Origin of the sequence: Pseudoalteromonas luteoviolacea S2607 (assembly GCF_001625575.1) — a bacterium.
In the GTDB taxonomy this organism is placed as follows: domain Bacteria; phylum Pseudomonadota; class Gammaproteobacteria; order Enterobacterales; family Alteromonadaceae; genus Pseudoalteromonas; species Pseudoalteromonas luteoviolacea_E.
The window spans coordinates 230,686-288,356 of the sequence record NZ_AUXV01000007.1 but is presented as its reverse complement, the minus strand read 5'-3'; the positions used below and the strand labels follow the sequence as shown (position 1 = coordinate 288,356).

Sequence of the window (57,671 nt, the reverse complement as noted above, 5' to 3'; positions counted from 1 at the left end):
AAACCTTTATTCCCTCATGGGTAAAAGCTTCACTTTTTAAACTATCAAAGCTCACGTTTTTGACTGGTATTCTTGCAGCAACGGCTTCATCACCTGACGGGGATACGAGCGCAAAATGATGAGTGCCATTACTTTCACACTTAGGCACGCCTATCGTGTGACTGCTGTTACTCAATGCGTGTTCAAGAACCCTATTCTCATCAACCAACTGGTAACCGGGGTACACAGCCGCCAGTTCACTTAGATCTACATCAACGGTGTCACAGGAGTAATCACTTTCAATTGGACATGTAGGGTGTGAACCTGGCCTTGCAAAGTATATTGTGCCTAGGTTGACACCTTCATCTATTTCCATAAAAGTAAATACTTTGTTGGTATCTGCTCCTGCACCTGCGCCAATAGCGGACACGTGCTTTGCAGCTTCTGGGACTGTACCCGTATACTTGCCCTCGGCGTCAGTTTTCGCTGTTGCAACGACCTCTCCATTGGCGTTGTGAAAAACGATATCAATATTTGGCTGCACTTCGTCTTTTTCACAACCTCTGTATGCAGTCTTTAGTTGAATCGTTTTTTCTGCCACTTTCTCTACGGTGGGCGTTAACGGGTTATTTTCCGACTTTTTATCTGACGAAGAACCACCGCAGCCACCCAGAGATAAAATTATCGCAGCGCTAAGCAGAGAGCGAGTTAGAGTTATTTTTTTCATTTTAATTTCCTATCGAAACGAGCACGCGATTTTATCATGTTAACTTTTATAATTGATGCTCAAGAATGAGTATATTCATGAATTATAAGCAGTTATTGTAAACGAATGTAATAATGTCCCTCTTGAGTAGATTAGGCCTCGTTAATTTAGCGACGAATTACTCCACCAATTTTTCTTTACAAGTCGCTTAAAGTTTTTAGTTTACTGTCTAAATTTTTTCATCAATCGCTATTTAAGAAGTTGTCCGTTGTCCGCCCACATTGACTGTCCGCGTACTGTCCGGTGTCCGTCCTACTGCGCTTACCAAAGCGACCAAAAACCACAAATAAACATACAAATCAAATAGTTAAAAGTTGGCACAACAGTTGATATAGAAAAGTAATAATAAATATGCTCAAGGAATCAGATGCCATGATCCGAAACACATCTCGTCAAGATAAGGTAATTGCTCACAGATCCACCTCTAAAAAGTGGCTAATCGCGGGTATTACGAGCGTCGGCATGTTAAGTGCCGTCGCCCTATCACTAGACAGCTTTTCACAGTTGCTTTCAGCTGAACAAGTGATTTCAAGCCAACAATTAAAAACCGCTAAGGTCGTGCGTGGTGACATACTGCAAGATATTCGCGTTGAGGGCCGTACCCTTGCGGCGGTTAGCCCTTCACTTTACGCCATCGCACCCGGCACCGTGACCTTGCATGTAAAAGCTGGCGATGCAATTAGTGCAGGGCAAACACTCGCGAGCCTAGACAGTCCAGAATTACGCAATCAACTACTGCAAGAAGAGGCTACATTGCAGCGCTTAGAAATGGATGTGAAGCGTCAACAAATTACAATAAAGCAGCAGCAACTCGACAACACACAAGCAATGGAACTTGCAAAAGTTGAGCTGGAAGCCGCACAAAGTGAAATGGCTCGTGCTCAAGCTAGTATCGAAAAACAAATCATTTCAAAGCTTGAGTTGGAACAAACCATGGTTGAACTTAAACGTGCTGAGTTAAAAGAGCGACACGCAATAGATAGCTTAAAGCTATCTCAGGAACAACTGAGTTTTGAGCTGCAAAGTACCCAACTTGATTTAGACCGCCAGCGCCACTTGGTTTCTGATCTGCAACGTAAAGTAGACGCGCTCAAACTCACTTCACCACTCAATGGTATTGTTGGCAATATAAATGTTCAGCAAAAGCAACATGTGCAGCGCGATGCGGAGTTAATGTCATTGGTCGACCTCCGAGAATTGGAAGTCGAAGCGTATATTCCCGAAAACCTTGCTGACGACCTCGGAATAGGATTAGCAGCAAAAATCCAAATTAATAATCAATATTTCCCAGCGACCCTGATGGCCATTTCTCCAGAAGTAGAAAATGGACGAGTGTCTGGCCGTATTCGTTTTGAGCAGCAGCCAGAAAACCTCAGACAAAACCAGAGAGTAAATGCCCAAATAATTATTTCACAAAAGCAAGATGTGCTGAAAGTAGAGCGTGGTGCCTTTGTAGAAACGGGATCTGCCAGAACAGCTTACCGTGTAGCAAACGGAAACGCATATCGAACCTCAATACAATTGGGGGTGAAAAGTATTAAAGAAGTTGAAGTCAAAGATGGCTTACAGGTAGGCGATACCATAGTAATATCTAGCCTATCGCCGTTTGGGCAAGCGCAACAAGTCATCTTAAGCGAATAAAATAAAAAGGAACAATCATGCTAAAAATGAACAACATCAGCAAAATATATCGTACTGACTTGGTAGAAACTCACGCGCTTAGTGGCGTTAACCTAACGATAGAAGAAGGGGAGTTTATCGCTGTGACAGGCCCTTCTGGATCTGGAAAAACGACCTTCTTAAATATTACGGGGTTATTGGAAACCTTTGAAGAAGGCCAGTACATACTGGATGGAGAAGATGTTAGCCAGTTGCAGGATAAGCACTTGTCTCGCCTTCGCAACGAGAAAATCGGATTCATATTCCAGGGATTTAACCTGATTTCTGATCTGAACTTGTATGACAATATTGAAGTACCACTCATATTTAGAGGGCTCAGCAAGCAGACTCGCAAGCAGCGTATCGAAGAAAGCTTGGAGTTGGTCGGCTTAGGCAGCCGAGCACAACATTACCCAGCCCAACTGAGCGGCGGACAACAGCAACGCGTTGCAATCGCACGGGCCCTTGCTGGAAAGCCACGGTTTTTACTTGCAGATGAACCAACCGGTAACTTAGACACGATGATGGCACGTCAAGTCATGGAGTTACTACAGGAAATCAATCGACAGGGCACCACGTTAATTATGGTGACCCATGACAATGAGCTAGCACAGCGTGCCCATCGAAATATTCAAATATTAGATGGTCAACTCAGCGATATTGCAAAAAGCCAGTTAACAGATTTAGCGGTTTAAGGGGGTGTTATGAACGACCTAATACACCTTGCTTGGCAGGGGTTTAAGCAAAAATCAAAACTGACGACTTTAATGGTCGCAAACCTTGTGATAGGTATCACTTTACTGCTGACTATGAGTACAATCATTTCACAAAGTGGCCACTCTGCACTGTCACATAAACTAGAGCAATTACATCATGTCAGTTTAAATTTCATGGATGCAGAATTTGATAGAAGGCATGCACTTAGAACGCCTCCCATGACTTATCGGGATGCACAAGCGCTGACACTTGCATATAAACAAGGGGACATTGACCTTGAAGGATTGAGTTTTAGCTATACCACGTCATTTGTATTAGATGTTGCAGACAAAAGCGCGCGTCCTTTGGATGCCACCAGCTCAGCTGTAGATCGCGCATTTTTCTCAATGATGCAAACCCCTTTTATATACGGTAATGTCTGGGATGAGAGCATGCATGATGCAGCGGTGATCGTGTTGGATAAAAAAGCCAATGATCACCTTTTTGCCGGTCAAAACTCAGTGGGAAATTTAGTTGTTATCAACAACCAGCAATTAGCAGTGGTTGGGGTAATTGACTTATCAAATCATACTTATCGCTTTCAGAATATTAGCTTTAGTAATAGAGAAAATGACCTCGCGTTTGTTCCCTTAGGATATGCGACAAATCACAATCTGCCGCGGGTTGGATATATGCCCTGTATGACCAAAGAAGAGTCGTCTCGCACTGGGTATCGTCAATACAATATGAGCGGGCTAAAAACAGCCGAATGTGGTTTCATTCATACTTGGGCAGAAGTGTCTCCAACGCAAAGTGAGGAACAGTTAGGTAACTTAACGCTATGGCTAAGAAACTATACACAGCAACAAAATGACCAAGGCCGTTTTACACATACAGAGCCTTATTATTTACAGTCATTAAAGCTACTTCACGACACGATTTATGATTTTATGGATTGGGAGCGAGTCTATCTTAATTTCGCTTACTTGTTATTCGCAATTACCCTCGTAAATACCGTTGGTATTTTATTGGCTAAAAATCAACATCGCGCAAAATTAGTTTCACTTTATCGTGCACTGGGTGCAAATAGAGCCTACATAATAAAAATTCAAGTACTCGAATTACTGATAAGCGCGACTCTCGCTATCCTTTTGGGTGTAGTTGGCGCACAACTTGGATTGTATGTCATGTACTTGCTGGCACTTTACCAAATGGACTATGTCGGAGTGGCCGAGCAAGTTCAAAAGCTCTACTCGATGGACCTATTTTTTGCACTTAAGGCAGCCGGCGCTATCTATTTAACCATTCTCGTAGCTGGTTTATTCCCCATCATTAAAGCCAGTCGTATCGCACCTGCATCACAATTAAGGGGGTAACACCATGGCTATTAAACATATTTTAAAATTGCTACTCAAGCACAAAAGTATTTCGCTTCTGATCACATTACAAATTGCCATCGCGGTTACCATCGTGGGGAACACCAGTTTTATTAGCTATCGTACACTGCAAAACTGGCTTATCCCCTCTCATATCGCTGAAGAACAGATTATCAATGTTTACACACGTGTATTTGATAAAGAGCTGGATCAAAGTGCTTTAATTGAAAGAGATCTTTACAACCTGCGCGCATTACCTGAGGTCGAATTTGCCAGTTATGCTGCGAATGAGCTAGTACTTGCTACCGTAAATGGTCGTAATTTTGCCCACAATACACTAGATAGAGACCAGCAAGGCGCACATCTCGCGCTATTTTCACAGTCTCAGCAAGGTGTCGAGGCACTAGGTTTAAACATCACGCAAGGGCGTAATTTTTATGACACGGAATACATTTTTTCTGACGGAGAGCAGGAAAGAAGAGCCAGTGTGGTCCTTATCAGTGATGCACTCGCTGCCACTTTATTTGAAAAGCAGAGTGCTCTAGGGCAAACAATTTACTTGCACAATGAACGACTGCCCTATCAGATAATCGGTACTTACACAGATATGATGCTGGGCGAAAGCGCAGTGTACAACGATAGCTGGTATCACTCCGCCGTGATACCAGAGGCACATTACGCTCAAAATAGCCAAGTTAATTATATTCTTAGAGTACAGAAAGGCAGTACAGAACAAACCCTAGAGCGCATTGAAAATCTTTTGTTCAACGAGCAAGGGCGGATTGTGAAGCAAGTTGAATATGCTGCTCGTGCTAAAAAGCGTCTGTGGGACGGTCGCAGTACGTTTGCTTTTATCATGATGGGTATCAGCGGGATCGCAATTTTAGTCACGGGAGTTGGTATAGTGGCACTGGTTTCTTTTTCGATTTCAGTGCGAACAAAAGAAATTGGCGTACTAAGAGCCTTGGGAGCCAGCCAATCCAGAGTGATGAGATCCCTACTCGTTGAAAATAGCCTACTGGCTTTTGCGGGTATCGCTATCGGTCTATTCGCCGCATTGTGGCTCAATCAATATTTTGTCACAAACCTTAGAATACAAGGACTAATAGTCCCTTGGTTAGCAGCTATTGTCGCCATAGCGGTTTGGTTACTGAGCGCCTTTGCAGTCTATATACCGGCTAGAAAAGCAGCTAGAATAGCCCCAGCTCAAGTAACGAAAACTAATTAATAAAAATAACAAACCAGCACTTTTGAGTGCTGGTATCTGAGTTTTAAAGTTATGCAACATAGAATACTTGTTATCGATGACAACCAAGATGTAATTAAAGCACTCAAACTGCTTTTTTTACTTAACGATATTGATTGTGATGGTGCAACCTCGCCAGCTCAAGGCTTGGCCATGCTCCAAAATTCAACTTATGACCTCGTCATTCAGGATATGAACTTTACCTCTGATACAACATCTGGGGTGGAAGGAAAAACGCTTTACAAAGATATCCGTCAACTTAACCCAGATTTACCTATTATCCTCCTGACCGCATGGGCAAACCTAGAGATGGCCGTAGAGCTTATCAAAGATGGGGCTGCTGACTACTTAGAAAAGCCGTGGCGAGAAGAGAAACTACTGGCGTCGGTTAACCAACTTTTAGAAATGTACCGCTTAGAAAAAGCGCAGTTTCAGCAACAACAACACGCCATTGCACGTGCAACCAAGTTGACTGATAAGTTTGATTTGGCAGGACTCGTTTGTGCTGATCCCGCCATGCTCAGTTTATTGGAAGTCGCTACCCAAGTCGCGCATTCAGATGCGCCGGTTTTAATTACTGGCCCCAACGGTGCTGGTAAAGAAAAGATTGCCGAGGTCATTGTCGCCAATAGCCCTTATCGTGACGCACCATTTATCAAAGTGAACGCAGGAGCATTGCCTGCGGATTTGATAGAAGCGGAGTTATTTGGCGTAGTCGGCGGTGCTTATACGGGCGCGACTAAGAGTCGTATTGGTCGATTTGAAGCGGCGAATGGCGGCACACTATTTTTAGACGAAATAGGCAACCTGCCTCTTTCTGGTCAGCAAAAGCTACTGCGGGTATTACAATCAGGGGAATTTGAGCCCGTTGGCAGTAGCCAAACTAAACGCGTTAAAGTGCGCGTGTTAAGTGCCACAAATGCAGATCTTGGTGCAGCAATTGCGCAAGGCCACTTTAGAGAGGACCTGTACTATCGCCTTAATATGATTGAGCTTAACCTTCCTCCTCTGGCGCAGCGACCCGAGGATATTGTGCCTTTGGCCCATCACTTTATCGACCATACTAAGCAGTTGAGTGCTGGTGCTCAGCATGCATTAAAACGCTATCACTGGCCAGGTAATGTCAGGGAATTACAGAATGTAATTGGTCGAGCCACACTGCTTGCGCAAGGTAAAGTCATTGAAGCGCAAGATCTGGGGCTACAGATCAAACAATCTAGCTCTGCCACTTCATCAGAGTTGTCAGCGCAAGATATTCGTACAGCCCTACAAGCCAACGATGGTAATGTAACCCATGCGGCCAAGAGCTTAGGGCTCAGCCGCCAAGCAATGTATAGGCGAATGGACAAGTTTGGGATCGCACGTTGATGAAACTTAAGGTGTACTCACTAGCTGGAAAAATGGCAACCTTTTGCATCGTGGCTATTTTTATTTTGGTCGCAACTCAGTCCGGATTACTCTTTTTGGGCGCACCATTTTACGTTGCTACGGCTGGTTCACTTTTGCTGGTAGTCCCGCTCGTATTTTTGTATTGCGAAGTCGTGTTTAGGCAACATAAACACGTCATAGACACGCTTACGAACGGGCTAAAAAGCATTAATGATGAAGACTTTTCAATCCGTATTGCCGAACACCGAAACTATGAGTTAAGAGATCTGCTGCGCATGTATAACACGTTAACGAGCAGTTTAAGACAACATCGGCAATCTTCCAATCAACGTGAAATTTTGTTAGACAGTATCGTTCAAGCATCACCTATGGGTATTATTTTACTGGACACCTTCCACCACATTGTCTATTCCAACAATGAAGCTGCACAACTATTAAAAAGCCCGAAGCTAGAAGGGATGGCGCTGCACCAAAGTATCAAAAAGTTACACCCTAATTTACAGGTTGCGATCACTGAGCAACAAACTGGCCTAATTAGCTTTGAACAACATGACCTAAAACAAAGTTACTATTTAAGTTTTAAGCAAGTCACGTTAAATCAAAAGCCTCACCAGCTATTAATCTTTAAAAACGTTTCCCATGAGCTCAGCCAGGAAGAGATTAATATGTGGAAAAATGCAATCCGCTTAATCAGTCACGAGTTAAATAATTCTCTTGCGCCTATTAGCTCGCTCACCACTTCTGCCAAAACGATGGTAGAACAAAACAAGCACCTTGAATTATTACCCGATATTTTGCAAACCATAGACCAACGGACTACCCACCTCAGCGAATTTATTGCGCAATATGCGCATTTTGCTAGGCTGCCCAAGCCCAATTTCGCATACCATGATTTAGCGCCGCTTTTTGACCAAGTAAACAAGCTGTACCCCTTTGAGATGCTGGCTTCATTGCCTGTTGCACGCGCATACTTTGACATAGCACAAATGGAGCAGGTGCTCATTAATATCCTAAAAAATGCCCATGAGTCGGGCAGCCCGCCTCAAGAGATCGCAGTTAAAGTAGTCAAAGATTACACTCGTCTAAGAGTTGCGGTCGTTGACAGAGGCACAGGGATCATCGACGGAAATCATCATCAGGCCCTACAACCTTTCTACTCTACTAAATCGGATGGCACTGGTTTGGGTTTGAGCCTATGCAACGAAATAATTTGCGCACACCAAGGCCTCATAAAGCTAAAGAATAGAGAACGAGGGGGGCTAATGGTTGAATTTGATATCCCTTTACAGGACACTAAATACAATTAAGGATTTGCATCTGACTTTAGGTGCCCAATAGGATGGCCCATGACCTCTTTATATCGCTTTGCATTTACATGTCTGTACCCTATTACTCTTGTAGGCTGCCAAATAACATCTATTGTTGAAAAAGAGCCAACTTCCTCAGTGGAAGCACCTTGCTGGCTGCAAGCACCCGTGCAATCCAACCAAGTCGGATTCATTGGTACAGCCGCACCATTCAGCGCAACTCAAAATGGCTCTTTAATTGCGAGCCGCAAGCGCGCTTTAGTGAGATTGCTAGAGCACTATGCAATCTCTGAAATCGATATTGAATTGAGTAAAGTCACGCATGACTCAAAGAGTATTTCCTTAGAAAATGGGCAGGTAGTCTATTTTTCGGACCCTCATATAACAGCAGATACACTCTACAGCTATGCGAGTACGTCAGCGCTCACAACCAATAAACAATGCCAATCTGTTGAGTGTGATTTTTCTCAGTGCCAACCATCATGGTTATGCCAGAATAATCATAATAGTGTCATTGGTGTAAGTTATTACACCGCATTTGCACACCAACAAATTCCCATGAGTGCGCAAAATGCCAAAATTCTTGCAGGCTATCTGAGTCAAGCGAGAGTAAACGTTAAAGAGCAATTACGCGAAAGCTATGCATCTGATGCGCAATCTCAATCCAAATACGCTTTAAACCTATCTCGTCAGGGCGACGTTTCCGCACAGAAAATAGAGCAGCCGATACTCATGACTAACAGCTGTACATACGGCGCAACGCTATTTGCTAACTACAGCCTCCCTACACAACAAGAAGTACCTCTTTCAACCCCTATTAACTGGCGCGAAAGACAAGAGTTTGAAGGAAGAAGTATTGTTTTAGGGAACTTTGGTGAAGATGGCACGATAGCGCCTGATAACCTCTTAAGTAGCGCCATCAAATTCGCTATCCGAGATGCCCTAGTTGAGCTTGCAAAAATAAAAGGTATAGAAATCTCTTCAGATACTACGTTGGTACAAAATGAGGGCCGCTACTTTTTAAACAATACCTATTATACCATCGCACAGACTGTAAATGGCAGCCTACTTGATATCCAAATCAATTATAAAGATGGGTTTCCTAACGTCTATGTCTGGCTGTTAGAGGGTAGCTAAACGCAACTCGATTGCTCAGTAAGGGCAACTTCGGCCCCTACTGAGCTAATTGTATTGCGGTTACCTTCCGCCACCACACATTAAACTAAGCCCTTCACAGCTGTAGCTGACTTCTTCTTCCTCTAACCCTGAAAAGTCTAAAGTGCTATACCCACCATCCGTAGGCTGTGATTGCGAGGCGTTGTTCATATCACATGCCCCTTGGGCTTCCCACATCGATGGCGCCGCTGATGGACTTAAATTCTTATTCCAGTAATGAGCTGTGTACACTATGCCGTTATAGGTTACTTTTTCGCCCCCAGAATAGGGCTTGTTTTGATACCACTCTTGCGGGCAGTCAGGTGTGCGCCCGGCATGTAAATACGAAAGTGCCTTTGCGAAATTAGGCAAGCCATATCCATAAACATTGTCATGTCCAGAAGAGCCTAAATCGTAACTCGTCTCTTTAATCGCATTAATGATGTCTGTATTACTCCATTGTGGATTTTGAGACCACAATCTTGCTATACCGCCGGAGATAATAGCTGTCGCCTGTGAAGTCCCTGCACCTACAACATAATTGCTATGGAAGCTGCTTATATTCAGCGTGATATTTGAGGTATCACCTACAACAGGCCATTGATGAACAAGTAACGTCGGAAACTCTGTGTAATAGTCTAACCCCTTAACGGAGCCAGAAGTATTTTGCGGATAATCAATCACTAAAACTTTACCATTTGCCGCTTTACAACTACTTTGTGCATTACTTAGTGCAACTCTGGTATTGTAAGAAAGCGTGCGCTCAGCAATTTGCTGCTCAACATCTTCTGTAGTCAAAGAGTATATGCATTGCGCAGGTAAGGTTGCTTGCATAGAGTGGCTGTTAACACCCACATCAATTTGCGTATAGTTAATCAACTCTTCAGCTCCGCTGCCTTGCTGAACACCGACTTGCTGCACAGCAAAGTGGCTGCGATTAGCTGTAGAAATGATTTTACTGCCTGGCGCGACTAAATCAATTTCGCCATTAGCTGGAGAGAAGGACGCCGCCACACCGTTAGTGTCAAGTGCACCGATAGATAATACGTTGTGATATGACGCAGGATAGTGCAGTGAATCATTATGTAATCCACTTAACTTTTTGAGCTGTGAGCCATGGTTACCCGCAGCCGCGACAAATATCACGCCCCTATCGTATGTTAAGCGGTCAATCACAGCCATTGTCATTGGCGAGAATTGATCCCCACTTAACGACATATTGATAACTTTAGCACCAGAGTTAGCACAAACTTCTATAGCTTCAATTAAACTACCACCAGAAATTGAAGAGTTTTTACCATGTGCGGTTCTAATAAGCTTGTGTACTTGTAGTTTGGCAACCCCTTCACTGAGCGCCCCTTTAACGCCAATTCCATTGCCTTGAGCTGCAATGATCCCCGCCATATGCGTGCCATGACTCAATGCATCCTGATTCCAAAATCCAGCATATACGCTGTGATAACCATTTATATTGTTGGGTAAATCTGGATGTGCGCTGTCAACCCCAGAGTCGATAATACACACTGGAATTTCGTTCAATGCTATGGGTAAACTATTAATACCTGTTGCTCTTAGCCAATAGGGTTCAAGTTCGCTGTTGTTAAGCGTGTCTAGACTGTGTGAGCTATTTTGAAGATAGTCGAGTGAATTGTTACTCAACGACAGGCCATAGTCAGGTTCCAGTATGACGCCATTTACGTGTTCCAGCCCAGCCACCTGCTGAGCGGATAGATAACCTTGCGCAATATAGTTGTTACCGTTACGTCCAATGACTTTCAAAGAACTGAGCACATTGGGTGATAACTGCCCTTGAGCGTATTCCACCAAGTAAGAATTGCCTCCCCCTTGAGCATGCGCAGCTGGCAAAATACTCAGCCCTGTTGCTATACCTGCAATTAATAGACTTTTCTTCGAACAGACCATATCCCCTCCTAACAAAGCGATGTTTCTACTTCTGATTATTATTTTAAATTTTTTGTATTTTCTTATTTATAAGCACTGCGATTATTTATCTGTTAAAGCCACTTGTTAACGTTACTTACGCGTTTATTATGCTTTTACTTTTATTCTTATGAGCTATTGTTACCGCCATAATCATTACTTTTACTCGCACCAACCTAACAGCTCAATCACACTGTTTAATACTTAAAAGTAACTCCAATTGGCACACCTAATAATTGCATAATACGCCATAAACGGAAATCTAATTCTTCACATACTTGAACTAAAGACAGATAACGCTATCTGCTTACTCACGTTTCAATTTCACCGAACCGTACTGTCCAGCTCAAAACTCAGCAGAGAAAAGCAGGTTCTTTATACTAACAAACGAAAAATTGATTAAAAAATAACAAATCAATCTCAACTTAATACATTAAATTTAAAAAAAGGTAGATTTATAAAATAATTCATAGTAGGGAATTTAAAAATCAAGTCTTATCATGCACTTTGCTAAAAAGGTGCTTAAAGAAAACATTAAAGTCCCACAAACTTGAATAATATTCATACGAAGCAATAACGCTTGCTAATTTTAATTTTTTCATCGCAAATGTTATTTTTTATCTCGAATTGACGTTGTAATAAGGAGTGAGCGGTAAAAACACTATGCTGCGGTTCGATGGTTGAACACAAAGAGTAGAATAGGTGCACATACCAAGTGCAGCATTAATTGATAAGAGCAAGAAATGATACATATTCTTTTGTCTGACAAACGCTATACGTATAGCCCAGAATTCAGATTTATAAAGCCAAAAGATCAACAAAAGGTCAAAGTAAAATTTGCCAATGATTTGGTGCTTGCACTGGGCTATAAATTTAAGGAGCAGAATAACTACTTCACTATGGCGGCAGAAGCTGCATTCATGTCCTTAAACCCTCTCGACAGACAGCAAAATCAGTTTTTCATCGAGCTCAAGCTTACAGCAAGTAATAAAGAAACCATTAACTTACAGCAAGATAGCACAAGTATTGGCCTTGGGTATGCCCTTGGGTGCTATCTAGCCTACCGCAGTCATCTAAATAAGCATATTCATTTAGCCGAGACCTTATTTGCAACAGGAGAAGTATCTCCTAGTGGTAATGTGCATAGTATCGGGCACATCAACAATAAAATAAGAGGGGCCCTGTATGCGATGGAAAATCGTCACAGCGGCGCTTTTAGCATTTTTTACCCACAGGCGAATCATCAGGACATAGACCCCGAACTGATTGAACGAGTTGTGGCGATTGGCGGTAAACTTTGTGCTATTGAGCATATAAACCAAGCACTTTTTCATATACTCGGTGAGGATTTTGACGGGGAGCAACACAATAGTACCCTGACTTTTAAAGGTTTATGCAGCTTTGACCCTCACGATGCTTATTACTTTTTTGGACGGGAAGAATTAACCACTAAATTGGTTAACTTATTTAATGAAAACCCGACTCTGATAAAGGTTCATGGTGTTTCAGGAAGTGGCAAATCCAGCCTCATTAAGGCTGGGTTATTGCCAGAGTTAACTAAGCAAATCGGTGATCTCAAATGGGAAATTGGGTTACCAAAACAGTTTACGGACAGTCGCGCCCTATTAACCCATTTTATTAACTCCCATGAAGCTGGCTTTTCAACCATACTGCAAACAATGGCAGTCGACATAGACTTGTTTGTTGGTGAGTTATTAAATTTAAATACAACCTACCTAGATGAGCTATCTCATCACTTAAACGCACACAAAACAACGTACGTGTGGTTCTTAGATCAGTTTGAAGAAATCTACGAATTGGAACCTCACAATCGACTGCTCCAGAGTTTAGCATTACTTGGAGAGCACACGCCATTAAAAGTAATAACCAGCATTAGAAGTGAGTACTTACACCAAACAGATATGGTGGGCAGAGACTTTTACGTTCCGCACAGTTTGTCTGCCGAAGATTGGTTGAAAATCATCAACAACCAAGCGCTTGCTTTAGGTATTATTTTAGAAGAAGGCCTAGCGCAAACAATTCAGACTGAAGCGTTGAAGCTATCTCATGCGCTGCCGGCTGTAGAGTATTTGCTGGCACAAATGCACGCGCTTGCGATTACCAGTGAGCAGCCCAAAATACTCTCTTATGCACAATACAATCAGCTCAATAAACTCACTGGTGTTATTTATCAGCAGGCTGAACATATACTCGGACAATTTGAGCCGCTGACAGAGCAATTCTTTGAGCTGTTTGTTGGTGTAAATATCAATGGAACTTGCTACGCGCGCCATGTCGACTTTATTGCGCTGGAGCAACAAAACCCAGAGCTGTTAGGGCTAGTGAATGCACTGATAGAAAAGCAACTTATTATTCGTCATCAGGCTCAAAAATTGCCTCCCTATGTGAAGCTAACGCACGACTGCCTGATCACCATTGCTGATAACCTCTCTCTGGATCAGCAAATATGGCCCAGATTTTATATTTGGCTCACGGCAAGAAAAGAATACCTGCAATGGTTTCATGGTGTTGAAACCAAGTATAAGCAATGGAAAAACTTTGCGGGACAACCTCAAGAGCAATATCACTTTGCATTAACTAAACATGAACTTACAGACGGAACGAAGTACCTTAGTCAACCCGGCACGGTAGCTTTGGAGTCGGTAAAAAACTATATAATCACATCGCAAAGTCATTACCAAGCTTCTCTTGAACTACAAAACAAAACCCAGCAGCGTAGATTGTTTACTACCAGCTTATTGTTTATTTGCGCGTTGGGCACAGCAACATATTCCTATTTCCAAAAACAACAGATAGAAAATGAACAAGCCAAAACAGCACAGGCTCTAATGCACCTAAAAGATAATGTGCTTATCAATATTGACTCTATAGAGCCAATACTCGAGCAGTATCTACCCACTTTTCAACGCAAATATTTAAATACCCACTTGTCCAAGTTAGTAAACAGTGTCGATGATATTCCGCTGGATGAAATAGATAAGCTCAGGCTACTACTCATTAAAATTAAAATACTACGTCAAGATGACTCGACACATATTGACGAAGTAATTGATACTCTAAGCGCTTTGGAAAACCGCCTAACATCCATAGCAAACAAGGGCTCAAAAGAGCAACAGCTCATTGTCGCTTTTAAGTATGAACTTGGCGCATTACTGCTTAAGCAAGGCAGAGCTGATGAAGCAAGGTCCTATTTTCAACGGGCACTTTCGCTCATTGAAAACATGCAAGAGGATGAGTCTCTGACGCTTACTAAAGCAAGGGCTACATCGCAGATAGCCTCTATTGCGCTCGATGCAGGAAACATCACTTTTGCATCTGAAAAGCTCAATCAAACACTGCAAATATTAAATAGCATTGTCCCTTCTCAACAACTCGAACAAGCTTACAATGTACTAAGAATAAACGTATTTAGAGAACTGGCTAAGGCTTCGTCTTCACAACAAAAGTCGAGCGACTTACTATTGCAAGCAAAAACGATACTTGAGAAACAACTGAGCAATGACCCCAACCATCTGGTGTCACAATACAATCTACTGCGTACCTACATCAACCTCGCTGAGTACAGTACCAGCAGAACACAGGCATTACAGTACTATCAGCAAGCAGATGACCTTGCACGCATGTACTCAATTAAAGATCCTGACAACATTTACGTGCAAGTTGCGCAGCTTTTGCTAGCAAGTCGCTTAGGAAAAAACAAGCTATCACAAGGCTACTTAATTGAGGCACAAGAGCATTTCTTAATCGGCCTTGATATTGCTAGAAAGTTACGACAACTCAATGAAAATAACACAGACTGGCAAGGGCATAGTATTGAACTCTACACGGCCTATGCCGATTACTTCGAAGAATCTGCGCAACCAGAGCAAAGTACACTTTACTATGAAAAAGCACTGCAAGCGGCCGAGCGCTTGGCTGCACAAGACGCAGATAACTTAGACTTTGCCAGTTTATTGCAAGGTGTTCATTCCAAAGTTGCTTCTCACCTATATGATTTAGGTGACAAAAAAGCCGCGCAGTCTCACCTCGAAGAGGCCCGCTCAATTGCTTTGGCGTTAACCCAAAAACGCCCAACTAATCAAGCATATCAAATAAGTTATCGAAAAAAGCTCTTTAATCTTGGTTACGTTGCTTCTGAATTAGGAGAGACAGAGAGTGCGTGTAACTATTTTACTCAAGGGAAAACACTTTCAGAAAATTACTTAAAAGCAAATGCGAGTATTAAATGGCAAAAAGCCAAAAATAAGTTTGAACATTATATTGAATTATTAAAGTGTAACTAAAAAAGCAACAAACTTTGATAGCATTAGTTTGAAGACGTAAAACATTGTGCTGAAACTTTATCAAAAGTTGTTATACCGCAAATAGCTATGAGGTGACTCACATTAGAGTAAGCCATACAATAGGCGGGAAAAAGGATACAACAGCAACGACAAAGGGGGTATTGATGTGGTTTGATAACAAACAAGCCGTACAAGAAGCGTATAAATTTATTAAGTTTTTACTTAGAAAAAAGGCAATTACGGACCATCGTATCGATACCGAAGCACTTATCCAAGAGACTTTATTGAAAGTGATTAAAGCAACCAAGCAAGAAGCAGAGCAAGACAAAGGAGCGCATCAAGATGCCCAAAGGCTCAATGCACAGTGCGACTTTAATCACGTTTTAAAAGCTTATACATATCGTGCATTTGAAAGCGTCTACTTGGATATGGGTAGCAATGTAACGTATAGAAAAAAATCTGCGTCTGAACAAGCAAAAGCCCCTGATGAAGGCCGTTCAGTACAGATAATACATTTATATGAATCTAATCAAGGTGAAGAAAAAGCAAGCAACATTTATGAACTGATGCCAAGTGAACAGCCTACTCCAGATCAAGTGACTAAAATGGATAAAAATGCGCGGCTATTTATAAACCTGCTATTAGAAACGATTGCGCAAGAAGAAGATAAGCAAAAACAAGCACTCTTTTATGACTTTTTCTCCTTGTCGTTTAGGCAAAATGCATTGACTCAAAAACAACTTGGAGAACATCACGGTTTTAAAGGAAATGCGGCAATCACATATATATCTAGATTTGTAACTAAGTTGGCAAAACGCGTTGAAGAGTCTGGGTTAAGCCTAGAGTTAGGTGGTAACCCACAAGCAGATTTCGACATTTACTTTCTCACTCACAGCAATACAATAAATGAGACGATATCAGTATGAATAAGGTTAAGATCACAGACAAGGTATTAGAGTCGCTAGAAGATCACCTCATTGCAAAATCAATTACGGAATTTGAGTATGAGGATGACAAAGCGCTCACACCTCAAGAAATGGCGATTATCGAACATATCTATAATCAGCACAAAACCGAACAAGTAGCATCCAATGCACTTTGTTTCGAGGTACCTCTTCTCGCTGCAAGTGCCGAGCAAATCAGTGCAGATAAACCGTGGTGGGACTTTGACACCATCATCAATGACACTTTCCAGCTCGCAGTATTTAGCTCTTATGGGCAAGAGCTGAGTAAGCATGTTGATTTCGAACTCAACCCACTTAAGGGCAAAGAACGGGAGTTTAAGGACTATTTCGATACTTTCAGAGGCACCAAGCAAGGCATTCGTATTTACTGGGCCAAGAACCGCCGCCAAGTCGTTATGGAAGGCGAGTTAGTGCATTCATTTGAAGGAGACTGCGTAAGTGGTCAAGGCAAAATTATTTCTAGCGAGCATTTTGGCAATGGTCATTTCAAGCTAATGCTCGAGTTTTTTGCTTTATCGGGCGAAGAACAATAATAACGCTTGATTGCTGTGAGCACCTTATTCGTTGCGGGCAGTTATGCCCGCAATTATTTAATCACATGAAAAATAGGTAAATCATACTTATCGCTCTAGTGTTGCAGTGATCCCTCCTGCTCCGACCAACATGCCCCCTGACAACCTTTTAAATAGCCGTTGACCACGTTGTGACGCAACTGAGGCACGAACTTTATGCGCACATATCGCATAAGTAGATGAGCTTATTAATGAAACGTTGATAAATGTAAAGCCCAATATCAGCATTTGCTCAGCAATACTTTTTTCAGGGTTGATAAAGAGTGGAAGAAAAGCCATGAAGAAAATTAGCCCTTTGGGGTTTAAGGCAGTCACCAATACCGAATCTCTAAATAGCTTAAAACCGCTATATTTGACTTGATTAGACTCAATTGAGGTATTGTTATTGGCTTGACGCCATGCACGCACTCCAAGGTAAACCAGATACACTGCTCCTGCATACTTCAGCACATTAAATGCAGTTGCTGACGCTGATAGCACGGCCCCTATGCCAAGCAAGGAACAGCTCAACGCGATAAGATCACCACTTGCTATACCAAGAATCATCGGTAATACGGCTTTCTTCCCATTTAACAACGATTGGCTTACCACGAGTAAGACAGCTGGACCGGGCGTAAAACACAGAGCGAATGATGCAACGACAAAAGACAACCACACTTCAATACTCATTATAATCCCTTTAACCATGACAAAGTTATATTAACGAGCTTAGCAAGATTATGTATCGTGTGAAAGAGAACAGCAGAGCAATCTAAATTGCTTTTCAAAGTTGATATGGAAAATTAAGAATTGAGATTAATAAATGGTGCCCGGGGCCGGACTTGAACCGGCACGCTGTTACCAGCGAGGGATTTTAAATCCCTTGTGTCTACCAATTCCACCACCCGGGCGACGGATGTCTATATGAATAGATTTCGTGGAAGTAAATGGAGGCGGAACCCGGAGTCGAACCGAGGTAGACGGATTTGCAATCCGCTGCATGGCCACTCTGCCATTCCGCCATACTCTTCAAGAAGAGTTGGAGCGAGTAACGAGGTTCGAACTCGTGACCTCGACCTTGGCAAGGTCGCGCTCTACCAGCTGAGCTATACTCGCATTTTCACTTGTAATCAAGTGGTGCCCGGGGCCGGACTTGAACCGGCACGCTGTTACCAGCGAGGGATTTTAAATCCCTTGTGTCTACCAATTCCACCACCCGGGCATCGGGTCGCAAAAGCCAACCTTAAAATAAAGTTGGAGCGAGTAACGAGGTTCGAACTCGTGACCTCGACCTTGGCAAGGTCGCGCTCTACCAGCTGAGCTATACTCGCACAATAAATGGTGCCCGGGGCCGGACTTGAACCGGCACGCTGTTACCAGCGAGGGATTTTAAATCCCTTGTGTCTACCAATTCCACCACCCGGGCATCGGGTTTGCTTTCGCATGTGGATGTTGTTGAGAAAATGGAGGCGGAACCCGGAGTCGAACCGAGGTAGACGGATTTGCAATCCGCTGCATGGCCACTCTGCCATTCCGCCATACTCTTCAAAAAGAGTTGGAGCGAGTAACGAGGTTCGAACTCGTGACCTCGACCTTGGCAAGGTCGCGCTCTACCAGCTGAGCTATACTCGCATTGTAACTAAAACTCTCATATGAGCCTTAATAACATTTCGTTTTGATGACTGTTGTCTCTCAACACGGACGCATTCTACAGAACTTAATGGATGCGTCAATATAAAAAATGAATGTTTTTAACTGTTTGCTTATTTTTTATCTAAAGCGTTCTGTAATTGCTCAAGATTAGTTAAGATTTAAGCAATTCTCCTTTGGCTGCAAGCAAATATTGCAACATTGAGACAATCGTCAGTACGGTCGCTATGGCTAACAAGGCGTAACTCAGCATAATCATCCACGGAGCAAACTGCCAAATAAGGCCAATTATGGCAAGCATCTGGGCAGCAGTTTTAAATTTGCCTAAGTTGGATACAGCTACACTTGCTCGCTTGCCAAGCCCAGCCATCCATTCTCTTAACGCTGAAATAACGATTTCACGGCTAATAATAATGACAGTGGCAAGGGTTACTAAAACATTTTGATAGTGCGCGGCAATCATCACTAATGCGACACTGACCATGACTTTATCTGCGACGGGATCTAAAAACGCACCAAATGGCGTAGACTGGTTTAGCTTACGCGCTAGATACCCATCTAATATGTCGGTGATCGAGGCCAACCAGAATATAAAGGCGGCAGCAAAAAAAGCCCATGTATATGGCAAATAAAACACCACGGCAAATACGGGGATGAGAAACAACCTAAATGTTGTGAGCGTGTTTGGAATATTCCACATAACTACTTAGAGAATTCTTTTTCTATATGTTCGCACGAAGCATTAAGCTTTGTCATGCAAATGATTAAATATCTTTTCAGCCAACTCAGGACTGATCCCAGGCACTTGCCCTAATTGTTGTAGATTCGCTGATTTAACGCCTTGCAATCCCCCTAAATATTTAAGCAACGCCTGTCGCCTTTTACTTCCAACGCCAGCTATCTCTTCAAGCACAGATTGAGTGCGTTGCTTTTGACGTTTATTTCGGTGCCCAGCAATGGCAAATCGGTGCGACTCGTCCCGAATATGCTGAATGAGATGCAATGCTGGCGAGTCGCTATCTAGATTAATGGTTTTACGCCCGCCGTCAAATAACAATGTCTCTAACCCCGGCTTTCGGCTGGTTCCTTTAGCAACACCAATCAGCATGGGCAATTTGTCTAGCTGCCAATCTTCAAAAAAGGCTTCTGCTCTAGCAAGCTGACCCTTACCCCCATCGATAAAAATAATCTCAGGCACTTTTTGCTCGTCGGTCATTTTGGCATAGCGCTTTTTTAACGCGAAATCCATCGCCGCATAATCGTCCCCAGGAGTAATTCCCGTCACATTATAGCGTCGATACTCTCTCGTGTTGGGCCCCTGCCCGTCAAAAACAACGCAAGACGCGACCGTGTTTTCACCCATTGTGTGGCTAATATCAAAACACTCCATGCGACTGATATCGGTAAGCCCTACTGCTTCTTTTAGCATCGCATAACGTTTACTAATTGCATCCTGCGCACTTTGTTTAACCATAATGCTGTTGTGCGCATTTTTATTTGCCAAAGCCAAATATTGCGCGCGCTCTGCCCGCACATTAACTCTCAATTGCACTTTTCTTTTCGCTAACTGCGTTAGACCTGCTGCCATCTCAGTCCGTTCAGATACGTCAAAAGGCAATACAATGTCATTTGCTATCCGTGCATTTGAGCCATTGGAAATATAGTACTGCCCAATAAAAGACGTCAAAATCTCATCGTCATTGGAGTCTTTTGGCACTTTGGGGAAATAAGTTTTACTGCCCAGTATTTTGTGATCTCTAATCATCAACATATGGATCGCACACAATCCATTGTGCTGCGTAAAGCCTATGACATCCATCTCTGCAAAATTACCAGCTACTGATTGCTGCTCTTGCATTTGTCTTAGTAAAGCAATTTGATCTCGGTATTTAGCGGCATCTTCAAAGTTTAATGCAATACTGGCCTGCTCCATCTTGGCAACCAATGCTTCGATTACAAGGTGTGATTTACCGCTTAAAAACTGTCTAACAAGCTCAACTTGATTGCTGTACTCTTCATCTGAGACTTTCTCTACACACGGTGCAGAGCAACGCTTGAGTTGATGTTGCAAACATGGACGGCTTCTTGCGCGATAATAAGCATCTTCACACTGACGTACAGGGAAGATTTTTTGCATTAAGCGTAGGCTCTCCGAAACCGCCGCACTACTCGGGAATGGTCCAAAGTACTCTCCCTTTTGTTTGCGTGATCCTCTGTGAAAAGCGAGCCGTGGGTGACGGTGATCCGTCAGTAAAATATAGGGGTAAGATTTATCATCGCGCAGTAAAATATTGTATCTAGGCTGATACTTCTTGATCAGGTTATTTTCTAAAAGAAGTGCTTCGGTTTCGGTGTTGGTTAATGTGACTTCTATATTGGCAATATTACTCACTAAAACCTGAGTCTTACTATCTGGGATATTGCTACGAAAGTAGCTGCTGACGCGCTTTTTGAGATTTTTTGCCTTACCAACATAGATAACCTGATGCTCTTTATCGTACATACGATATACACCAGGTTCAGTGGTCAACGTTTTTAAAAACGGTTTATGATCAAATACAGCCATTAAAATGGTTAACGAGAGCTATCTATATCAATCATTTTATGACGAATGGCTAAATGAGTCAGTTCAACATCCCCGCTGACATCCAACTTTTCAAACATTCTATAGCGATAACTGTTCACGGTTTTAGAGCTCAAGTTTAGTCGTTCTGCAATGTCTTGGGCTTTTTCACCTTTGGTGATCATCAACATAATTTGCAGCTCTCTATCAGATAGAGATTGAAATGGATTTTCATCCACTTTACCGCTGAATTGTGCCAATGCTATCTGTTGTGCAATTTCAGGTGCAATATAACGCTGTCCGGAATTTACCGAACGAATTGCATTGATCATTTCATCAGGGCCCGCACTTTTGGTTAAATAACCATGCGCACCTATTTGCATCACCTTACTTGGAAATGGATCTTCACAGTGTACGGTTAACACGATGACTTTGACGTCTGGACAGTAACGACAAATCTTTTTCGTTGCTTCCAAACCACCAATTCCTGGCATATTCATGTCCATCAATACGATATCAGGTTCATTTTGACGGCAAAACGTCACCGCCTCTTCCCCAGTTTTAGCCTCTCCGACCACCTTGAAACCACGCACATCATCTAAAATGCGCTTGATCCCAGTCCTTACAAGTTCATGATCATCAACTAAAAGTACGTTAATCAATGGAACATCCTCACGCTAGCCCTTGGTAAATAAAATCTTGTCGATTTGCTTTGCGAGATTAACACATAATTCCGCAAAGCATAATCAATTACATCATTCCATTTAGTAAATATACGAATATTTTCTTAATTCGATATTAAACTGCTATCCCTTTTCGGAAAATCGGTTAACCCACAGTGCAATCACGCCATCGCCTGTTACATTACATGCCGTGCCGAAGCTGTCTTGTGCCAAGTACAGTGCAATCATTAAAGCTATCGCACTTTCGTCAAACCCCAGCATTGAAGTTAATAGGCCCAGAGCCGACATAACCGCACCGCCTGGTGCACCTGGCGCCGCGATCATTACAACACCCAACATGAAAATAAATGGCAACATCTCGATTAAAGAGGGTACTGCCATAGTTGGCGACAAAAACATAACAGCCATTGCACAAGTAACAATCGTAATGGTTGAACCTGATAAATGGATTGTAGCACATAAAGGAACTGAGAAGTTTGCAACTTCTTCCGATACACCATTCGATTTACTCGCTCTTAGCGATACTGGGATCGTAGCTGCACTGGACATAGTACCAATCGCAGTAAAATAAGCAGGCAGCATATTTTTAACCAATTCAATTGGGCTGCGCTTTAACATTAAACCAGTTACGACAAAAAGCGTTGTCAGCCACAGCCAGTGCATTGCCACGGCGGCAACCAACACCACACCGAAAGTACTCAGTGTATCAACAACTGTGCCAGCCACGGCCATTTCGGCAAAAACACCCGCAATATAAAAAGGTAACGCTGGAATGATGACTTTCGCAAGTAACGCATCAATCACATCACGGCCTTGATCTACAACATCTTTTAGCTGTACAAGGTTCAGTTGACTAATACCAATACCAAAGATGAAGGCTGCCGCTAGCGCCGTCATTACACCCATAATCGGTGGGATTTCAAGTTGAATATATCCTTTTAGCTCGGTGCCTTTTGCCGCCTCGTAGGCAACACTGCCTTCAAAAAAGCCTGTTGCAGCCAGCACCAATAGCACAGCCAAAGTACCCGCAATTACGGTTGAGCCATAGGCAAACCCTACGGTCTTACCCAGTAGGTGGCCTGACGTTTTTGGTAAACCAGCAATGCCTGATGCAATGAAAAACAAAATAATGAGAGGAATTGTAAAGCTAATTAGCTGACCTATGATTACTTTTGCTGTGTAAAGGAGTTCTGTTATACCCAGTGGCAGATATAGACCTGCCAAAATACCGCCTAAGATACCGGCGATAAGTTTTATTATTAGAGACATATTTTGCCCGAATCACATTAATTTGAGCTCCTTTTTACCATGTTTTTACCCTTTAGGTATACAAATGCGATACTTTAACCGCATCTGATTTACCTTATTTCACCTGAAATTAACGCAGTCCAACGAGAAAGAATTGAGACGCTTATACTATTATTATTTAATTAACACCTCATTCGACTGAGAATTAACCTTTTATCATGTTAAGAAGTACTAGCTATACCTGTGCACTTTTACTTTCAATGAGTGCGCTCGCTCAAAATGCAACAATAGACATCCCTTACATACCTGAGTCAGCAAAAATTGATGGTAATGTTCACGATCCGGTTTGGCAAAAAGCCAAAACGATTGCCATTAACAATGTCAATTGGCCTCATGATAACATTGCCAGTCCGGTCAAAACTGAAGCACTCGTCTACGAAAATGGCAGTTCACTATTTGTCGCTTTTATTGCCAAAGATCCAAACCCAGATCACATTAGGGTTCATTACCGAGACAGAGATAAAATCTGGAACGATGATCTAGTTGGTATCAAGATAGATTCATTGAATACCAGTCGTAATGCATACCAGTTTTTTATAAACCCTCTAGGCGTGCAATTGGACTCAATAGAGGACGAACTTACCAAGAATGAAAATGCATCTTGGAATGGTATCTGGACAAGTAAGGGCATAATCACAGAGGATGGCTATACAGTTGAAGTAGAAATTCCTCTGCGAGTATTAAACTTTGACGACAGTATAAAGACCAAAACAATGGCGATGGAATTTTTACGTTTCTTGCCAAGAGATGAACGCTTACGCATCTCAAATATGCAACTGGACCACAATAACAGCTGCTGGATATGTCAAATGCCCCTGTTTAGTGGTTTTGAACAAGCAACGCAAAGCAGTAATATCACTATCACCCCAGCACTGGCAATTGCCAACTCTCAAACGCGCGATATTGATGGTGATCAAGTCCCTGACTTTGAAGATGATACCGACTATGAACCCGGCCTAGATGTAAAGTGGGCCGTGACACCTGACACAACATTAAACCTCACTCTAAACCCTGACTTTTCTCAGGTTGAGGCCGACACAGGGCAGTTAAGTGTCAATAACAGCTTTAGTCTGTTCTTTCCTGAAAAGCGCGCTTTTTTCCTTGAAAACGACGATTACTTTTCATCACACTTGAATTTAGTCCACACCCGCAATGTCGCGTCTCCCGACTATGGAGTCAAAGTAACTAGCAGCAAGCAGGGCCACACTTTTGCCGGATTCGTAGCAAATGATGCAATGACCAACGTACTAATCCCAGGCAATTTGGGGTCCAGTATCGTCTCACTCGATCAAAAGAGTGAAAATGCCGCATTTAGATACAGATATGATGTGGATAGTGACCTGTCTATCGGCGCCACCAGCACGGTGAGACAAAGTGAAGATTACCGCAATCAGGTCTTCAGTATAGATAGCAAATACCGTCCAACTAAGCATGACACTTTAAAGCTACAAGCAACCGCAACAGACACTGAATATGACCAACATTTTGTCAATGAGCTTTGTGATGATGACCCACTTGCTAGTTGCGAAATAGATGAAAGCGTACTGCGTGTACTCAATCAAAATGATAAACAAGGTTTAGGTTACTACGCCAGCTACGAGCATAACCGTAAACACTGGCGTGCTTTCGGTTCTTATCGTAACTATGAGTCAGCTTTTCGTGCAGACATGGGATTCTTATCTCAGGTAGATTTTAATAAGTTTGTAACTGGGTTTGAGTATCGCTGGTACGGTGAAGAAAATAGCTGGTGGAATCGCGCCAATTGGTATACTGATTGGGACATTACACATAATGAAGATGGAGAATTGCTAGAAAAAGAAGTGCAATCAAGCTTTAAGTTGCAAGGACCCCTCCAGAGCATTATCGAATTCGGTGTCGACCATCGCAAGCGTACAGGGCTTAGACTAGATGAATCGATACTCTCTATTGACGGAAATACAGATCTATTCACAGAAAACACCCAATGGGCCTATTTTGAAATGAAGCCAAAAGCAGGTGTTTTTGCAGCGTTAAACCTTAACACAGGTAACCGAGTCGATTTGGCAAACAATCGCCTAGGGCAAAGATATTTGATTAAACCGACTCTGAATTTTAATCTCGGTAGACACTTTGAAGTTAAATTGAGACACACCTTCGAGCAATTTGAACATCAAGGAGACAAAGTTTACACCGCTAATCTCTCTGACGTGCGCTTTACCTATCAATTTGGTATCAATAGTTTCATCAGACTCGCTGTGATCAATCTGGATATTGAGCGAAATCAGCAAAAATACATTGATGACGTTGATAGTAAATACAAAAAGTTGAGTACTCAACTACTCTATTCATACAAACTCAACCCTGAAACTGTGTTATTTGTTGGCTATTCCGACAGTGGTTACCAAGACGATGACCTAACTCGTATTACCAAAGACAACAAAACTTTTTTTGCCAAATTCAGCTACGCTTGGTTGTTGTAGCAATTGCACGCTGCTAATTACTCTTCGTAATTAGCAGCTTATTTTATATTCATTCTGGCTATAAGCTTTTTTAATATATCTTATAGCCATTCTTTACTTCTTGTTTTGTTTTCTGACCAGTAAAGTGTGACTATATTCATTATTACTTAATAATAGTCCTAAGCTTATTCAAGGGAACACTATGTCTAAAGTATTTTCAGATAACAGCCTAGCGATAGGCCAAACGCCAATCGTTAAATTAAACCGTGTTACAGGCGGTAACGTTTACGCAAAAGTTGAATCTCGCAACCCAAGCTTCAGTGTAAAGTGCCGTATTGGTGCTTCAATGATCTGGGAAGCAGAAAAGCAAGGTCTGTTAGGAGAAGGCAAAGAGCTAATCGAGCCGACTTCTGGTAATACAGGTATCGCATTGGCGTTCGTTGCAGCTTCTCGTGGCTACAAGCTAACACTCACAATGCCAAACACAATGAGCCTTGAACGCCGCAAGCTTCTAAAGGCACTGGGTGCTAACCTTGTCCTTACTGAAGGTGCAAAGGGCATGAAAGGTGCAATTGAAAAAGCAAATGAGATTCTTGAAAGCGACCCTGCTAAGTACGTTTTATTGCAACAATTCGAAAACCCAGCGAACCCTAAGATCCACTTCGAAACAACGGGTCCAGAGATCTTTGAAGCACTTGAAGGCAATATTGACTACTTCGTTGCGGGTGTAGGTACTGGTGGTACTATCACGGGTGTGAGCCGCTTCTTAAAGCAAGAAAAAGGCCTGAATGTAAAATCAATTGCTGTAGAGCCTACTGACTCTCCAGTCATTTCTCAAACGCTTGCAGGTGAAGACGTCAAGCCAGGTCCTCATAAAATTCAAGGTATCGGTGCGGGCTTCATCCCTGGAAACCTAGATTTAGAGCTTATTGATGGTACAGAGCAAGTATCTAACGAAGATGCAATTGCAATGGCCCATCAGCTAATGAAAGATGAAGGCATCCTAGTGGGTATTTCTTCTGGTGCAGCAGTGGTAGCAGCTAAGCGCATTGCAGAAAAGCCAGAAAACGCAGACAAAAATATCGTTGTTATTTTACCAAGTGCTACTGAGCGTTATCTCTCTAGCCCAATGTTCGCTGATGAGTTCAGTGAACAAGAGCTGGTTCAATAACCTTCAGTATTATAAAGCCAGCAATTTGCTGGCTTTTTACTCTTCAATTTACACAAATAACCCTCGCGTTTTTTAGTATTCTTACTAGACTAAAATAAATAATCTAAGCCCAAATTGTGGCATGTTTTAGATTGTTAGACTTGGTTAATTATTGGTATCCGAACACTCAAAATAGTGTTGTTGCGTCATCAACCGTGACAAGAATGAAGCCGCCGTCGTGTTGGCCTACGAGGCAACTAATCATACCAGTATCACTATAAAAATTTGTTTAAATCATCATTGTTTGAAGTGCAGCAAGTTATGGCACTTTGATATTACAATATTAATTAGAGCAGATGGGCTGCTGATTTGAGTACCTTATTAGAATAAGGATAAATAAAATGAAACCACTGATTTATTTTATGTTTGGTTGTTTAGCCCTGTTTGCGACAAATGCTCACGCGAGCCTACAGGTTGGCTTTTTTAAGTCCGGGCAGTATCAAATGATCATGGGGGACAAATACAAGAATGGTTATCTGTTTAGTAAAGATGCCACAAAAGAGCAACTACACTTAGTAACGCTCGACTGGCCTCCCTACATAGGCGATCAACTCTGTAACAAAGGCTGGGTATTTCAGTTCACAGTATCTTTGCTCGTAGATCAAGGCTACCCTGTCTACGTTGAATTCCTGCCTTGGGCAAGGGCAGTCAAAGCCGCTGAATCAGGCAAAGCAGACATTCTTTTCCCAGAGTATTTTATTGAAGACGCTTCGCCTTCTGACAATTTTCCCGGAAAAACGCGCAGAGAGCTACTCGCCTTATCTAATGCATTCCCGGGTGGAGAAATAGGCTTTTTAAAGCGCCGTGGTGAAGAAGACAAGTTTGAAGGCAACCTCAATGATTTAAAAGGCACTACAATCGGTGTCGTAAGAGGTTACCAGAATACACCTGAGTTTGATGCGATGATGGACAACGGTGAATTCATCATTGTTGAGGCTGTCGATGACTTGCAGCTGGTAAAATTACTTGTTGGTAAACGGGTCGATCTGATAATAGGTGATCCCAAAGTGCTGCGCTTTACCGTCAGCTATTCTGAGCTATCTAAATCTGAAAAAGTAACATTACTTCGCGGACTTGAGGATGTAGAGCCCGCATTACGCTACAACAATTTATTCTTTGCGTTGAGTAAAAAGAAATCTAAATGGCGCTCTGTACTCAATGACATCAATAAGGGCCTTTATCTTTTTAACAACAGTGGAGAAACTGAGCGAATTATTGAGATTGGCAGTACCGAGTGTTACTAAATTTGCAAGGCGGTATTGACCGCCTTTTTTAGTTAATACCGATATATTTATGTACTTGGATTGATAACCGCCAGTTTTTCTTCACACACGTATCGATGGCGAGCTTAGTTGCTTTGGCTTTTTGGCTAATTGGCTGTAAATAAATAAGCTTAGGCCTCACACCTGTTTGCTCAAATAGTGCCTCTAATTCATCGATATGCTTTTGCATCGCCACTGGGTGTTTTATCTCATCTGCACGCTGCATGGCAGATTTAAGCACTTCATAACCGCCGCGCATATTGATTTTGGGTGACACAGTGACCCAAGTCTCTTCCGGCACGATGATTTCGAACGTACCACTGGTCTCTACTTGAGTAGAGTATCCTGATTCGTGCAACGTTTCACAAAGTGATGTTAAGTCATACATGCACGGCTCACCGCCAGTGATCACGATATGCTTTGCGGTATATCCTCGCTTGTTAAATAGTTCGATGATGTCCTCTGCGGTCGCATTTGCCCACCATTCAGAGTCTGACTTTTTCTCGACCGTTTTTTCCAAGCTAACCAAGTATGTAGGGTTTACATCCCACGTCTGCTTAGTATCACACCAAGCACAACCCACAGGACAGCCCTGCAAGCGAACAAAGATTGACGGTGTCCCCGTATAACTTGCTTCACCTTGAATGGTTTCAAAAACTTCATTGATTTTGTACAAAATAGCTCCAAACTACTCAATATATTTTGCGAAAATAACCTGCTAAAATTGTCATTTTTTCAGCGGCCGTGTAGTATATCGCGCCCTGAAGCAAACCTCTATTAAAATCGAGGCAAAACCTGAGGCATTTACCCGAGGTACCCCTTATGAGCGAAAAAGTCGTTGTTATCTATTCCGGTGGCATGGATTCTTATACTGTGCTAAATAAAGCCCTTAAACAGGGTCACGAAGTCTATGCGCTGTCTTTTAATTATGGGCAACGACATGTTAAAGAGCTAGAAGTAGCTAAAAAAGTATGTGACGACTTGAATGTGGCTCACAAGATTGTTGATATTTCAGCAATCAACCAGTTACTTGCTGGTTCTTCTTTGACTGATGATATTGAAGTGCCTGAAGGTCATTACGAAGAAGAAAGCATGAAAAGCACAATTGTGCCTAATCGCAACATGATTTTGCTGTCTCTTGCTGTTGGTTATGCTGTATCACTAAAAGCCAACAAAGTATTTTATGGTGCACACTCTGGCGACCATGCAATCTATCCGGACTGTCGACCTGAATTTGTGAAAAAGATGGACGATGTATGTCGTATCGCCAACTATGACGAAGTTGAAATCGTATGCCCTTACTTAAATAACACTAAGATTGATATTCTTACTGATGGTCTGAAAATGGGATTGGACTATAGCCAAACATGGACTTGCTACAATGGCCGTGAAAAAGCATGTGGTAAATGTGGCGCATGCCAAGAACGTTTAGAAGCGTTTGATTTAAACCAAGCGACAGATCCTCTTACTTACGAGTAATCAACTTAGCGTGCTCGAAATATACATTGGGCACGCTTAGTTAAACCCCAATCACCCTCACCCATTTGTGGTCATCATAGAACTCATTTCCGACTCCTTGTTAAATTACCTTATCTGACACTTGTCACTATACTCACAACAATTATCAACTATGATTAGAGTAGATAAGCTTAAGGAGATATATGTATGTCGGGCACTACGATGGTTTTTTTAATCGTACTTGTTAGCGTTGGTTTTGGCGTGATAAGAGATCTTTATGGTAAGTACTTACAAGCACAAAAGCTCAGTGGATTGAACAAACAAGAAAGCGAACAGTTAAAAACTGAAATTGATCAGCTCAAAGATAGAATTGCAGTCTTGGAAAAGATTGTTACCGATGAAGGCTATCAGGTAGACAAAAAAATTAAGAGCCTTTGATTCAGTACGTGGCGCCAACTATCGCCGGCGCCACTATTTATCAAACTGTCTGATACTTTGTTTTCGGTGTGCAGGTTTTATCTTGCTGAGATACGCCAAATAAAACACACAAAGCCCTATTACGTTTAATCACTTCAAACCCCCAGTAACACCCAAGCGCAGTAAACGCAATGATGACAACGCTCTCAATGCCGGGGGAAATCTCGAATGGCTTTAACCAATAAGCACAAACAATAATGAGAGTTTGATGCAACATATACCAAGGCAAAACTGCCGTCGTTGCGTAACGTAATTGTGGATTCGGTGAAGTCAGATGAGCGGCACTGTACCCAATCAATGCCAACATCCAAGCCCAATGATTTATACACACAACCATACCATAAATACTTCTTACCCAGATGTTCGTCTCAAAATGTTGTGAAAAGAAATATAAAAACCCATGTTTATCTAATAAAATTAGCATGTAGCCAATGAGCGCAACAGCCATCAACCTATGTCTATTTCTGACAACACTCGCTTTTAAATGCGACAACAGTGCAAATATATACCCCATCAAGAACACTGAAAAATACTTTCCGTGATTATACCAATCGTCAAAAAGTCCATGGGTAGAAGGATATGTTTGTCTTAACATAAACCAAACCACAAACAGGGTAACAATCGCCACTCCCAAAGCCATCGCAGCAGACAACTTTGTCTTTAGTACAGCTAACAAAGGTCTCAGTGGCACAATTTGTGTCAAAACCAACAGTACCAAGCAATAAACCCAAAGATAAGCTAAAAACCATAGGTGATTCCAAGTCAACAGCCCTATTTCGGTTTGATATTGCGCCAACAGGGATGTATTAGGGTTGATATAAGCGAGCCAAAAATCAAGAAAAGACATCGTGATCAGCCCTTTATCTAGCATCTCAATATACATTTGAGGTGCTATTACCACATACATACCAAAAAGTAGTGGCACAAACAGGCGCAGAGTTTTCGCTTTAATTAACTGCCAAGTGCCCATTCTTTGGTGGCAAAAAGCTAAAACAATCCCCGAAATGAAGAAGAGTAGTGACATACGCCATTGGTTGCTAAGCAGCATAAAATTTTGCAGTAACTCGGAAGTATGTGCGCTTTTTATGTGCCACCCCCAATCAGCCACGTAGTACATACCGACGTGATACAAAATGAGTACACCAAACACCAAAACACGCAGCCAATCTAAGTCCCATTGGCGCGCTAACTGCAAATTTGTCATAGTCCCTCCTAGCATGTTATTTTTTTATTGTGTTTAAGTAGTAAACTCAGTTAACCACCCATGCTATTGAAATTCATGAATATAGTGATGAGCGGTGGGAATAAGGGATGAGCTGTAATGTGGTTAGAAAAAACAATAAAACAACATACCGCACTGTGTGGATACATTGCTGCCACGCTTTATTTATTTATCAATAATACGGTCAATGCTTTATCTGTTTGGACAGAACATAACCGCGATGGAATATCGACGACACAGTTATGGGAACCCTTTGTATGGGAGTACACAAGTGCACTTGCTTTGCTTGCGCTCATTCCCATGTTAATCGCAATATTTCAACGCTATCCAATTAAATCAACGCCACCATTGATGCAAGTGATCATACATATAGCCTCATCATTGGTATTTTCTTTATGTCATGTCCTGATCATGGTGGGACTGCGCCACTTGGCATATTTGGTGATGCAGGGAAACTATGATTTTGGAGACTATTACCAAGAGTTTTGGTACGAATACCGAAAAGATTTGCTTTCGTACCTGTTTATATTCTTCATTTTCCATAGTGCCAAATGGGTTCTTGAGTCTTCCTCTGACTATGAGCAACAAAAGATACCTTTAAATCAACCCCCCACTCAGTTTCTGGTTAAAAAACATGGGGGAGAGCATCTAATTAAAGTCTCAGAAATTGAATGGTACGAAGCTTCAGGAAACTACGTCAACTTGCATAGCAAAGGTCGAATTTACCCGCTACGCGAAACATTAAACAGCCTTAGTAATAGATTAGCCACAGCGCATGTGACTCGCGTACACCGCAGATTCGCAGTCAATGACCACAAGATTAAATCGGTTCGATATGCCTCCAGTGGAGATGGCATTATCACGCTAGAGTCAGGTGTAGAAGTAAATTTGTCTCGACGATACAAAAATGATTTTAAGCTTGCGCTTGAGACGCCGAAGGCATGAACTTTAACTTTATCATCACAATAAAATATCTTATTCATAGATTGGCATAATTTAATGAATGTTAAAATCAACCCCGCCAAGCACGAATATATTTAAATTTATTAATGATTTGAAACCATTTGGTAGCGTACCTTTTCCAAGTAAATAGCCAAACGTTAGAAGTTATAATCTATAACGAAATTGAATTTAACGACGCATAAATTACTCATTACTATCCGCATCCCAATAAGTATTTAGTCTCAATCTAACCACTGAACTAATCATCATTTTCAAATCAACTCGCTAGGATAAATAATGTTGAAACCAAACTTCGTGGCAGCATCAGTTAGTCTGATACTAGCCTCAGCACCTGTATTTACACTTCAAGCTCAAGAGTCCGCTAGCTCTAAACCAGAAATAAAGCCTGAGGTTATTGAAGTAACAGGTACAAGAAGAAGCCTGCGAAGTATTGCTGAGAGCACTGTGCCAGTAGACATAATTAATCTTGATGAGATCAATAGTTCAGGACAATTAGAGCTAAGCCAGGTGCTCACGACGCTAGTACCCAGTTTTAACTTTCCAAATTCTCAACTTGCCGACGGAACAGACCACGCCCGTCCAGCTGTATTAAGAGGTTTAGCCCCAGATCATACTTTGGTTCTAATCAATGGAAAACGTCGTCACTCCAGCGCCTTACTCAACTTAAATGGCACGGTAGGACGTGGGTCTTCAGCCGTAGACTTGAACATGATCCCAACAGCTGCTATTAAACGCATTGAAGTGCTTAGAGATGGCGCTGCGGCACAGTATGGTTCTGATGCGATTGCCGGCGTAATCAACATCGTACTAAAAGATGCGGATGAAGGGGGGTCACTTAATTTTACCTATGGTAAATACGATACCCAAATGGCTGGCGCCAAACAGCTTGCGGGCGTATCTCAAAATGACAGCGGTGATCTTGCTTTTGAATTAGGGGAAGACCGCACGATAAGTGACGGCAATACCAGCACTATCAGTGGTAATATCGGCCTACCTCTTGGCGAAGCGGGCTTCATTCATCTTTCGGCAGAAACTCGAAATAAAGCGCCTTCAAATCGCTCAGGTTTCGACCCTCGAGAACAATACGCGCGTGATGACAATGGCAACCTAGATCCGCGAGAGTTTAATGCGCAGAGATATAATCACCGCTTTGGTAAAGCCGATATTGAAGACTTTGCCTTTTTCTACAATGCTGGCTACGACTTAACCGGAAATACTACATTATATTCTTTTGGTAGTTATTCAGAGCGTGAGGGTAATTCTGGCGGCTTTTTCCGCCGACCGAAAGATAGCCGTAACCTAATCGCAGTGTACCCTGATGGTTTCTTACCGCAAATTACTACCGAAGTAGAAGACTTTGCTTTTGCAGTGGGCATAACGACTCAAATTGCGAACTGGGACATTGATAACAGCGCAAACTTTGGTCGCAATGAATTTAATTTTGGTGTAACAAATAGTTTAAATACATCCCTAGGTGTCCATAGCCCTACTGAGTTTGATAATGGCGCGCTAGTATATGATCAGCTCACATTAAATTTTGATGCCAAAAATAGCTTCGATTTTGGTTTATATGAAGAAGTCTATATTACTGTCGGTGCCGAATACCGCCATGAGTCATACCAAATAAAAGCGGGGGAAGAAGCGTCATACTTAACTGTGTTGGATGCTAACGGCTCTCCAGTTGCAGCTGGTGGCGCGCAGGTATTAGCTGGCTTTTCTCCTGCCAGCGCAGTTAACGAGTCTCGTAATAACATCGCGCTCTTCACCGAGTTTGACACGTATATAAACGCAGACTGGAATATCGTGTTAGCAGCGCGTTTTGAAGATTATAGTGACTTTGGTTCCACACTCACCGGAAAAGTTGCGAGTCGTTACGCATTGAGCGATGAACTCTCTTTTCGTGGTGCACTGAGCACAGGATTTAGAGCCCCCTCATTGGCACAGTCTTCATATAAATCTATTGCAACCGTTTTCGAGAATGGCGTTCCTAATGAAGTCGGTTTGTTCCCAGTTGATACAGCAGCTGCTCAAGCTCTTGGAGCGCGTCCACTGGAAGCTGAAGAGTCAGTAAATATCACTGCTGGCTTCATATACAGCGCAGGAGATTTTAGTCTTACATTCGACGCTTACCGTATTGACATTGATGACCGCATTGTGATGTCTGAAAACCTAAGTGGTGATGCAGTAGAACAAATTCTAGCGACTGCAGGAGAGCACAATGTACAACGAGTTCGATACTTTACCAATGCAATTGATTCTAGAACGCAAGGTGTAGATATCGTTGCAACTTATAATTTTAATCTAGATGCCTATGGCAACTTAGCTCTAAGCGCAGCATTAAACCGCAACGATACAGAAGTAACGAATGTAAAAGATAACCCAGCTGAGTTGGCTGCACTAGGTGACGAATACCAATACTTTGCACGTCGTGAGATTGCACGTTTTGAAGATGGCACACCAAAAAATAAAGTTAACTTGGTTGCAACTTGGCAATATCAAGATTGGACAGCTATTTTAAAGGCCACCAGATATGGTGAAACCATTGATTCATCCAGCACTGTGGAAAAAGACGAAGTCATTGATGCAAAGTGGATAACTGATCTTGAAGTCGCATACCAGTATAACGAGCAATGGCGCTTCGCTATTGGTGCAAACAACTTGTTTGATCAATACCCACAAGATACGGTTGGCAACATTGGGTTTAGTAACTTTAATCAAATCTTCCCGTATTCAGCATTCTCGGCGTACAACACCGATGGCCGCTTTGTTTATGGCAAGGTCGCATTCAACTTTTAAGTAAACCCCTCTTACGCCAGCTCTACAAAATAGGGGCTGGCGTCCCTTTTTCATTAACCTCTCACACATAAAATAATATCTAAGTTGCAAATCATGGTATTAATCTCAGCTTCCTTGCCCCACGTGAATAGCCCTTAACATTTGTATAAAAAACATACTTGCCCTTGTTTTCATTTCCATGATATTAATAAATTAGTAAGGTTGTTGGGATCAATATATTATTCCATAGCCAGAAGAGTAAACGATTGATCTTAGTAGTCTATACAAGCGAAGGGCTATCGCCTTCATAGGGACATTAAAGCTAATGAAGCTAGCCTATTTTATAAAAAGAAGGATATTTATTATGAATCTAAGACTAAATAAAAAAAGTATTAAAAAGCTAACTACTGATAAAAATACCCTGCCACTTGAAGCAACACCTCAAGTTGGAGGTGCAGAGCATTTGAGCGTTATTGTCTGCAATACCGTTGATGTCTGCTGGACACAACGTGGCCCCGGACAACCATGTCAGATATATACTGATCGCTGCCGTTAAAATTAGTCAGGCAGTATATTAACCCCAAGCCTTCTTAAAGAAGGCTTGATTGACTTTCCGATCATGTTATTGAGAAATAATTAGCTTCATATAAAACCACAAAATGACTACATTTAAACTACTCTAGCCATCCTTATAATGAAAAATAAAAATCTATGCCGTGCTAGTTGGCATTAAAGTAATCATGTGTGCCATGTGCTTCGATTGCCAATGTCAGCCTTTCCAACGCCTGCGCATAAATCGCATCTCGCATGTCGATATTGGTACTGACATGGCGCTGCCAGCCTTGCTCAAAAGCTTTGTGAATATAGTCAGAAAGTTTAGTTGTAACTTGCTCTTCACTCCAAAGCTCACCTTGGCGATTTTGGCACCACTCAAAATAACTGACAATCACCCCCCCAGCATTGGCGAGTATATCGGGAATAACAAACACCCCCTTCTCGTGCAATATACTGTCAGCAGCAGCGCTAACTGGCCCGTTGGCTATTTCCACAATCGTGCCTGCTTTTACCAAACCGGCATTTGCCTCAGTTATCACACCCGCGACCGCTGCCGGGATTAAAATATCTACATCTAATGCTAACAACTCTTCATTAGTCAATACCTTGTGGCTGACTAGTTCACACACGGAGTTTTCACAATAAACGGCTTTAAGCTGCCTACTCTTTTGCTTTTCATACAGGATACTTAGAATATCCAGACCTTCGGGTGAATAAATTGCACCTTTTGAATCACTGACGGCGACTACCTTATATCCAGCCTTTTGTAGTAACAATGCGCATTGTGCTCCACCATTGCCGAACCCTTGAACTGCTACCGTCTGTTTGTGTTTTTGCCAATTTCTCTTTTTAGCCAGTGCTTCTATGCAGAGAAAGGCACCTGTCCCCGTTGCGCCAGTGCGACCAACACTGCCTCCAAATACCAGTGGCTTACCTGTTATGACATCGGGTGCTTTGACGCGTTTAATGGTCTCATACTCGTCCATCATCCAACCCATCACACGTTCATTTGTATACATATCAGGTGCTGGAATATCTGTCTGGGGGCCAATGAAGTCAGCCATAGCCCTTACATAAGAGCGGGAGAGTCGTTCTAATTCGAGTGCAGACAACGATTTTGCATTGACAGAGATCCCCCCCTTTGCCCCACCAAACGGTACGTTTACGGCAGCACATTTCAAAGTCATCCAAAGGGCTAGAGCTTCAACCTCACTCTGATCAACACTTGGGTGAAAGCGGATCCCACCTTTGGTTGGTCCAAGTAAACTGTTATATCGACAGCGGTATGCTTTAAAGTAGGCCGACTCGCCATTATCTTTTCTGATAGAGATATAGCTCGTTAAGGTACATAAAGGTTGGCTCAACGCCTGAAGTGTATGACTAGAAATATTAAGATGCTTAGCAATAGTGCTCAAACGTACTAACGCGTCCGCCAGCAGATCATTGTCCATTTCTCGCTCGCTATGTTGATCTTTTAAATCAACTTTAGTCGTCAAAATCTAACTTTGCGAGCTTTCATAAAACCGATAGTTAGCTTATAGCTGCTCTGCAATTTCGCAGATAAAACGGCTGGGCTCTTTTGGCGACATGATAAACGCACACTTTTTTGCCCGTGTCAGTGCTACGTAAAACAGACGCCGCTCTTCTGCATAAGGAAAGGCTTCCAGTGCAGGCAAGAACGCATCTATTACTTTATCGGTTGTTTGTTTCGTTGGCACACGCTTATCGAGCCCTATGATGATCGTGTAATCTGCCTCTTTTCCTTTTGCGGCATGGAAGGTCATTGACTTTATATTGATGGTGTTGAACTGATTATTTAGCTTTTGAAGTGTTTGATTATCAGGTAACTGTTTGTGGTAACGAGCCAGTATCATGACAGAGCAATGAGGCGCTATTTTAGATAGCTCAGATAATTTTGCATAAACCAAATCGTTTTGCTGATCGTGCTCAATAACCACTGATGGTCCATCCGACAAGATCTGCGCTCTTACTTGCTTAACAATTTGCTGAGGGTTTTGGCAAACAAAGTCACTGGCCAAATCCAAAAGATCTTGAGGGTAGCGGAATGTTTTGTCGAGCTGCATCACCGTTGATGGCCCAAAGTGTTGAGAAAAGTGCGTTGTTAGCGACAGATCAGCGCCACTAAAACGATAAATAGATTGCCAATCGTCCCCTACAGCAAATAAGTAACTACGATGACGTTGTACCAATAGCGCTTTGACAAGCTCCGCTCTGGCAGGCGAAATATCCTGAAATTCATCCACTAATACATGCGACCATTCACTTTTGAACTGCCCAGTCTTTACGTATTTAGTTGCACTACTGATCATATCATCATAATCAATCGCACGCTCATTGTTGAGATACAACTGGTATTCTGTCAACACCGGTCTGAAAACGGCGAGATAAAGCTCAAACTCAGACTCAATTTTTTGTATATGTCCTGGGCCCAAGCTGCAACTTTGCTTATACAAACCAATTAACTCGCTGAACTGTTTAACCAATTTGTCCAAATACGGAGCAGCGAAGTCGATTTCGACTTCATGCGCGTCGAGATTAAAGCTCTCTTTTAGCAGAGCCAGTAAATTATTTGCGAAATCTCGGTCTTGGCAAAGAGATTGAAGCGTCTCGAGAAGAAATTGGCGTTTTTGATTCTCGTCGTTACTCAACTGAGACAACTGTGGTGCCTTTCCTTCTACCTCTGTGAGAATCCGAATGCCTAAACTATGAAAGGTACGGCACGTAACAGGTAGCTGTGCATCTGATAATCGAGACTGCATTTCATTGGCCGCCTCTTTACCATAAGCTAACATCAGAATTTGTGATGCATCTGCTACTCCGGCTGTAATTAGGTAGCCCGCTTTAGCCACCATGACACTCGTTTTGCCAGTACCCGCACCTGCCAATAGTAATTGTCGTTCATCAATAACAACACACGCTCGCCTTTGTGCAATCGTTAAAGGGTGCCCCGCAATACTATCAAAAAAATCTTCATAGTCAGCCAGTTGTTTAGCTATGAATGCTTCTCTGAAATCATCAACATCTTGTGGCTGCCAAGTATGTACTTCCTCAAGGGTATAGCGGGTTTGAGCAAAGTAAGCTTCTAGCCTTTGATCCATCGACCATGTGAGCCAGTGACTCGCAAGCTCTTGTGCCATGTCTTTTGCAGCTTTAAGTAGACCATGAGACAAATATCGTCGTTCAAGCAAAGCTTCAATCTTTGCAATACTTTGACGCAATTTAACCATGTGTGATGTGAGCCAAAACTTTTGTAGCTCAAACTGGGCATGGTCAAGATCGCACTCTTTGATGCGTACTTTAATGCGTGTATCCGGCATAAAGATTTGAATTTTAGGTGTGATTTTACCCGCAAGGATTTGCGGAGGTTGCAATTGCGACTGCCAAGTATATAGCTTTTTTCCTTGCTTATCTTCTATCACGATCCCCTTACTCGAAACGGTCAGAGAAGTGATCCCATCCATAATTCTGGATAGCGTGTGGACTATAAACTGCATGCAATCTTCAGGCTAATCTTAATATTACCAAGAGTTTAGGGGAATCTTGTGCGGCTGTCATGCCTAAACCATCTAGATCGCTCAATTAACTAAATAACCACTTGTGTTTCTGTATTAAAAAGGCCGGTAATTACCGGCCTTTTTAATGAATTAGTCTAACCAGAAGTCTTTTCTGAATTTAAGACCAAACTCACTTCTGTCATTGCTGCGCATAACCCCTACAAAGCCAGACTGCTGTAAGCGACCTACGTCGTATACCTCATTAAACACATTCTCGCCATAAAGCGTTATTTCAGTATCACCTTCACTGTTAGTGTATGAGATGTTGAAACCGAATAGCTCACGAGATTCAATGAACTCGTTAGGGTTGTTCACAGATTGACCCTGCATATCCGAACGGTATGAATAACTTGCGTTAACTGCTACCGTCGCACCAGACTCCATATCAATGAAATATGAAGGAGCAACCATTACCGTCCAACGCGGTGTTAGAGCGGGTGCATTGCCTACTGTAATACCTTGAACACCTTCATCAACATGTGTGATTTCGGAATCTAGATAACCTACCGAGCTGCGAATTGTAAAGTCATCTGTGATGGCAATAGTTGTTTCTAGCTCGATACCTTGTGCACGAGACTCACCAGCGTTTTCAATATATGTATTAAAGCCATTCGATGGATCGTTAAACGGCAAGGCTAAATCAGTATAGTCAGTCACAAACAATGCTAGCATCATTGAAACTTGATCATGCACTTGACCTTTAAAACCAACTTCGTAGTTTAATGCTTTAGTCTCATCAAATGATACAAATGCGTCCGCACCACCAAATGGGCGTGGAGGAAAGCCACCACTTTGGTAACCTTTTTGAATTTGTGCGTAAACATTCATATCACGATTCAATTGATATGCTGCGTTCACATCCCAAGTTACTTCGTCAAACTTAGCCTGTGCACCTTTTTTGAAGTACGTGAAATCAGCAAATGCATCTTTCTCATCTTCTGAGTAACGCAAACCACCACCTAAGCTCAGCTTTTCTGTAACGTCAAAGCTCGCATTGAAATAGGCTGCATATGAGTCTGTTTCTTGATCAATACGGAAACGACCGTAGTTACCCGGTACGCTAAATGGACTAAATACATAAGGTGTAGACTCTGTAAAACCATCTTCATTGAAGTAATAAAGACCAGACACAAAGTCCCAAGAATCGAACGTACCGTTTAGTTGAAATTCGATTGAGAACTGATCTGCACCACCTTCTTCAGGAAATTCAGATAAGTGCAGTGGTGAAGCATCATCATCCAAACCACCTGTATAGTCAGAGCCGCGCTTACTGGTGATGAATTTTACCGCATACTCGTCACTTACTTGCCAATCAGCGATCACTGATGCACCCCAGCCAGAGTAATCAGTGCTTTCGATCCCAGCAACAGTCGTACCTAAGTCATCAGGGTTCTCTGGCAATAAGCTCGCGTTTAGTAACGGAAAGTCACCATTATTTGGGTCATTTGGATCCAAGCCACCTGTTAACTCAATCGTATAAGGAGACTGACCTGACTCATTTTCGACCGCATCCACTGCTACATTTAAGCTAAAGTCTGTGCTAGGCTGCCATTTAACAGCAAATCGGCCGCTCATCTCTTGCTCTTCGCCAATTTCTTTTTCTGGCGCAGCAAGGTTAACGGCACGCCCTACACCGTCACGCTCTTTGTATGATGCGTTTGCAGCAAAGCTCCACTCGTCGTTAATAGTTTGGTTTGTGTATATATCACCACCTAAGCGGCCGCGAGAGCCCACTTTTGATTCAACACGTACAACATCTTCAGACCCTGGCTTTTTAGTAATGATGTTTACCGCACCACCCAACGTGTTGCGACCATATAGTGTGCCTTGTGGACCACGCAATACTTCAACACGCTCAATATTAGGTAAAGACAGGTTGGAACCCATTTGTCGGCCAAGGTAGACACCATCTACGTAAACACCAACGCCTGGATCTGTTGTGATAATGTGATCTTGTAAACCAATGCCTCGAATGAAGACAGAAGCGTGCGCCGCGTTACCAACACCATATCTTGTGATATTTAAGTTTGGAACAAATTTACCAATGTCATCTAAGTTGCTCATGTTGCCTTTCTCAATGGCATCTGAGCCGATAGATGTGATCGCAGTTGGTGTTTCGAATAAACTCTCAGTACGTTTACGAGCAGTCACTTCGATTTTTTCAAAAGTATTCTTTTTTGCTTGCGCTTCTTCAGCAGCAAAGGAAGGTAAGCTCACTGCCGACAAAATGGCAGCGCTTAATGCAGATAGACCAACGCGTGGTAAAACTGTTCTCATATTTTCTCCAAAGGAATCGCCGTGTGTGTATTCAACCTGAGGAAGGTTGAAGCTATGCCTAGCTAAAAATAGACATAAAAAAAGATGCGCATCACGCATCTATTTCCTCTGGAAGGCCATTATATGTATTTAACACATCAATTGAAATAAAAAATTCATAAATATTTTCATTTGCAAATTTATTACCGGGAAAATACGTTATAAAAACATAAATATTACAAGACATAAAATTTTGGCGCTGAAATTTTATTGTCGTTTATATAATGAACTAAAAGTAGACGGCTTTGGCAGGAGGTGAATTACTGAGACCTTATGGTCAAATCAGGTTCATAAAGATTGGAAGATACATGGTTGCCTAGTTTATTTTTAAGCAAAAAAAAACCTGATGAACAATTTATTCATCAGGTTTTATATTTGGTGCGAATGGGGGGACTTGAACCCCCACGAGCATAGCTCACCACCCCCTCAAGATGGCGTGTCTACCAATTCCACCACATTCGCAAATATTTTAGTTTGGTACGTCAGAATTCTCTTCTGAAGCAGGTATATCCGATACAGCTGGAACTGTAGTCGCCGCTGGCGCTTCTAAGTTTTCCCACTGGTCAGTTTGCTTAATTTGACCTGCTGTTAGGTTACCTAATGCAATACTTAGCACGAAAAATACCGTTGCAAGTACTGTTGTAGTTTTTGTCATAAAGTTGCCAGCACCCGAAGAACCGAATACGGTAGCAGAAGCACCTGCTCCGAAAGACGATCCCATATCGGCACCTTTACCTTGTTGGATTAGAATCATTCCAATTAATGCTAATGCAACAACTAAATAGACAACCAAAAGAATCTCGTACATTTACTTATCCTTTTGCACTCTCACAGATTGTTCTAAAGGCTGCTGGTTTAAGGCTTGCTCCACCTATCAAACCGCCATCGATATCTGCTTGTGCGAACAATAATTCACTATTACTTTCATTAACACTGCCACCGTATAGGATCTGCAGTGAATTCGAGATTTCAGTATCGTAACTCGCTACTAAATCTCTTATAAACTTGTGTACTGCTTGTGCTTGCTCAGGAGATGCTGTTTTACCAGTTCCTATAGCCCAAACAGGCTCGTATGCTATCACAGAGTCACTCAATGATGCTATACCTAATTTATCGATTACAGCTTTAATTTGTTCTGCAACGATATGTTCAGTTTGACCTTGCTCTCTTTCTGACTCCGTTTCACCTACACACAGTATAGGGATTAACTTGTCTGTTTGTGCTTGCTCAAACTTATTGGCAACATCTTCATTTGACTCGCCGTAAATACTTCTACGCTCAGAGTGACCTACAAGCGTATAAGTTGCGCCTAATGCTTTCACTAATGACGCTTGAACTTCACCTGTATATGCACCAAGTGGGTGCTCTGAGACTGTCTGCACACCGGCTTTTACACCAGAAGCAACTACGTTGCTTAGAAGTGCAGTTGGCGGAATAACAACTACTTCAACATCGTTATTATTGATGTTCTTAATTTCGCTAGCAATGTTTTGGACAAGCTCTAAAGAGCCATTCATTTTCCAATTGCCCGCGACCATTGGCTTTCTACTTAACATTCGATACTCCGCGTAAGAAAGCGGACGAGATACTAACGTCACTCGTCCAAAGTTACAAGAAAAATTTTAACTTTTTGGTTTAATTGCTCACAGATTCAACAACTTCGGCTATTTGTTGAGAAAAGTCCATTACTTGCTTTTCTTGTTCTGCTTCAACCATAACACGTACTACAGGCTCAGTACCTGACTTCCGTAATAGAACTCGACCTTTGCCGTCCAGCTTTTCTTCAACCTGTTTTACAACTTGTTTGACAGTGTCATGAGCAACAGGGTCTGTGCCTTTTGCATATCGAACATTGATCATATTCATTGGGTATTTGGTAAAGCCGGCGCCAAGATCTTTGAGTGTTTTATTCTGTGCAACCATCGCTGCTAACACCTGCAAGCTAGAAATAATACCGTCACCAGTCGCAATCAGATCAAGGTTAAGTACGTGACCAGAGCTTTCACCACCAATATTCCACCCTTCTTGAGCAAGTAGTTCAAGTACATAGCGGTCTCCAACTTTACTGCGCAGGAATGGAATATCTTGTGCCTTAAGTGCATTTTCAAGACCCATATTTGACATCACAGTGCCGACAACTCCACCTTTAAGCGTGCCGTTGAACTTGGCTTGTAAGGCAGCAATATAAACAATGTCATCACCGTCAAAAACACGGCCATTGTGGTCAACCATCATTACGCGGTCACCGTCACCGTCATAGGCAATACCAACATCAGCTTTGTGCTCAAGCACCTGACGTTTTAACGCATCAACGTGTGTTGCACCACACTCTGCATTAATATTCACGCCATCTGGCTCACACGCCGTTGCGATTACCTCTGCACCTAATTCCTGCATGACAGAAGGTGCAATATGGTACGTAGCCCCATTCGCACAATCTAGTACAATTTTGATGCCCTCTAATGACAGCTCTTTGGGGAACTGACTTTTACAAAACTCAATATAGCGGCCACTTGCGCTATCTAACCGGCGAGCTTTACCTAGGGATTCTGAAGTCACACACGTCATCGGTTCATCAAGCATTGCTTCGATTTCTAATTCGACGTCGTCTGCTAGTTTTTTCCCGTTACCAGAGAAGAATTTAATACCATTATCATGATAAGGGTTGTGAGATGCACTGATCACAATTCCCGCTTCAGCTCTGAAGGTTTGCGTCAAATAAGCGACCGCAGGGGTCGGCATAGGACCAAGTAAAACGACATCGATTCCAGCAGCGATTAAGCCCGCTTCAAGCGAAGTTTCGAGCAGATATCCAGAAATTCGCGTGTCCTTACCTATTATTACTTTTTTTGTTCCTGATTTAGATAGGACTTTACCAGCAGCCCAACCTAATTTAAGGGCAAACTCAGGTGTAATGGGGAACTCTCCTACAAGCCCTCTTACACCATCGGTGCCAAAATATTTTCTCGTTGTCATTTAGTTACTCCATGGTTTGCTGCAGCCCATACCTGCAACACATCACTCGTTTCTCTTACATCATGAACGCGTATGAGATGCGCACCTTGCTGTGCACATAACAATGCACCACTTAAGCTTGCTGCTAAGCGTTCATTCGTATCCCTATTTAATAAGTTTCCAAACATAGATTTGCGTGATAAACCTGCCAATAAAGGCAAATTCAATTCTGAAAATTGATTAAATTTCCCAAGCAACTCAAAGTTATGTTGTAAAGATTTTCCGAATCCAAAACCAGGATCTAAGATGAGTCTAGTGCGAGCAATGCCAAGTTTTTCGCAAGCCGCAATTCTAGCCTCAAAGAATGAAATAATCTCGTTAATTAGGTGGTCATATTTTGGCGCAGCTTGCATCGTTCTTGGTTGACCTTGCATGTGCATTAAACATATAGGTACATCAGAAAATTCAGCTGCAACTTCCAAACACCCTTCTTCTTGCAAAGCACGCACATCGTTAATAATGTCAGCACCCGCATGAATAGCCTGTTTCATTACTTCTGCTTTACTCGTATCTATCGATATAATGCAGTCAGACTGCGCTCGAATCGCTTCAATAACTGGAATAACTCTGTCCAGTTCTTCATTTAACGATACATCAGCTGCACCCGGACGAGTTGATTCGCCGCCAATGTCGAGTATGCTGGCTCCTTGCTCCAATAACTCAAGCGCCTGAATGACAGCGTTATCATTTTTGTAATACTTACCACCATCAGAAAAAGAGTCTGGAGTTGCGTTCACTATGCCCATAATTTGCGGGCTTTGGAGATCAAGGGTACGACCTCGAGGTAAAGAGAGTTGAAACATAAATTGCCTTCCTATTAATTGTATCTAAGCATACTTTAAATACCCCTACCAGTTTATTGACCAAAATCACTCACATAGAGTCTGGTATTAGGCGCATATAGATACAAAGTATTACAAAAGATACAAAAAGGCCTCGAAGGTTAACCATCGAGGCCTTAATTCCTGCTGTGACATTTTACCTTTTATTAAGGCTTGTCATCAACCTCTGTATTGCTAGGAGGCGGGACATCCGAGTTATTTTCTTCACTCTTCGTCTCAGTCGCACCACCATTCAAACCACCATCTTTGTCAGATTTGCGGTCATGTGCGTCTCTAGGAGGACGTACTTCTTTGCGTTCCATGAGGTCGTCAATCTGTCCGGCATCTATCGTTTCATATTTCATTAGTGCATCTTTCATCGAATGAAGGATGTCCATATTGTCTTTTAAGATTTGCTCGGCCCGGTCGTAGTTGCGAGTGACAAATAATTTAATTTCTTCGTCAATTAATTTCGCTGTTTCGCCCGACACCCCAGACATTCTTGAGCCGCCACCGCCCATGTACATTTCGCCTTGCTCTTCCATGTACATTTGTGGTCCAAGTACAGGGCTTAAACCCCATTGAGTTACCATTTTACGCGCAATGTCAGTTGCTCGCTCAATATCATTACTTGCACCTGTAGTCACCTTTTCATCACCATAAATTATGGCTTCTGCAATTCGGCCACCATAGAGGCTAGATAACATTGATTCTAAATGTTCTTTCGAGTGGCTTACACGGTCTTGCTCCGGTAAGTACATGGTCACACCCAACGCTCTACCTCGTGGGATAATAGACACTTTATAAACAGGATCATGTTCTGGTACTAAGCGCCCTACAATTGCGTGCCCAGCTTCATGATAAGCAGTCATCTCTTTTTCTTTCTCAGACATAACCATTGATTTACGCTCTGCGCCCATCATGATCTTATCTTTTGCTGCGTCAAACTCAGCCATACTTACTTTGCGCTTGTTACCACGCGCAGCAAATAATGCAGCCTCATTAACTAAGTTCGCTAGATCTGCACCAGAAAATCCTGGTGTACCACGCGCGATGAGAGATGCCTCAACATTAGAGTCCAAAGGTACTTTGCGCATATGCACGTTAAGGATCTGTTCACGGCCTCTCACGTCTGGTAAACCTACAACTACCTGTCGGTCGAAACGACCAGGGCGCAATAAAGCAGGGTCTAAAACGTCTGGGCGGTTGGTTGCAGCTATTACAATGATACCTTCATTGCCTTCAAAGCCGTCCATTTCAACCAGCATTTGGTTTAGCGTTTGTTCACGTTCATCGTGACCCCCACCCATGCCTGCACCGCGTTTACGGCCAACAGCGTCAATTTCATCGATAAAGATAATACAAGGCGCTGCTTTTTTAGCTTGTTCAAACATGTCTCTTACACGGGATGCACCAACACCGACAAACATTTCAACAAAATCAGAACCTGAAATTGTAAAAAACGGTACCTTTGCTTCACCTGCAACAGCTTTTGCAAGTAACGTTTTACCCGTACCAGGAGGACCTACCATCAACACCCCTTTAGGAATGTTACCGCCAAGCTTCTGGAATTTAGACGGGTCTCGTAGAAAATCGACTAATTCAGTAACGTCTTCTTTTGCTTCATCACAGCCTGCAACATCTGCAAAAGTTGTTTTGACTTGATCTTCGCTCATTAGACGCGCTTTACTCTTGCCGAAAGACATTGCGCCTTTACCGCCGCCACCTTGCATCTGACGCATGAAGAATATCCATACACCAATCAACAACAGCATTGGGAACCAAGAGATGAAAACGTTCGCTAAAAACGATTGCTCTTCCGGTGCAACACCTTTGACGTTTACATCGTTTTTAAGCAAATCATTAATTAGATCTTCATCATATAACGGCATGATCGTTTGAAAGCGCTCACCGTTATTTTTAATCCCTGAAATAGTACCAGCAGCACGGTCAATATTTGCCTCTCTGACCACACCACTACGGACTTCTTTTACAAACTGAGTGTAACTTGTCTGACGATCAGATTGCTCGCCACCATTGAAACTCTGAAACACTGTCATTAGCACGACTGCTATGACAAGCCAGAGAATTAAGTTCTTCGCCATATCGCTCAAGGGGTTAACCTCTTGTATCCAATTTATTTAAAATCATCTTAAATGCACCTCAACTGTACTACAGTTTGTATCCTGTCGCCACTATATATACTTCTCGAGATCTAGGTCGAGACGCTTTTGGTTTACGTATCTTTACAACTTTAAAGGCATTACGTACTTCTTGTACAAATTGATCAAAGCCTTCGCCCTGAAACACCTTAACCGCAAACGCACCATTTGGTTTTAGTACTTGGTGACACATATCTAGTGCTAATTCGACTAAATACATACTACCGGCCTGATCTATAACATTGTTGCCGCTCATATTAGGTGCCATGTCAGAGAATACCACGTCGATATTCTTACCACCAATCCGGTCTAACAATGCGTTTAAAACGCTTTCTTCACGGAAGTCGCCTTGTAAAAATGCAACGCCCGGTAAGGAGTCCATTGGCAAAATATCACACGCAATTACCTCGCCCTTCTCTGATACTTGCTCAGCTAGATATTGTGACCAACTGCCAGGAGCTGCACCTAAATCTACAACGTGCATACCAGGTCTGATCAGTTTGTCCCGCTGCTGTATTTCCTCTAATTTAAACACTGCACGAGAACGGTAGCCTCGTTTTTGGGCTTCATGTACAAATGGATCGTCTACATGCTCTTTTAACCAGCGCTTTGAGCTCGCTGAGTGCTTTTTATTTGCCATATTCACTGCAACTCATTAGTAATCTTCTTTAGATGGCGTTAGAATGTCGAGAATTCAAGCCTTAATTTAGTAAATTGTACCAATATGACATTATCAAATAAACAAAAGCAGCACCTGAAAGGGTTAGCACATGCCCTGAAACCAGTCGTTTTACTTGGTGGTAACGGCCTAACCGAAGGTGTATTGCTAGAAATTGAACAATGTTTAGAAATACACGAATTGATCAAAGTTAAAGTACCGACCAACGATCGTGAAACCAAACAACTTATTTTTGATGCCATTGTCCGTGAAACTGGAGCACATAAAGTACAAGTGATCGGTCACATTATCGTGCTATACCGTCAAAGTGAAGACAAAAAAATTATCTTGCCTCGCAACTAAACACTGTGTAGTTGAACCGCTAATGCGGTTCAACTTCGCGTGCTAAATCAATTGCCTTACGCAAGAAATCGGTTGTCAATTGATTAATTAAGCCACTTTCAGCATTTAATAGTAAACTAAACCCTATCCCCAAAGATGGAATAACTGCCACATCGGTACGATAGCCTTGCACCCAACCACTGTGATAATAGACCGTCTCGCCTTCAAAACTGTATATTCGCCAGCCCAACCCATAATGCGCCTGCTCAACATATTTTTTCCATACACGCCTGCGAAGTTCACGCTTAGTCAAAGTGAATGGCCTTGACTGAATTGTTAATGCATCAAGCGACAAGACACTGGGGAACAAGCCTAGTTGAGCTTTTAACCAAATGACCATATCTTCAGCACTTGCGTTTACCCCTGCAGCAGGCGCAACTTTATAGTAGTGCTTCTTCAACTTTGCTGTATGCCAATATTTGCGTCCTTTAACATGAGGCAAAGCAAAGTTATCGTCTTTGGTCATATGTTCGAACCCAAGTCCCGCATCTTTCATACTTAAAGGCTTAAAAATGAACTCATTGAGCCAAGTGTCGTAACTTAACCCTGTTGCTTGGTTTATTACATTACCAATCAAACTGAACATGACATTTTGATAGCCATAACATATGCCGGGACGGCACAACCTATCAACTTTTAACAGCCTCGGATAGATATTGTCATACTCCATACGTGATTCAATCAAGTTGTCATACGCATTGGGTACCAGTCCACTGGAGTGGCTCAAAAGGTGATATACACGCAGAGGCGCATATTGGCTATCTCTGAAAATAGGCAGATAATCAGCAACGTAGCGGTCCAAATCGACTTTTTCATCCGCTGCTAACTTTGCCGTGAGTGATCCCGCAAAAGTTTTTGAGACAGATGCTAAACGAAACCGAGTTTGTCCGTTAACAGGTAGCCCCTTCTTCGCTTTCGTTCTGCCATAGCCTTTCGCTATATCACCAAACTTTACATGAGTAATGCTCAATGCAGCTCCGGGTATCGATTTTTCTTTTAGTTTCTGTCGGACTTGCTTAGAATAGTCGCCTACAAAATGCTCCCATGCTTTTGCTTTTTTTTGTTCGTCACTCTTCACTGCAAGTGAAAGAGTTAGCAATAGTAGGCATTTTGAATAAATAAGTAGTGACTTCATAATGACTCTGTACATTAACACGCGGTGTTATGGTATCACGAAAATAAGTCGCGAGCTCACGGAAAACGTAAAATAAACAGGAGTCTTTATGGTTTGTCGCATTGTATGCGTTACAAACTTGAACAATTTAAGACTGTCGTTATGCATGGCCTACCATGTAAAATTTATTCTAAAATCCATTTGATATTATAGAAAATTGTAATTTGAGGTACTTATAATGCGAGGAATCATTAGCTGTTTGGCACTCATCGGCTTAACAGGGTGTACAATGACTCAACCACTGGCGCCTAAGCTTAGTGTTCCTTCTAAACCACTTTTACAAAAATCTATCTACCAAATTAGTTATACGGCAGAGTTAGAATCTGCGCGTATTAAATCAGTGCAACTACCCGCGCATGTTGTAAAAAGACAAGACACAGTTTACATCGACTCGAGTAAAGTAACACTCACAGACGCCTTTCGCGCATCACTGATTAACATGCTCAAAGAGAAAGGCTTGCAGGTCGACTCCCAAGAAAACACCGATTATAGACTCGTTATTCAACAAATGGATTTATCATACGGTCGAGATAAAGTGTACGTGCTCAATAAACCAAGCAATAGCCACCCCTATATTGCAAAAATATCTCAAACCAATCCAAGTAAACAGTGCAGTAATATTACCGCTTCTCTTAGCATGCGCTTAACACATAACGACTCTGCTGATGTTGTCTGGTTTGCAAAATCATCAGTAGACAGTGCAGGGTTTCAGGGCATCCCTTTGCAATATTCATTTACTGAGACCGAAAAAGTAATTAATGAGCAAGAAGTTATCACCTTTGTTGCTGAGCAAAACACTGAACAAGCCCGTAAAGATAGGTACCAAGAGCCCGTGACTATCCCGCAATACGTCGTCCAACCAAACATTACTCCGCTTATAAAGGTAGCTGGAGCATGTGAAAAGACTGAAGTGAGTGAACTAACACCAAAAATGATGTTAACACTGACACACAACTTAATTGATAAGCTAAATGTTCAATAGGCAACAAACTCATACACTTAATTACAAAAATATCCCACAGCGCAATTATAATTGCACGATGATATAAAAAGGTTAGTATGATTTTAAAAGGCACCAGTGTCATCGTCCATAATGATACTTAGTTGGTATGTTAAAGGAGAGTTTTCATGGAGCAGTACGGTACGATATTACTTGTTGAGGATGATGAATCACTCGCACAATGGGTAGCGGACTATTTAAATAATCAAGGTTACACAACCCATTGCTGTCATCGTGGTGACGAAGTCGTCGCAATGGTTAAACAGCATAACCCTGATTTAGTATTGCTGGATATAATGCTACCAGGCCAAGATGGTATCAGTGTCTGTAGAGAGTTACGTCAGTTTTATAGCAAGCCTATCATCATGCTAACAGCCAAAGATGAAGAAATGGATGAAGTAATCGGCTTAGAAGTGGGTGCCAGTGACTATGTTATCAAGCCAGTACGCCCAAGAGCACTGCTAGCTAGGATCAAAGCAAATGCGAGGGCGGCTCAAGATAATAGCGCTCAAAATGACTCTAGTAGCGCTATTCTAAATGTCGGAAACCTCAAAATTGATACTCAGGCTCGAAAAGTTGTCGTATCAGGTCAAGAAGTTTCGATTTCGAGTGCCGAGTACTTACTGCTTCACTTTCTTGCCTCAAATGCTGGTAACGTCGTGTCTAGAGATGCGGTGTTCAAGGCTACAAAAGGAAGAGAGTATGATGGCCTTGACCGCAGTGTAGACGTATTAATTTCGGCGCTACGTAAAAAGTTTGATGACGACCCACAAAACCCTGAAAAGATAAAAACCATTTGGGGCAAAGGCTACTTACTAGTACCTACGGCTTGGTAGTACCTGCTGAGTTGTGCAGCCCCCTTACTGCACAACTCAACCCCCAACGCTTGAAGTTATCATGTTGTACTAGGTAGAGTGAATTTGTGAGAAAATTATATTTATCCTTGCTTACTGGTGTAATTATTTCAATCATCGTTCTTGGGTGGTTGATAGACACGCTTAATGAGCAAACTTCTCCAGATGATGACAGCTTTTTTTGGCAAGCCAAATTATTAGTGGGAATTGCCAACCAAGCTAGCTCAACTCCACTCGACCAGCGACTAAATTTTGTTGAAAAAGCTGGTAAAGATTTTGACCTCACTATTTCCTACCACTCCGGAGCCTCTTTAGCCCTACCTTCCGAAGTTACCGAGCAGATGTATAGACCTCAAGGGCTATTAATAGACTCTGATGAAGGTTATTTTTACCTGCTTAAATCGACACCACGATTAAAACCCGATTACATCGAACTTCAATTGGAAAAGCCTCCTGAGCGCAACAGCTATGATGTTTTGCTCACGCTCGCATTTTACTCAGGTGTTTGTGCACTGATGTGGTTTGTACTGGCACCTTTGGCTAAACGCCTTTCGGTTTTGACACATGCAGCAAAACAATTTGCCAGTGGAAATCTAGATACGCGTATTGAAGTAAATCATTTTACCTACATTAAAGATGTAGAACTAACTTTCAATCGAATGGCGAACCAAATCGAAAAGCTATTAGCTGAAAATAAATTAATGGCATCTAGTCTGTCACATGATATTCGCACGCCTGTCGCGTGTTTACGGTTTGGTTTCGATGCGGCGTTGGAAGAGGACGATATACAAGAGGTTCACTTACTACTCGAGCGAATGGAAAAAGACCTCGATCAAATGGAAGATATGCTATCAAGCTATTTGTCTTTTGCAACGCTTGAGCAAAAATCTCACTTGTTGAAATTTGAACCTATCAAACTCAATGGATACGTTTCAGACGTTGTAGCTCAAATGCACCCTAAGATGTCCAAAAAAGGGTTAACTGCCAATATTTCAATCCATCCAGAGTTAGTCGTTGAGGCAGACCTTCATTGGCTAGCACGCGCTATATCAAATTTACTAAGTAATGCTTGTGACTTTGCAAATATGCAGCTGTTTGTTAGTGCCCAGCCACATGATCATGAAATAGAAATAAACATAGAGGATGATGGTCCCGGTATCGAGCAGGAGAATTGGAACAAGGTTTTTGACCCGTTCTTTCAAGAGCAAGGACATCGTAATAGAGCAGGTAAAAGCTATGGCCTAGGACTTGCCATCGTTGCTAAAGTAATTGATTGGCACCACGGTAAAGCTTCAGTGAGTCGCTCAGAGTTACTTGGCGGAGCTAAATTCACGCTAACCTTACCTTGTAAAGCAGTTTCACAAAACGTACACAACCGCTGACACCTTTTCAAGAAAACTGCGCAAAACACTTAAAATATCATAACGTTACAATAATAATCGTAATTATAATATGGATATTTATAACTACGGCCTTTTTTAACACTCATTCTTGCGCTAGATCAGTGCAGATAAGGCTTTTTATTTGCTTTCATTTACAGTAGATTGTTGCGGCCGTCTTTAAAAAAAGAGAAATATAAAAACATGAGCAGTATTCGAGGAGAGTTTAGTTCTCGGTTTGGATTTATTATGGCCGCCGCAGGCTCTGCCGTTGGTTTAGGCAATATATGGGGGTTTCCGACACAGACCGCTAGCAATGGTGGAGCTGCATTTGTACTGGTTTATTTAGTACTCGCGTTTTGTCTTGCCTATCCCGCATTAATGGCTGAACTTGTTATTGGCCGACACGGACAAGCCAATGCTGTCGCATCACTGCAAAAACTAGCAAATAACCAGATGCAAAAACGCTTCGCATTTTTTGTGGGCTTTGGTGGCATTGTTTGTGCGGGACTCATTCTCAGCTTTTATGCCATTGTTGCAGGATGGATGTTCAGCGCAACTCTGGAACCTATTTCTGTCATTGCAGGTACAGATCAAGCAACCTCTTGGCTAAGCGAACAGTCGCTATCGAGAGACCTAATATTTACAGCCGCTTTTATTATTTTAACCGTTTCCATCATCAGTAAAGGTGTAGAAAACGGCATTGAAAAATGGTCAAAACGACTCATGCCAGCGCTGTTATTTATTCTCTTCGCACTCATTGGCTATGTATTAACGCAAGAGGGCGCTATGACAGGTTTGAAGGCTTATTTGGTGCCGGATTTCAGCTCGATCTTAAACCCGAGTCTACTCGTTAGTGCGCTGGGACAAGCGTTCTTTTCACTGTCCTTGGGCACGAGTGTGATGATCATCTATGGCTCATATATAAGCAAACAAGAAAACCTTGTTTCACTAGGTGCATACGTCACATTAATTGACGTATTTATAGCTTTTGTAGCGGGTATGCTCATCATCCCTGCTATGTATGTAGCACAAGCTCAAGGGGTTGAAATTTTCTCGGCTTCGGGAGAATTATTGTCTGAAGATACCTTAGTGTTTCAAGTATTACCGGCCTTATTTGAAAGTATGGGTGGCATAGGTATTTACATTGGCTTCGCATTTTTCGCTCTAATGAGCATTGCAGCCTTAACAAGCTCAATCTCTATGCTTGAGGCACCTGTTTCTTACGTTGTTGAAAAGTTCGCACTGGCTCGCGTACAAGCTACTTGGCTTATAGGGCTCATTGTCAGTGTTGTGAGCGTTTCTATCATTTTTAATTTTTCTGCGTTATTTGGCTTTGTGGTTCAGTTAACCACGCAGTTTGCACAACCTTTGCTTGGCATGTTGTGCTGTATTTTTGCTGGCTGGATATGGCATAGAAGTAAGTTGCTCGCAGCAATTAAAGAAGGAAATGAAGCAGTAGACAACACTTTGTTCTGGAAAATTTGGCCTTGGTACATCAAGTTTGTCTGTCCGTTAGCTATTGGCCTCGTATTTATAAATTCACTATAAAAAAAGCGCTTCGAGAGAAGCGCCTTTTTCTTTTACTGTCTGCTCAACACTACATGGTTTGCACTAGTTGCATATCTATGTGTTCAATACCGTCTTCAAGGTACACTTCACTGATAGCTGTAAAACCAAGCTTGCCATAAAACGGCTGTAGGTAACTCTGAGCTGCAATTTGCACCTGCGCACTGGGAAATTGTTGCGCGCAGCAAGCAAGTGCAGCATTCATTAACGTGTACCCTAGCCCAGAGCCCCGCCCATCAGGCGCAATCAATACGCGGCCAATACTCGCTATACTTTCGTTCTTTAAATAACACCTTGCGTAGGCTTTGAGGCTTCCTTGTTCAAGAAAAAGTATGTGCCGTGTATTTAAAGCGCGGTCTACATCATCAATTTCAGGGTAAGCACATGCTTGCTCAACAACAAATACGTCTACACGCGCTTTAAACATCATGAAGATTTCATCACGACTTAACTCGTGAAACGTCTTTATAACTGGTTCTAACATCCGTTATCTCATCTTCAGCCAGTAATTAAGCAAAAAGTCTCTCTAGCTGGTCACAGATACGCGATAAGTTCACCTGATCATGTTCAATCGTTAAATCAATATAACCATCACTTCTAAATGCACGATCTAATTCAATTAACACATGTGTCTTATGTGCTTCTGGCACAAATGATAGCTCAATCTCCTGCAAACCAAACATAGAGTGGCTACTTGGACGATATTCAATTTCTTGATAGCAGCCCGACGTCGACTGAAAGCTCGAAGCGCGCAGGTAACCTTTCTCAACATCGGCTTTAACCAGTTGAAAGCCTAACTTGTCCATCGCGGTTAGTACGGCTTTAACAGCTTCGTTGGGATAAATATGTAATGCGTCTTTATCGGAAGGGTCTAAAGCTAAATCAATATCAAGACCAGTCTCAATCCAAACATGGCAGTGGTTATATGGCGCATTAATTTGAGTAATTGGTGTCTCTGAATGCAGTCTTGCTTCAAAAGGTATGATTCGTTGTTCACCTGGTGCGATTGTGAACTCAGCTGGGAGACGCCACTTTTCTATTACATGATTAGTGAAGTACTCTCCATCGTCATTTTCTACCTTCACCTTGGTCATTAATGCCAATTCTAGCCCAGAGATCTCCTGCTCTACGTCACCACCCATAACAATGATTTGTGCTTGAAACTTTTGACCTGGGTGTAAGTGTTCAGTTTCCAATACTGTATCGACTTTTGCAGCACCTACTCCAACAGATGCTAAGAGTTTTTTAAACATCATTACTCCTCTCGAGGATGTTCCGTTAAGGCATCTTAAACACATTTGTCGTTGCTTGTCAGTGAAAATCTAACGTTTTTATGCAAATGACATATCGTACGACTAAAAGATGCACATAGATTAATACTGTTTTGTGCAGAATTTGTTTATAAAACAGATTGATTTGATAGAATCAGACTACCTAGTACAATCTGCATGACTTATGGAACTACTTTACTTTGCAATCGCTTTTGCTTGTGGATTTTCGGTCTATCAACTCAAGCTACCGCCGTTGATTGGATTCTTAATGGCTGGTTTTATCCTCAACTTAATGGGGCAACAAACCACCCCCCTCCTTTCTCAACTAGCCGATTTAGGCGTAACTATTTTATTATTCAGTATCGGCCTAAAACTCAGAGTTAAAAACCTTGTCAAACCACAGGTTTGGGCTCCTGCCACCCTACATATCATCTTGAGTAGTATTTTCTTTGCATCTTTACTTCTGGTACTCGGCGTCATGCAGCTTCCGTTGTTTGACCAATTAGACTTGCAAAGTGCGTTACTAGTGGGCTTTGCGTTTAGCTTTTCTAGCACTGTATTTGCGGTCAAGGTACTTGAAGAACGTGGTGAAATGGCCAGCTTGCACGGCAAAATTGCGATCGGAATTCTGGTTATGCAGGATATTTTCGCTGTGGTCTTCTTAGCCATTAGTACCGGTAAAGTTCCTAACATTTGGGCCATCGCGCTTATCGCTGGACTTTTTGTTTTCCGTTCGCTCATGTTTTGGGTTTTAAGTCGCTCAAAGCATGGTGAACTACTGCCGCTATTTGGGTTTTTCTTTGCGCTCGTAATTGGCTACCATGCGTTTGAATTTGCAGGCTTAAAAGGCGACTTAGGCGCCTTGATAATCGGTATGCTTTTCGCGCCTCATAAAAAAGCCAGTGAGCTTTCCAAGTCCTTATTAAATCTTAAAAATATTTTGCTAGTTGGCTTTTTCCTCAATATTGGTCTCAATGCCAGCATTTCGACAAATGCCCTCCTCATCGGGCTCTTATTGGTGTTAGTACTGCCTGTTAAAGTCATGCTTTATTATGTACTTACTAATCGCTTTAGGTTGCGAGCGCGTACTTCGCTGCTGAGCGCTTTTACTTTGTCGAATTACAGCGAATTTGGCCTGATTGTGTGCGCTGTCGCTGCAAGCAGTGGGTTAATCGCTGCAGACTGGTTAGCCGTCGTCGCCATTGCTGTTTCTTTGACTTTTATTCTCGCTTCTCCACTAAACAAACGCGCGAACGAATTATATGTGAAGTTTGAGCACATTTTAGTGCGCTTTGAGAACCCTAAACGCTTAGAAGAAGAGTTACCTGTCAATTTAACGGATACGCGCATCGTGATATTTGGAATGGGACGTATCGGTACTGGTGCATATGAAACCATCCATAATTCTCATCCGGGCTCAGTCGCCGGTATCGACATTAAGCCTGAAGTCGTTGACAAACATATCAGACGAGGAAGACGCGTGTTAATCGCCGATGCAACCGACCCTGACTTCTGGCAGCGCGTTAACCACTCTAGTGTCGAAATGGTCATGCTCGCTATGCCGAAGCATATGCAAA

45 protein-coding genes and 9 tRNA genes (2 of these 54 only partly in view) are annotated in these 57,671 nt (G+C 42.3%); 24 read left to right on the top strand and 30 right to left on the bottom strand.

Annotated elements, in window-relative coordinates; all coding sequences use genetic code 11:
• A protein-coding gene (locus N480_RS06825) for a hypothetical protein (protein ID WP_063371758.1) crosses the window boundary here: on the bottom strand, positions 1-706 show its 5' portion. It extends 662 nt beyond the left edge of the window; only the first 706 of its 1,368 coding nucleotides appear in the window; it begins with the start codon at positions 704-706; the stop codon falls past the left edge of the window.
• 411 nt (positions 707-1,117) lie between these two features.
• Here N480_RS06825 and N480_RS06820 point away from each other — a divergent pair, with 411 nt between their 5' ends.
• The 7 genes from N480_RS06820 to N480_RS06790 are packed head-to-tail and all read left to right on the top strand — an operon-like array spanning position 1,118 to position 9,555.
• Entirely contained in the window at positions 1,118-2,386 is a 1,269-nt protein-coding gene (locus tag N480_RS06820; protein ID WP_063371757.1) for an efflux RND transporter periplasmic adaptor subunit, read from the top strand.
• Positions 2,387-2,403: 17 nt separating this feature from the next.
• On the top strand, positions 2,404-3,099 hold the full coding sequence (locus N480_RS06815; RefSeq protein WP_063371756.1) for an ABC transporter ATP-binding protein: 696 nt from the start codon (positions 2,404-2,406) through the stop codon (positions 3,097-3,099).
• A gap of 9 nt (positions 3,100-3,108) precedes the next feature.
• Positions 3,109-4,476 carry an ABC transporter permease gene (locus N480_RS06810; protein ID WP_063371755.1) on the top strand — a complete coding sequence of 456 codons (1,368 nt, stop codon included), beginning with the start codon at positions 3,109-3,111 and terminating at the stop codon, positions 4,474-4,476.
• A 4-nt stretch (positions 4,477-4,480) separates the two neighbouring features.
• Positions 4,481-5,704 (top strand): ABC transporter permease, encoded by a 1,224-nt coding sequence (locus N480_RS06805; RefSeq protein ID WP_063371754.1) that lies wholly within the window; start codon positions 4,481-4,483, stop codon positions 5,702-5,704.
• Between the two features lie 51 nt (positions 5,705-5,755).
• On the top strand, positions 5,756-7,090 hold the full coding sequence (locus tag N480_RS06800) for a sigma-54-dependent transcriptional regulator (protein ID WP_063371753.1): 1,335 nt from the start codon (positions 5,756-5,758) through the stop codon (positions 7,088-7,090).
• Positions 7,090-8,418, top strand: coding sequence for a sensor histidine kinase (locus N480_RS06795; protein WP_155732773.1), 1,329 nt, complete (start codon positions 7,090-7,092; stop codon positions 8,416-8,418). The genes N480_RS06800 and N480_RS06795 overlap by 1 nt, the downstream gene beginning before the upstream one ends.
• A 39-nt stretch (positions 8,419-8,457) precedes the next feature.
• The gene (locus N480_RS06790; RefSeq protein WP_063371752.1) at positions 8,458-9,555 is read left to right on the top strand and encodes a hypothetical protein; all 1,098 of its coding nucleotides are present in this window, start codon (positions 8,458-8,460) and stop codon (positions 9,553-9,555) included.
• 60 nt (positions 9,556-9,615) lie between these two features.
• Here the strand turns inward: N480_RS06790 and N480_RS06785 are convergent, their stop codons facing one another.
• Entirely contained in the window at positions 9,616-11,496 is a 1,881-nt protein-coding gene (locus N480_RS06785; protein WP_063371751.1) for a S8 family peptidase, read from the bottom strand.
• A 761-nt stretch (positions 11,497-12,257) separates the two neighbouring features.
• Here N480_RS06785 and N480_RS06780 point away from each other — a divergent pair.
• From N480_RS06780 to N480_RS06770, 3 genes are all read left to right on the top strand, one after another.
• On the top strand, positions 12,258-15,818 hold the full coding sequence (locus tag N480_RS06780) for a tetratricopeptide repeat protein (RefSeq protein WP_063371750.1): 3,561 nt from the start codon (positions 12,258-12,260) through the stop codon (positions 15,816-15,818).
• Positions 15,819-15,982: 164 nt separating this feature from the next.
• The gene (locus N480_RS06775) at positions 15,983-16,744 is read left to right on the top strand and encodes a hypothetical protein (RefSeq protein ID WP_063371749.1); all 762 of its coding nucleotides are present in this window, start codon (positions 15,983-15,985) and stop codon (positions 16,742-16,744) included.
• Positions 16,741-17,316, top strand: coding sequence for a hypothetical protein (locus N480_RS06770; RefSeq protein ID WP_063371748.1), 576 nt, complete (start codon positions 16,741-16,743; stop codon positions 17,314-17,316). Before N480_RS06775 ends, N480_RS06770 begins: the two co-directional genes overlap by 4 nt.
• An 87-nt stretch (positions 17,317-17,403) precedes the next feature.
• Here the strand turns inward: N480_RS06770 and N480_RS06765 are convergent, their stop codons facing one another.
• From N480_RS06765 to N480_RS06705, 13 genes are all read right to left on the bottom strand, one after another.
• Positions 17,404-18,024 (bottom strand): LysE family translocator, encoded by a 621-nt coding sequence (locus N480_RS06765; RefSeq protein WP_063371747.1) that lies wholly within the window; start codon positions 18,022-18,024, stop codon positions 17,404-17,406.
• Between the two features lie 134 nt (positions 18,025-18,158).
• Positions 18,159-18,245 (bottom strand) — tRNA-Leu (locus tag N480_RS06760).
• Between the two features lie 37 nt (positions 18,246-18,282).
• Positions 18,283-18,356 (bottom strand) — tRNA-Cys (locus N480_RS06755).
• A gap of 18 nt (positions 18,357-18,374) precedes the next feature.
• Positions 18,375-18,450: transfer RNA gene (locus N480_RS06750), tRNA-Gly, on the bottom strand.
• Between the two features lie 19 nt (positions 18,451-18,469).
• Positions 18,470-18,556: transfer RNA gene (locus tag N480_RS06745), tRNA-Leu, on the bottom strand.
• Positions 18,557-18,589: 33 nt separating this feature from the next.
• Positions 18,590-18,665, bottom strand: a tRNA-Gly gene (locus N480_RS06740).
• A gap of 8 nt (positions 18,666-18,673) precedes the next feature.
• Positions 18,674-18,760: transfer RNA gene (locus N480_RS06735), tRNA-Leu, on the bottom strand.
• Between the two features lie 38 nt (positions 18,761-18,798).
• Positions 18,799-18,872, bottom strand: a tRNA-Cys gene (locus tag N480_RS06730).
• 18 nt (positions 18,873-18,890) lie between these two features.
• Positions 18,891-18,966 (bottom strand) — tRNA-Gly (locus N480_RS06725).
• A gap of 172 nt (positions 18,967-19,138) precedes the next feature.
• The gene (gene pgsA, locus N480_RS06720) at positions 19,139-19,684 is read right to left on the bottom strand and encodes a CDP-diacylglycerol--glycerol-3-phosphate 3-phosphatidyltransferase (RefSeq protein WP_063371746.1); all 546 of its coding nucleotides are present in this window, start codon (positions 19,682-19,684) and stop codon (positions 19,139-19,141) included.
• A gap of 42 nt (positions 19,685-19,726) precedes the next feature.
• Positions 19,727-21,550 (bottom strand): excinuclease ABC subunit UvrC, encoded by a 1,824-nt coding sequence (gene uvrC / locus N480_RS06715; RefSeq protein WP_063371745.1) that lies wholly within the window; start codon positions 21,548-21,550, stop codon positions 19,727-19,729.
• 8 nt (positions 21,551-21,558) lie between these two features.
• Complete coding sequence (uvrY, locus tag N480_RS06710) at positions 21,559-22,209, bottom strand: UvrY/SirA/GacA family response regulator transcription factor (RefSeq protein WP_023398753.1); 651 nt, start codon at positions 22,207-22,209, stop codon at positions 21,559-21,561.
• 144 nt (positions 22,210-22,353) lie between these two features.
• Positions 22,354-23,499, bottom strand: a complete 1,146-nt coding sequence (locus N480_RS06705) for a dicarboxylate/amino acid:cation symporter (protein ID WP_063371744.1) — start codon at positions 23,497-23,499, stop codon at positions 22,354-22,356.
• A gap of 197 nt (positions 23,500-23,696) precedes the next feature.
• On the opposite strand from N480_RS06705, the gene N480_RS06700 reads away from it, so the two are divergent.
• The 3 genes from N480_RS06700 (at position 23,697) to N480_RS06690 (ending at position 28,430) form a co-directional block, all read left to right on the top strand.
• Positions 23,697-25,997, top strand: a complete 2,301-nt coding sequence (locus tag N480_RS06700; RefSeq protein WP_063371743.1) for a carbohydrate binding family 9 domain-containing protein — start codon at positions 23,697-23,699, stop codon at positions 25,995-25,997.
• A 181-nt stretch (positions 25,998-26,178) separates the two neighbouring features.
• A complete protein-coding gene (cysK, locus tag N480_RS06695; RefSeq protein ID WP_063371742.1) occupies positions 26,179-27,147 on the top strand; it encodes a cysteine synthase A in 969 nt (322 codons plus the stop codon).
• Positions 27,148-27,548: 401 nt separating this feature from the next.
• Positions 27,549-28,430: a transporter substrate-binding domain-containing protein gene (locus N480_RS06690; RefSeq protein WP_155732777.1), complete on the top strand. Its 882-nt coding sequence runs from the start codon at positions 27,549-27,551 to the stop codon at positions 28,428-28,430.
• Positions 28,431-28,458: 28 nt separating this feature from the next.
• Here N480_RS06690 and queE read toward each other — a convergent pair whose 3' ends face one another.
• Positions 28,459-29,124: a 7-carboxy-7-deazaguanine synthase QueE gene (gene queE / locus N480_RS06685; protein ID WP_063371741.1), complete on the bottom strand. Its 666-nt coding sequence runs from the start codon at positions 29,122-29,124 to the stop codon at positions 28,459-28,461.
• Positions 29,125-29,270: 146 nt separating this feature from the next.
• Here queE and queC point away from each other — a divergent pair, with 146 nt between their 5' ends.
• The gene (gene queC / locus N480_RS06680; RefSeq protein WP_063371740.1) at positions 29,271-29,927 is read left to right on the top strand and encodes a 7-cyano-7-deazaguanine synthase QueC; all 657 of its coding nucleotides are present in this window, start codon (positions 29,271-29,273) and stop codon (positions 29,925-29,927) included.
• Between the two features lie 186 nt (positions 29,928-30,113).
• Entirely contained in the window at positions 30,114-30,344 is a 231-nt protein-coding gene (locus tag N480_RS06675) for a hypothetical protein (RefSeq protein ID WP_063355267.1), read from the top strand.
• A gap of 40 nt (positions 30,345-30,384) precedes the next feature.
• On the opposite strand, the gene N480_RS06670 is transcribed toward N480_RS06675, so the two are convergent.
• A complete protein-coding gene (locus N480_RS06670; protein ID WP_063371739.1) occupies positions 30,385-31,587 on the bottom strand; it encodes an acyltransferase family protein in 1,203 nt (400 codons plus the stop codon).
• Between the two features lie 117 nt (positions 31,588-31,704).
• On the opposite strand from N480_RS06670, the gene N480_RS06665 reads away from it, so the two are divergent.
• From N480_RS06665 to N480_RS06655, 3 genes are all read left to right on the top strand, one after another.
• Positions 31,705-32,550 (top strand): LytR/AlgR family response regulator transcription factor, encoded by an 846-nt coding sequence (locus N480_RS06665; protein ID WP_063371738.1) that lies wholly within the window; start codon positions 31,705-31,707, stop codon positions 32,548-32,550.
• Between the two features lie 294 nt (positions 32,551-32,844).
• Complete coding sequence (locus N480_RS06660) at positions 32,845-35,364, top strand: TonB-dependent receptor plug domain-containing protein (RefSeq protein ID WP_063371737.1); 2,520 nt, start codon at positions 32,845-32,847, stop codon at positions 35,362-35,364.
• A 343-nt stretch (positions 35,365-35,707) separates the two neighbouring features.
• Positions 35,708-35,899 (top strand): hypothetical protein, encoded by a 192-nt coding sequence (locus N480_RS06655; protein WP_063371736.1) that lies wholly within the window; start codon positions 35,708-35,710, stop codon positions 35,897-35,899.
• Between the two features lie 163 nt (positions 35,900-36,062).
• Here N480_RS06655 and N480_RS06650 read toward each other — a convergent pair whose 3' ends face one another.
• From N480_RS06650 to rlmE, 10 genes are all read right to left on the bottom strand, one after another.
• Positions 36,063-37,394, bottom strand: coding sequence for a Glu/Leu/Phe/Val family dehydrogenase (locus N480_RS06650; protein ID WP_231102232.1), 1,332 nt, complete (start codon positions 37,392-37,394; stop codon positions 36,063-36,065).
• A gap of 39 nt (positions 37,395-37,433) precedes the next feature.
• On the bottom strand, positions 37,434-39,413 hold the full coding sequence (locus N480_RS06645; protein WP_081231777.1) for a UvrD-helicase domain-containing protein: 1,980 nt from the start codon (positions 39,411-39,413) through the stop codon (positions 37,434-37,436).
• Between the two features lie 150 nt (positions 39,414-39,563).
• Positions 39,564-41,750 carry a TonB-dependent receptor gene (locus tag N480_RS06640; RefSeq protein WP_063371734.1) on the bottom strand — a complete coding sequence of 729 codons (2,187 nt, stop codon included), beginning with the start codon at positions 41,748-41,750 and terminating at the stop codon, positions 39,564-39,566.
• A 415-nt stretch (positions 41,751-42,165) separates the two neighbouring features.
• Positions 42,166-42,251, bottom strand: a tRNA-Leu gene (locus N480_RS06635).
• A gap of 7 nt (positions 42,252-42,258) precedes the next feature.
• Positions 42,259-42,597, bottom strand: coding sequence for a preprotein translocase subunit SecG (secG, locus tag N480_RS06630; RefSeq protein ID WP_063371733.1), 339 nt, complete (start codon positions 42,595-42,597; stop codon positions 42,259-42,261).
• Positions 42,598-42,601: 4 nt separating this feature from the next.
• Complete coding sequence (gene tpiA, locus N480_RS06625; RefSeq protein WP_063371732.1) at positions 42,602-43,345, bottom strand: triose-phosphate isomerase; 744 nt, start codon at positions 43,343-43,345, stop codon at positions 42,602-42,604.
• Positions 43,346-43,424: 79 nt separating this feature from the next.
• A complete protein-coding gene (glmM, locus tag N480_RS06620; protein ID WP_063371731.1) occupies positions 43,425-44,765 on the bottom strand; it encodes a phosphoglucosamine mutase in 1,341 nt (446 codons plus the stop codon).
• Positions 44,762-45,607, bottom strand: a complete 846-nt coding sequence (folP, locus tag N480_RS06615; protein ID WP_063371730.1) for a dihydropteroate synthase — start codon at positions 45,605-45,607, stop codon at positions 44,762-44,764. Before folP ends, glmM begins: the two co-directional genes overlap by 4 nt.
• Before the next feature lie 185 nt (positions 45,608-45,792).
• Positions 45,793-47,730 carry an ATP-dependent zinc metalloprotease FtsH gene (gene ftsH, locus N480_RS06610; protein ID WP_063371729.1) on the bottom strand — a complete coding sequence of 646 codons (1,938 nt, stop codon included), beginning with the start codon at positions 47,728-47,730 and terminating at the stop codon, positions 45,793-45,795.
• Positions 47,731-47,797: 67 nt separating this feature from the next.
• Entirely contained in the window at positions 47,798-48,427 is a 630-nt protein-coding gene (gene rlmE / locus N480_RS06605) for a 23S rRNA (uridine(2552)-2'-O)-methyltransferase RlmE (protein ID WP_063371728.1), read from the bottom strand.
• A gap of 84 nt (positions 48,428-48,511) precedes the next feature.
• Between rlmE and yhbY the strand changes: the two genes are divergently transcribed.
• Positions 48,512-48,808, top strand: coding sequence for a ribosome assembly RNA-binding protein YhbY (gene yhbY, locus N480_RS06600; protein ID WP_063371727.1), 297 nt, complete (start codon positions 48,512-48,514; stop codon positions 48,806-48,808).
• A 19-nt stretch (positions 48,809-48,827) separates the two neighbouring features.
• Here the strand turns inward: yhbY and N480_RS06595 are convergent, their stop codons facing one another.
• Positions 48,828-49,982: a serine hydrolase domain-containing protein gene (locus N480_RS06595; protein ID WP_063371726.1), complete on the bottom strand. Its 1,155-nt coding sequence runs from the start codon at positions 49,980-49,982 to the stop codon at positions 48,828-48,830.
• A 217-nt stretch (positions 49,983-50,199) separates the two neighbouring features.
• Here N480_RS06595 and N480_RS06590 point away from each other — a divergent pair, with 217 nt between their 5' ends.
• The 4 genes from N480_RS06590 to N480_RS06575 all read left to right on the top strand — a co-directional run bounded on the left by N480_RS06590 (position 50,200) and on the right by N480_RS06575 (position 54,805).
• Positions 50,200-51,003: a hypothetical protein gene (locus tag N480_RS06590; protein ID WP_063371725.1), complete on the top strand. Its 804-nt coding sequence runs from the start codon at positions 50,200-50,202 to the stop codon at positions 51,001-51,003.
• 146 nt (positions 51,004-51,149) lie between these two features.
• Positions 51,150-51,857 (top strand): response regulator transcription factor, encoded by a 708-nt coding sequence (locus tag N480_RS06585; protein ID WP_063371724.1) that lies wholly within the window; start codon positions 51,150-51,152, stop codon positions 51,855-51,857.
• An 86-nt stretch (positions 51,858-51,943) separates the two neighbouring features.
• Positions 51,944-53,257: a sensor histidine kinase gene (locus N480_RS06580; RefSeq protein ID WP_063371723.1), complete on the top strand. Its 1,314-nt coding sequence runs from the start codon at positions 51,944-51,946 to the stop codon at positions 53,255-53,257.
• Positions 53,258-53,458: 201 nt separating this feature from the next.
• Entirely contained in the window at positions 53,459-54,805 is a 1,347-nt protein-coding gene (locus tag N480_RS06575; RefSeq protein ID WP_063371722.1) for a sodium-dependent transporter, read from the top strand.
• A gap of 49 nt (positions 54,806-54,854) precedes the next feature.
• On the opposite strand, the gene N480_RS06570 is transcribed toward N480_RS06575, so the two are convergent.
• Positions 54,855-55,307: a GNAT family N-acetyltransferase gene (locus N480_RS06570; protein WP_063371721.1), complete on the bottom strand. Its 453-nt coding sequence runs from the start codon at positions 55,305-55,307 to the stop codon at positions 54,855-54,857.
• A gap of 25 nt (positions 55,308-55,332) precedes the next feature.
• The gene (locus N480_RS06565) at positions 55,333-56,076 is read right to left on the bottom strand and encodes a sporulation protein (protein ID WP_063371720.1); all 744 of its coding nucleotides are present in this window, start codon (positions 56,074-56,076) and stop codon (positions 55,333-55,335) included.
• A gap of 202 nt (positions 56,077-56,278) precedes the next feature.
• Here N480_RS06565 and N480_RS06560 point away from each other — a divergent pair, with 202 nt between their 5' ends.
• On the top strand, positions 56,279-57,671 hold the 5' portion of the coding sequence (locus tag N480_RS06560) for a cation:proton antiporter family protein (protein WP_063371719.1). Its footprint extends 176 nt past the window's final position; 1,393 of the gene's 1,569 nt are visible here — the first part of the coding sequence; the start codon lies at positions 56,279-56,281; its stop codon lies off the right edge, out of view.

Excerpts from the sequence above, each read along its gene's own strand:
- N480_RS06815 (WP_063371756.1), top strand. The coding sequence starts at position 2,404 with ATGCTAAAAATGAACAACATCAGCAAAATATATCGTACTGACTTGGTA.
- uvrC (WP_063371745.1), bottom strand. The coding sequence starts at position 21,550 with ATGGCTGTATTTGATCATAAACCGTTTTTAAAAACGTTGACCACTGAA.
- N480_RS06785 (WP_063371751.1), bottom strand. The coding sequence starts at position 11,496 with ATGGTCTGTTCGAAGAAAAGTCTATTAATTGCAGGTATAGCAACAGGG.
- N480_RS06705 (WP_063371744.1), bottom strand. The coding sequence starts at position 23,499 with ATGTCTCTAATAATAAAACTTATCGCCGGTATCTTAGGCGGTATTTTG.
- N480_RS06780 (WP_063371750.1), top strand. The coding sequence starts at position 12,258 with ATGATACATATTCTTTTGTCTGACAAACGCTATACGTATAGCCCAGAA.
- N480_RS06640 (WP_063371734.1), bottom strand. The coding sequence starts at position 41,750 with ATGAGAACAGTTTTACCACGCGTTGGTCTATCTGCATTAAGCGCTGCC.
- ftsH (WP_063371729.1), bottom strand. The coding sequence starts at position 47,730 with ATGGCGAAGAACTTAATTCTCTGGCTTGTCATAGCAGTCGTGCTAATG.
- N480_RS06795 (WP_155732773.1), top strand. The coding sequence starts at position 7,090 with ATGAAACTTAAGGTGTACTCACTAGCTGGAAAAATGGCAACCTTTTGC.
- N480_RS06595 (WP_063371726.1), bottom strand. The coding sequence starts at position 49,982 with ATGAAGTCACTACTTATTTATTCAAAATGCCTACTATTGCTAACTCTT.
- N480_RS06575 (WP_063371722.1), top strand. The coding sequence starts at position 53,459 with ATGAGCAGTATTCGAGGAGAGTTTAGTTCTCGGTTTGGATTTATTATG.
- glmM (WP_063371731.1), bottom strand. The coding sequence starts at position 44,765 with ATGACAACGAGAAAATATTTTGGCACCGATGGTGTAAGAGGGCTTGTA.
- N480_RS06565 (WP_063371720.1), bottom strand. The coding sequence starts at position 56,076 with ATGTTTAAAAAACTCTTAGCATCTGTTGGAGTAGGTGCTGCAAAAGTC.
- queC (WP_063371740.1), top strand. The coding sequence starts at position 29,271 with ATGAGCGAAAAAGTCGTTGTTATCTATTCCGGTGGCATGGATTCTTAT.
- N480_RS06675 (WP_063355267.1), top strand. The coding sequence starts at position 30,114 with ATGTCGGGCACTACGATGGTTTTTTTAATCGTACTTGTTAGCGTTGGT.
- N480_RS06665 (WP_063371738.1), top strand. The coding sequence starts at position 31,705 with ATGTGGTTAGAAAAAACAATAAAACAACATACCGCACTGTGTGGATAC.
- tpiA (WP_063371732.1), bottom strand. The coding sequence starts at position 43,345 with ATGTTAAGTAGAAAGCCAATGGTCGCGGGCAATTGGAAAATGAATGGC.
- N480_RS06670 (WP_063371739.1), bottom strand. The coding sequence starts at position 31,587 with ATGACAAATTTGCAGTTAGCGCGCCAATGGGACTTAGATTGGCTGCGT.
- folP (WP_063371730.1), bottom strand. The coding sequence starts at position 45,607 with ATGTTTCAACTCTCTTTACCTCGAGGTCGTACCCTTGATCTCCAAAGC.
- N480_RS06690 (WP_155732777.1), top strand. The coding sequence starts at position 27,549 with ATGTTTGGTTGTTTAGCCCTGTTTGCGACAAATGCTCACGCGAGCCTA.
- N480_RS06820 (WP_063371757.1), top strand. The coding sequence starts at position 1,118 with ATGATCCGAAACACATCTCGTCAAGATAAGGTAATTGCTCACAGATCC.
- N480_RS06645 (WP_081231777.1), bottom strand. The coding sequence starts at position 39,413 with ATGCAGTTTATAGTCCACACGCTATCCAGAATTATGGATGGGATCACT.
- N480_RS06585 (WP_063371724.1), top strand. The coding sequence starts at position 51,150 with ATGGAGCAGTACGGTACGATATTACTTGTTGAGGATGATGAATCACTC.
- N480_RS06590 (WP_063371725.1), top strand. The coding sequence starts at position 50,200 with ATGCGAGGAATCATTAGCTGTTTGGCACTCATCGGCTTAACAGGGTGT.
- N480_RS06790 (WP_063371752.1), top strand. The coding sequence starts at position 8,458 with ATGACCTCTTTATATCGCTTTGCATTTACATGTCTGTACCCTATTACT.
- N480_RS06775 (WP_063371749.1), top strand. The coding sequence starts at position 15,983 with ATGTGGTTTGATAACAAACAAGCCGTACAAGAAGCGTATAAATTTATT.
- rlmE (WP_063371728.1), bottom strand. The coding sequence starts at position 48,427 with ATGGCAAATAAAAAGCACTCAGCGAGCTCAAAGCGCTGGTTAAAAGAG.
- secG (WP_063371733.1), bottom strand. The coding sequence starts at position 42,597 with ATGTACGAGATTCTTTTGGTTGTCTATTTAGTTGTTGCATTAGCATTA.
- N480_RS06805 (WP_063371754.1), top strand. The coding sequence starts at position 4,481 with ATGGCTATTAAACATATTTTAAAATTGCTACTCAAGCACAAAAGTATT.
- N480_RS06770 (WP_063371748.1), top strand. The coding sequence starts at position 16,741 with ATGAATAAGGTTAAGATCACAGACAAGGTATTAGAGTCGCTAGAAGAT.
- cysK (WP_063371742.1), top strand. The coding sequence starts at position 26,179 with ATGTCTAAAGTATTTTCAGATAACAGCCTAGCGATAGGCCAAACGCCA.
- N480_RS06800 (WP_063371753.1), top strand. The coding sequence starts at position 5,756 with ATGCAACATAGAATACTTGTTATCGATGACAACCAAGATGTAATTAAA.
- N480_RS06700 (WP_063371743.1), top strand. The coding sequence starts at position 23,697 with ATGTTAAGAAGTACTAGCTATACCTGTGCACTTTTACTTTCAATGAGT.
- yhbY (WP_063371727.1), top strand. The coding sequence starts at position 48,512 with ATGACATTATCAAATAAACAAAAGCAGCACCTGAAAGGGTTAGCACAT.
- N480_RS06810 (WP_063371755.1), top strand. The coding sequence starts at position 3,109 with ATGAACGACCTAATACACCTTGCTTGGCAGGGGTTTAAGCAAAAATCA.
- N480_RS06765 (WP_063371747.1), bottom strand. The coding sequence starts at position 18,024 with ATGAGTATTGAAGTGTGGTTGTCTTTTGTCGTTGCATCATTCGCTCTG.
- N480_RS06570 (WP_063371721.1), bottom strand. The coding sequence starts at position 55,307 with ATGTTAGAACCAGTTATAAAGACGTTTCACGAGTTAAGTCGTGATGAA.
- N480_RS06655 (WP_063371736.1), top strand. The coding sequence starts at position 35,708 with ATGAATCTAAGACTAAATAAAAAAAGTATTAAAAAGCTAACTACTGAT.
- N480_RS06660 (WP_063371737.1), top strand. The coding sequence starts at position 32,845 with ATGTTGAAACCAAACTTCGTGGCAGCATCAGTTAGTCTGATACTAGCC.
- pgsA (WP_063371746.1), bottom strand. The coding sequence starts at position 19,684 with ATGTGGAATATTCCAAACACGCTCACAACATTTAGGTTGTTTCTCATC.